The sequence below is a fragment of the Microbispora sp. H10836 genome (genome assembly GCF_012999525.1).
Classification (GTDB): domain Bacteria; phylum Actinomycetota; class Actinomycetes; order Streptosporangiales; family Streptosporangiaceae; genus Microbispora.
Map to the genome: position 1 here is coordinate 1 of NZ_JABBWU010000036.1, position 47,945 is coordinate 47,945.

A 47,945-nucleotide genomic window follows, 5' to 3' on the forward strand; every position below is an offset into this window, starting at 1 on the left:
CATCCAAGACGGCCTGTCGAAGAAAGAGATCATCCGCTGCCTCAAACGCTACATCGCCCGCGAGATCTACCAGGTGATCATCAAAAACGATCATGAACGTTTCGCTTGACATCTATAGGAGCATCCCGCGCATGACGAGCGGGTGGCGTGAAAGATTCACCGCCGTCCCGACCGACAGTCTTTCGCATGCTTTTCGAAGCGCCTGTTCACCAGGGGTTTCCCATCGTGCTGTCAGAACGGCGAACACCCTCGTGCCGTTGACGCGTCATTGCGTGCCGGTTTGACTCCCGACAGCGACAGAAGCGATGTCCGCGTACATCGGCACCTTGATTGTTAGCGCTAACGCGAATACTCGGGAGACTCGGGAGAAGCCCGTGCGTATTGAGAGCTCTTTTCGCCGGCGGTTGACGCTGTCGGCCGCCGCCGTGCTGCTGACGGCCGGCGCCGGAGTGGCCGCGACGCACGCCGCGTCGGCCGCCGCGGCCGGGTGCCAGGTCGGCTACACGGTCACCAGCCAGTGGCAAGGCGGCTTCGGCGCGAGCGTCAGCGTCCGCAACCTCGGTGACCCGATCAACGGCTGGAAGCTGACCTGGTCGTTCCCGGCCGGGCAGACCATCACCCAGCTGTGGAACGGCACCCACACCCAGTCCGGCTCCCAGGTCACGGTGACCAACGTCTCCTACAACGGCGGCATCCCCACCGGAGGCAGCACGGAATTCGGGTTCAACGGCAGCTGGAACGGCTCCAACCCGGTCCCGTCCGGGTTCGCCCTGAACGGCGTGACCTGCACCGGCGGCGTCACCTCTCCCAGCCCCAGTCCCACGCCGAGCCCCAGTGCCAGTCCCAGTGCCAGTCCCAGCGCGTCCCCCAGTGCCAGTCCCAGCGCCTCCCCCAGTGCCAGTCCCAGCGCCTCGCCGAGTGCCAGTCCCACCCCGCCGAGCAGGCCTGCCATCGAGAACAACTTCCCGGTCACCAGGGAGGGGGCGTACGGCACCAACCGCTACACCGTGTTCCGGCCGTCGAACCCCGCGGCCGTGGGGCGTCCCATGCCCGTGCTGGTCTTCGGCAACGGGGCCTGCGCACACACCAACGGGAGCGAGGTCGTCCAGGCGCTGACGTTCGTCGCCGCCCGCGGGTTCGTCGTGGTCGACACCGCGTCGGTCGACGGCTCGCCGAACGGCGTGCAGAGCGGGTCCCCGATCCCGTCGCTGCTGACCGACGGGATCAGCTGGGCCGAGCGGGAGAACGCCCGCGCCGGCTCGCCGCTCTACCAGCGCATCGACCTGTCCAGGGTCGCCACGGCCGGGCACTCCTGCGGCGGGCTGGAGGCGCTGATCGCCGGCCAGGACCGGCGGGTCAAGAGCGTCGTCTCGCTGGACAGCGGGCTGTTCGCCGACGGTTCGTTCGGATACTCACGCGCGGAACTGTCCAAGCTGCACACCCCGGTGATGTTCCTGGACGGCGGGCCCTCCGACATCGCCTACGACAACACCCGGGCCAACTACGATCTCACCCAGGTGCCGGCGGTGCTGGCCGAGCATCCGCAGGCCGGTCACGTCGGGTTCATCACCGGCAGCCAGATGACCGACGGCATGACCGCGGTGGTCCAGTTCCTGGACATGACCCTCAACGGCAACGCCACGGCACGCGCGTACATCCTCGGCCCCTCGGGTCTGGCGGCCAGAGCCCCCTGGACGGTCCGGAGCAAGAACTTCTGACCCGGACACCGGTGCCGTGCGAATGAGCGCGTCAGGGACGAGCGTGCCGGCCCGCGCCGACGAGTTCGGGCCCCGCCGGCCCGGCCGGCTCGCCGTCCTCCTCATGGCCCTCGATGGACAGGTTCGGCAGGATCCGGTCGAGCCACCGCGGGATCCACCAGTTGAGCCTGCCGAGCAGCACCATCGTGGCGGGCACGAGGAAGCCCCGGATCAGGGTCGCGTCGACGGTGATGGCCACGGCCAGCCCGACGCCGAACACCTTGACCAACGGGTCGGGGTAGGCGATGAAGGCGGTGAACACCGCCACCATGATCAGCGCGGCCGAGGTGATGACGCGGCCGGTCGACCCCAGTCCCTCGGCCACCGCGCTCCGGTTGTCCCCGCTGCGGGCGTAGGCCTGCCGTACGGAGGTGAGCAGGAAGACCTCGTAGTCCATCGACAGGCCGAACAGCACGGCGAACAGGATGAGCGGCACGTACGTGTCGATGGGCACCGAGAAGAACAGCGTGGCGAGGTAGGACCCGTCGGCCGAGGGCGGGGGGTCCATGCCGACCAGGCGGCTGCCCAGGCCGTGGGAGAACACCACGGCGAGGGCGCCGAAGGCTGCGCCGAGCGAGACGAGGTTCATCACCGCCGCCTTGACCGCGACCAGGGGCGCGCGGAAGGCCAGCAGCAGGAGCAGGGCGCTGAGCAGCACGACGATGCCGACGACCAGCGGCGTCCTGCCCATGATGCGGTCGCCCGCGTCCGCCAGCCCGGCCACCTCGCCGCCGACGTGGACGTGCGCCCCGGGCACCTCGATGGCCCGCACCCGCTTAACCACGTCGAGGGCCCGCGGGTCGCTCGGCGCGTAGTCGGGCACGGCCTGGATGAGCACCGAGCGGCCGTCCTCGTTGACCTTCGGCGGGGCGACGAACGCGACGCCCTCGGTGTGCTCGACCCGCTGCCGCAGCACCTGCACGACCGGGTCGGGCGGCGTCGAGTCGGCGATCTTCTGGTCCAGTTCGGCCACGACGACGAGCCCGCCGTTGGCCCCCGGGCCGAAGCCCGCCTCGATCAGCTCGTACGCCCGGCGGGCGGAGGTGCCCTTGTCGCCGTACCCGTTGTCGAGCGGACCGAGCTTGATCGTGGCGGCCGGGGCGGCCAGCGCCGCCAGCACGACCACGGTGACGGCGAGCACCCTCCAGGGACGGCGCGCCACCCAGGCGCCCAGCTTGGCCCAGCCCGTGGCCGGGCCGTCGCGGCGGGCGGTGCGCCCGGAGAACGGCAACCGCAGCGCGTTGATCCGGTGCCCCAGGATGCCGAGCAGCGCCGGCACCAGCGTGATCGAGGTGAGCACGGCGCACACGACCGAGACGCCGGTGATCCAGCCGAGCGTGCGCAGCAGCGGGAAGCCGGTGAGCATCAGCGCGCTCAGCGCGATCACGACCGTGCCGCCGGCGAACAGCACGGCCCCGCCCGAGGAGGCCGCGGTGCGCCGCACCGCCTCCCGCACCGGCACGCCGGCGGCCAGCAGCGACCGGTGCCGCGACAGCAGGAACAACGCGTAGTCGATGCCGACGCCGAGGCCGATCATCGTGGCCAGGATCGACGCCGTCGAGGGCACGTCCACGACGTGCCCGAGCAGCGCGATCACGCCGAGCCCCACGCCGATGCTGATCAGCGCGGTGAAGATCGGCACGAGCGCGGCGACCAGCGTCCCGAAGGCGAACAGCAGCACCAGCAGCGCGACGACCACGCCCGCGACCTCGCTGGCGCCGGTCTTGATCTGCTTGTCGGCGGGAGTGGAGCTGTCGGACGGGACGACCTCGATGCCCGCCCGCGCAGCCGGCGCGGCGGCGGCGACGAGCTGCTCGGAGGTCTGCGCGATCTTGGTGGTGTCCTGCCCCTTCAGCCGTACGGTGATCATGCCGATCCGCAGGTTGGACGACATGCCGCCGATCCGGTACGGCGTCTCCACCTGGGTGACGTGCGGCGCGCGCCGCAGGGCGTCCATCGACTCCTCGACGGCCTGTTTGCGGGACTTGTCGATCAGTGTGCCGTTCGCCGTGTAGAGAACGAGCTGCACCGTCCCGCCCGGGTCGAATCCCGGGCCGAAGCCCTCGTGCATGAGTTCGTGCGCCCGCTGCGCGTCCGTGCCGGGGATCGCGACGTCGTTGTTCACCGGCCGGCCCCACACCAGCGTGCCCGCCGTGAGCAGTCCCGCCGCCAGCACCCACAGCGTCAGCACGATCCAGCCGTGGCGCGCGCACCATCCGCCGAGCCGCCCCAGAAGCCCGCTCATCGTCGTCCGTCCCGGGTAGCATGTCCTGACGGCCGTCCTGTACGGCCGTACAAAACGAGGGTAAACGGAACTTGTCGGCGGGCGAGGGGCACGCCGGAAAATGAGACGATGACCACACTCGACCAGGGGAACGCGACCCGGTCCCGGATCCTGGCCGCGGCCCGCGACCTGTTCGCCGAACGCGGGTACGCCGCCGTGTCGCTCGCCGACATCGCGGCGGCGGTCGGTCTGACCAAGACGGCGGTCGCCTACCACTTCCACCCCAAGGACAGGCTGGCGGCCGAGATCATCGCCCCGGCGGCCGACGACCTGCTCACGCTGCTCGGCGCCCGGTTCCCCGGGCACCGGGAGTTCCTGCGGGCGTTCACCGCGTTCGCCGTACGGCACCGCGCGGTGGTCCGGCTGCTCACCGAGGACATCGGCGCCGCCGACAGCGCCCCTCCCGGATCGCCCGGCGAGGCGATCCGGGAGTTCGGCCGGGAGCTGTTCGCCCGCCTGGCCGGGCCGGACCCCTCCCCGAGCACGCGCGTACGCGCCTGGGCCGCCCTCGGTGCGGTGCAGTCCGGGGTGGTGAAAACGATGGACGTGCCCGCGGAGGTGGTCGAGGAGAGACTGACCGCCGCCGCCGTCGCCGTGTTCGAATCTTGATATATCGATCCCCTTGCGATCACTTGCGGAGCGCGTCACATTCCGTGTGAACGTTCAACCTTTCCGCCGCGTCCTAGGAGACACCAGCGGGACGGATGCGAAGGGAGTGACGGCCAGCCTTGGACGTATCGGCCGCCGGCGAGGGCCGCGCGGGCACGCTCGGTCAGGTGGTGTCGGCCCTGTCGAAGACGCCGCGGACCGTCCTCGTCCTCGGCGAGCCCGGCATCGGGAAGACGCACCTGCTGAACGAGGTCGCGGCGCGGCTCAAGGGCTACCACGTGCTGCGCGGCCAGGCCCGCGAACTGGACGGCGGGCGCGCCTACGCTCCCCTCGTCGATGCGCTCGGCGCGCTGCGCGGTGAGGCGGCCGACGTACTGTCCGACCTGCTCGACGCGATCGACCAGGCCGCGTTCGGGCACCCTGCGGCGGCGCCCGGCGCGATGGCCGCCCGCCTGCTGGAGTCGCTGCCCGGCCCGACCCTCCTCGCCATCGACGATCTGCACCTGGCCGACGCCGACACCCTGAGCGTGCTGCGGGCCCTGCCGCGCCGCCACGACGCCGTCGCCATCCTCGGCACCGCCCGCCACCCTCCCCCGCTCGACGTGGACCTGTCCGTCCGGCTCCAGCCGCTGACCATGGCCGAGATCGCGGACCTGGTCGGCACGCTGCTCGGCCGTACGCCGAGCGACACCGTCCTGCGGCGGATCCACGTCGCGAGCCGGGGCAACCCGTGGTTCGTGCAGGAGGCCGTGCTGGCCCTGGTGCAGGGCGGTGCCGTGCGCTCTGCGGATCCGGGGGCGCGGCGTGGCGCGATCCTGAGCCGCCTGTTCCAGCGCGACCGGGGCGGACGCGACCTCGCCCGCGTGCTGGCCACGTTGTCGCGGACGAGGGAGAGCGCCGATCTCACGGCCCTCGCCGAACTCGCCGGGCTCGACCCGCCCCGGGCGGAACGCGCCTTCGATGCGCTGGTCAGGGATGGCGTGGTGACCGAGAACGGCGACGGCTACGCGCTGGCGCACCCGCTCGTGGCCGAGGCGCTCTACGACGACCTCGGCGCCTCCGGCCGGCGCGAGGTGCACCGCCGCATCGCCGCCATGCTCGAACGGGAGGGGCTGACCGGGACCAGACGGGTCCTGGAGTGGGCCACCCACATGGCCGAGGCGGGGCCGGCCGCCGAGGCCCTGCCCGCGGTGCTGCGCGCGGCCGAACTGACCCGCTGGACCGCGCCGCTGTCGGCCGCGCACTGGTACGGCAAGGCCGCCGAGCTGTCCCCGGAGCCCGGCGAGCTGCTGGCCAGGCAGGCTCTCGCGTACTGGAAGGGGTCGCGGCCCGCACTGGCGCTGAACTCCGCGCAGCGTGGGCTCGCCGTGCTGCCCGCCGGGCGGCGGCGCACCCGCGCCGCGTACACCGCGGTCGGCGCGGCCCACGTGATGGGCTGGTACGAGGTGGCCCTCGACGTGGCCCGCCGCCAGATCCCGAAGGCCGACGACGCCTCGGCGCTGCTCGCGCAGCAGGCGCTGATCAGCGCGGAGATGGGCCGTCCCAGCCGGGAGTCCGCCCGGCGGGCCTGGGAGGGCCTGGCCGACTGCCCGCCGCAGGACCGCGCGATCACGGTCGGCTACCTGGCCCTTCACGCGCTCGTCCAGGGCGACTGGACCGAGACGCGGCGGGCGGTCGACGACCTGCTCACCTTCGCCGCCGCGCTGCCCCCGGGCGCCCGGCTCGCATCGCTGGAGTCGGCGGCGCACGTGCTGGCGATCGCCGGGCAGCGCTCGCGCGCCGTCGAGGTGCTCGACCAGGCCGAGCAGATCCACCGCGGCCTCGGCTGGCACGACATCGCCGGGCAGCACGTACGGACCATGGCCGTGATCCGGCGGATGAGCGGCGAATGGGCGCGGGCGCTGGAGGAGATCGCGGTCGCGGCCCGGGCGCTGGCCGAGGCGGGCCTGCTGGAGAACCTGGCCCTCCTGCGCAACATGGAACTGGACATCCTGCTCGACCAGGGCAGGCTGGACGAGGCCGCCCGGGTCCTCGCCGAGCCGCCGCCCGGCTCGGCCCTGCAGCAGGGCATGCGATGCGTGTTCCGCGCGCGCCTGGCGGCCGGCCGCGGCGACATCGCCGCCGCGCGGCGCGAACTCGACGACGCCCTCGCGTACGAGGTGCCCGAGGTGGTGCACCGGGCGCTGGCGATCAAGGTGCTGGTGACGGCAGGGGCGGGCGACGACGCGGGCTGCCGGGCGGCGGCCTCCCGGCTGGAGGAGCGGTCGGCGAACGGCACCCCTCGGGCCCGGCTCGCGGCCGACCTGGCGGTGGGCTGGGCGTTCCGCGACCGCGTGCGGGCGGGCGCGGCGCTGGAGCAGGCCCGCGCGGACGGCCTGCCGTTCGAGGAGGCCCGGGCCCGGCTGGTCCTCGGCGCGCTCGGCGACACCGCGCAGCTCCCCCGCGCACACGCGATCTTCACCCGGCTCGGCGCCGCGCCCTGGGCGGCCCTGTCGGAGCGCCGCCTGCGTGCGGCCGGGCTGGTCCCCGAGCCGGCGGGCCGCCTCACCCCCGGGGAGCGCCGTGTCATCGAACTGGTCGCCGACGGGCTGAGTAACCCCCAGATCGCCGAGGAGCTGCACTACAGCCGCAAGACCGTCGAGGTCTATCTCACCCGCGTCTACGCGAAGACCGGCCTGCGGTCGCGCGTCGAGCTCGCCCTGGCCGTCGAACGCGGCGAGCTGTGACAAGTCCGCCTGTCCACGAGAGGCGGCGGGGCGTCAGGCGGCGGGGAAGTCGGTGGCCGGGGCGGTGAGAGCGGCGGCGTCGACGTTCGCCCGCAGGGCCTCGACCTTGGCCACGGCGTAGGAGTGGGCGTCCGACCCGAGCAACTGCCGCAGCGGGCCTTCCCCGGTCAGGACCCGGCCGATGATCGCGCGGGCGCCCCTGACCGGGTCGCCGAGCTGGCTGCCCTGAAGCTTGAGGTGGTCGAGGGTCATCTCGCGGATGGCCGGGTAGTGCGCGGTCGTCTCGGCGGGCAGGGCGAGGGCGTCCGCGGTGAGGAACTCGGTGCGGAAGTAGCCGGGCTCGACGATGGTGACCGTGACGCCGAAGTCCGCCACCTCGGCGGCGAGCGCCTCGCTCAACCCCTCCAGCGCGAACTTACCGGCGCAGTAGAGGGCCCAGCCCGGGACGGCGGTCAGGCCGAGGATCGAGGACACGTTGACGATGTGGCCGCCGCGTTGCTCGCGGAGGATCGGCAGAGCGGCGCGCAGCACGTTCCACACGCCCACGACCTGGACGTCGAGCATGTCGCGGACCTCGCGGTCGCCGGTCTCCTCCACCGCGGCCAGGAAACCGTAGCCCGCGTTGTTGACGACGACGTCCAGGCCGCCGAAGCGTTCGGTGGTCTCCCGGACCGCACCCTTGACCGCCGCCTCGTCACGCAGATCGACGGTGAGCGGGAGAAGGCGCGCCGTCTCGACCCCGTCACCGAGTGCGGCGAGCAGCCGCTCCGGCGACCGCGTCGTCGCGGCGACCTGGTCGCCGCGCTCCAGGATCTGCCTGACCAGTTCGAGGCCGAGGCCGCGGGAGGTGCCGGTCACGAACCAGGTGGCCGGACGATCTGCTGGGAAGCTCATGGTGATCCTCTCGAATGTCGCGAGTGGCGCCGGCCGGGGAGCCCCGGGACCGGCACGGCTCCAGCTTCATCCACCGCGACCCGCTGCGGACGTCCATATCGCGCCCTGCGCGAGCGCGCACCGGGGAACCTAGGACGCACAGGACCAGTCAGGAACGCACGCCAGGCGAGAGACTGGATTCGTGGCCGGAACCAACCGTGAACTCGCCGACTTCCTGAGACGCGCCCGCAGCCAGGTCGACCCGTCACGGGCCGGCCTGCCCTCCGACGGCCGCGTGCGACGGGTCCCGGGCCTGCGCCGCGAGGAGGTCGCCTTCTTGGCCGGAGTCTCGACCGACTACTACGCACGCCTCGAACAGGGCCGGCGCATCACCCCCTCGCCGACCGTGGTCGAGGCCGTCGGCCGTGCCCTCGGGCTCGACGACGCCGGGCGTGCGCATCTGCGCGACCTCATCGGGATAACCGCGGCCCCCGTCCTGCGCCGGACTCGCGGCGTCCAGCGCGTGCGCCCCGGGCTCTACCAGCTCCTCGACGCCCTCGACGGCGAGCCCGCCCTCGTCCTCGGCCGCCGCACCGACGTACTCGCCGCCAACACGATGGCGAAAGCACTGTTCACGGACTTCGACCGGCTACCGCCCCGCCGGCGCAACTACGCGCGGTGGATGTTCCTCGACGACGAGGCCCGATCGCTGTTCGTGGACTGGGACGTCCAGGCACGCGCCGCGGTCGAGAGCCTGCGGCTCGACGCGGGCCGCGACCCGGACGACCAGGCCACCGTCGCACTCATCGCCGACCTGCGCGAGCACAGCCGTGAGTTCGCCCACTGGTGGGAGCAGCACCGCGTCCACCAGCGCACCCACGGCTCCAAGCGCCTGCGGCACCCTCTCGTCGGTGAGCTGACCGTCGAGTACGAGACCCTCTCCCTGCCCGGCGACCCGGATACGACGCTCTTCGTCTACACCGCCGAAGCCGGCTCGTCCTCCAAACGCGCCCTGGACCTTCTCGCGAGCTGGACCGCCGAGTCCCTCACGGGCCGGCGCGGACACTAGGGATCTCCCTACTGGGCACCGTCCGCCCGGAGGATCAGGCTCTTGACCATGGAATCACCGATCCTCTCGTACGCCGACGAGGTCTGGCGTGGTTCGGTGCGCCCGGAGGACGTGCCCTATTCAGAGCTCCGCCGAGACGGGGTGCAGGAGATCGCCTACGGCGTGGCGATGTGGCCGGCGTGCGGCAACGTGTACGTGGTCCGAGGCGAGGAAGGGCTCGGCCTCTTCGACACCGGCGACGCCCACGAGGCCTCCCAGTCGTACCGCGCGATCAGGAAGTGGTCGGTCGAGCCGCTCAAATACGCCATCTTCTCGCGCAGCCGCGCCGAGAGGCTGACCGGCATGGAGGAGTTCGACGCCGAACCGGGCACCCGCCCGCTGGTCGTGGCGCAGGAGGGACTGGCCCGCAGGCTCACCCGGCAGGCCAGGACGGCCGGCTACAACGCGGTCGTCGACCTGCGCGAGCGGGGCTTCCCCCGGCTGGTCTGGCCGCCGCCGCAGCGGCTGCCCGACCTGACCTACCGCGACCGGCTGTCGCTTTCGCTGGGAGACGTCACCTTCGAGCTCATGCACGCCCGCGGTGACAGCGAGGACGCCACCTGGGCGTTCCTGCCCGAGCGTGGCGTGCTGCTGACCGGCGACCTGTTCGCCTGGACGGTTCCCGGAGCGGGCGACCCGCAGCGGGTGCAGCGTTATCCGGACGACTGGGCGGTGGCGCTGCGGACCATGGCGGCGCTCGACGCCGACCTGCTGCTCCCCGGGCGTGGGCTGCCCGTCCGCGGGTCGGCCCGGGTGCGCCGGGCGCTCGCCGACACCGCCGACTATCTCGACAGCCTGGTGGAGCAGACGCTCGACCTGATGAACGCGGGGGCCCGCCTGGACGAGATCCTGCACTCGGTCAAGCCGCCCGCCGCGCTCGCCGGACGGCCCTACCTGCGAGAACGTCACGACGAGCCCGAGTTCATCGTGCGCAACATCTGGCGGCTGCACGGCGGCTGGCATGACGGCAACCCCGCCAACCTCAAGCCGGCCCCGGACGCCGTGTTCGCCCGCGCGGTCGCCGAGCTGTCCGCGGGAGCGGCGTCGGTCGCGGGCCGGGCCGTCGCCGCGGCCGCCGACGGCGACCTGCGCCTGGCCTGCCAGCTCGCCGAGCTCGCCGCGCAGGCCGAGCCGGAGGACCGGAAGGTGCACGAGATCAGGGCCCTCGTCTACGCGATGCGGGTCCAGCAGGAGCCCGGCGCGATCGCCCGGGGCGTGTACGCGTGGGCCGCGGCCGAATCACGCAGCAAGACCACCGGCATGGACCTGCTCGACGTCTACCACGACGTCGCCGAGGGCCGCATGTGGTGGATGCCGAGCAAGGCCAACTGAGGAGCTTGTCCGTCACGACGGCCGGCGGGCGCGGGGAGGGGAGCGACCGCCGGCCCTGACGGTAACCTTCCTCTCGTGCTCGAACAGATCACGGCGACGCGGTACGTCGCGCCCCTGCGCGAGGGCGGGTCTCTGCCCGGTGTCGTCGAAGCCGACGACCTCGGCACGTACGTCGTGAAGTTCCGCGGCGCAGGGCAGGGCAGGCGGGTGCTCGTCGCCGAGATCGTCTGCGCCGAGATCGCCAGGCGGCTCGGCTTCGCCACACCGGAGCTCAAGGTCATCGACCTCGACCCGCAGCTCGGCCTCCGCGAGCCCGACGAGGAGATCCAGGACCTGCTCACGGCGAGCGCCGGGCACAACCTCGCGATCGACTTCCTGCCCGGAGCGCTCGGCTTCGACCCGCTCGCCTGGGAGCCCGACGCCGAGTTCGCCTCCCGGGTGCTGTGGTTCGACGCGCTCGTCCACAACGTCGACCGGAGCTGGCGCAACCCGAACCTGCTCGTCTGGCACGGCGGGGTGTGGCTGATCGACCACGGCGCGGCTCTGTGGTTCCACCACAACTGGCCGACGGCGGACCCGCGACGCCGGTTCGACGGCCGCGACCACGTGCTCGCGCCGTTCGCGACGAAGCTGGAGCAGGCCGACGCGGACCTGGCCGCGCTCGTCACCCGCCCGCTGCTCGACGAGGTGACCGCGCTCGTGCCGGACGAGTGGCTGGAGGGCGAGCCGGGCTTCGCGGACGCGCGGGCCGTACGGCAGGCCTACACCGAACACCTGCTCGCCCGGGTCGCGGGGCCGCGCGACTGGCTGCCGGACCCCGCTACCAGCACCGCCACCAGCACCGCCACCGCCTCCGCCTCGCAGCTCCGCGGCGAGCGGGGCGCGACGATCGGCGGCTTCTGGCGCGCCACCCGGGAGGGCGGCCGATGAGCGACCTGGACGTCTACGAGTACGCGGTGATCCGCGTGGTGCCCAGCGTGGAGCGGGGCGAGCTGGTCAACGCCGGGGTCATCCTCTACTGCCAGCCGCGCGGCTACCTGTGCGCACGGGTCGAGCTGGACGAGGCCCGGCTGCTGGCGCTGGGCACGCCGGTGGACCTGCCCGGCGTACGACTGGCCCTGGCCGCCTACGAGAGGGCGTGCGGCGAGGACGCGGGGCCCCTGGGCGGGGAGCCGCTGGGCGCCCGGTTCCGCTGGCTCACCGCGCCGCGCAGCACGGTCGTCCAGACCGGGCCGGTGCACGCCGGGCTGACCGGCGACCCCGCGGCCGAGCTGGACCACCTGCTGACCCGGCTGGTCCGTGCGACGCCGGCCGCACCCGGCGGTCACAGCAGCACGGTCAGAACAGCACGGACATGAACGTGTCGACCTCCTGGAAGCCCACCTTGCGGTAGACCGCCCTGGCCGGGAGGTTGAAGTCGTTCACGTAGAGGGTGACGACCGGGGCGAAGTACTTCAGCGCCTGCTCGACCACGGCGGCCATGCCGGCCGCCGCGTGGCCGCGTCCGCGCAGTTCGGGATGGACCCACACGCCCTGGATCTGGCACGCCTGCGGCGTCACCGCGCCGATCTCGGCCTTGAAGACCACCTGGCCGTCGTCGATGCGCGCGTACGACCGCCCGATGCGGATGAGTTCGGCGACCCTGGACCGGTAGAGCGCTCCGCCGTCGCCGTTGTCCGGCGAGACGCCCACCTCTTCGGTGAACATGGCCACGCAGGCGGGCAGCAAGGTGCCGAACTCCTCGGGCCGGACCCTGCGTACGAGCGGGTCCGGTTCGACCGCGGGCGCGGAGCTCGTGGCCATGACCGGCTGGGCCCACCGGATCGCGCGGGCGCCGCCCCAGTGTGGCTCCAGCCGCTCCCAGAACTGCTCCACGGCGCCGGCCGGACCCACGATGGACGAGCAGCGGCGGCCCTGCTTGCGCGCCCTGTCGGCGAAGGCGTGTACCGCCTCGCGGGTGGCGTTCACGGGCACCAGGTTGGCGCCCGCGTAACACAGGGACACGAGCCCGCCGCGCGGGCCGTAGCCCCACATCTGACCGCCGAGCCGTGCAGGGCTGAGGCCGACGGCCCTGACCCGGGCCGCTACGAACACATTGGCGACCGGATCGGTGTCGAGGAGCGCCAGAACCTCGTCACGATCGCTGTCGTCGAGCACGCGCGACGCCGATGTTCGCAGCATCACGGGGCCAGCCTACGCGAACGATTCCCGTTTGGGAGGTATCGGCCCGGCTGCGCTCACCGTCGTACGGCCGAGACGTGGGCGGGCGTCCCCTGCGCGCCCTCCGTGACCTTCATCAGCGTGGCCCGCGGCTCCGGCCCGGCCGGGCAGGTCGCGTCGGCGCCCCGCTTGCCCCTGCGCTGCGGCAGCAGCGTCGCGTCGCGCAGGTAGGCCGCCAGGTGCCGGTCCACGCACGCGTTCCCCGCGAGCGACACGCCGTGGTTGCCGCCGCCCGCGGTCAGCAGGCGCGCGGTCGGGAACAGGCGGCGCATGCGCAGCGCGCCCTCGTACGGCGTGGCGGCGTCCCGCTCGGCCTGGATGAGCAAGATGGGCGGCAGGTGTGGTGTGCCCACCTTGACCGGCGTGCCGCCCTTCTCCGGCCAGAAGGCGCAGGGCGCGTTGTAGACGGCGTTGGGCCAGGCCATGAACGGCGCCTCGGCGTGCGCCCGGCGCGTGTCGGCGCGCCAGCGCTCCCACGACCGGGGCCAGGCGGCGTCCCGGCATTCCACCCCCAGGTAGACCGCGTAGGAGTTCTCCTCCTTCGCGTCGATCTCGGCCTCCAGGTGGAACAGTTTCACCAGGATCGAGGGGTCGCCGTCGCGGACGTAGGCCGAGAAGGCGGCGCCCAGATACGGCCAGAGGCGGTCGCTGTAGGCGCCGTTGGAGAAGACGTCGTCCAGTTCGCTCGGGCCCACGATCCCGCCCGCGGGCCTGTCGCGCAGTCGTGAGCGCATGGAGTACCACGCGAAGGACACCGCCGCCTGCGTCGTGCCCAGCTTGTAGACGTCGCCGTGCTCGGCCACCCAGGCGAGGAAGTCGCGGTGCCGCCGGTCGAAGCTGTGGTCCTGGGCGATGTTGGCCTCGTACCAGACCCCGTCGGGGTCGACCACGCTGTCGAGCACGAGCCGGCGCACCCGCTGCGGGAACAGGGTGGCGTAGACCGCCCCCAGGTAGGTGCCGTACGAGTAGCCGAGGTAGCTGATCTTCTCCTCGCCGAGCGCCGCGCGCACGGCGTCCATGTCCCGCGCGGTGTTCTCCGTGGTCAGGTACGGCAGGAACCAGGACCCGCGGTTGCCGCAGCCCTCGGCGTACTGCTTGGCCCGGCCGATCAGCGCCTGCTCCTCGGCGTCGTTCCTCGGCACGTTGTCCGGCCGGGGCGGCGCGTAGAAGCGGGCCACGTCGACACACGACAGCGCGGGCTTGCTGGGGGCGACGCCGCGCGGCGCGAAGCCGATGACGTCGAACCGTGCGGCGACGTCCTGGGGCAGCCGGGCCGCGACGAACCGGGCCAGGCTGAGCCCCTCGCCGCCCGGCCCGCCGGGGTTCACCAGCAACGCGCCGAGGTGGTTGCCGTCACGCGAGGCCGTGCCCTTGATCCGGTTGAGCGCCAGCGAGATCTGCTGGCCGTACGGCTCGCGGTAGTCGAGCGGGACGCGCAGCTCCGCGCACTCCTGGGCGGGCTCCCGGCGGGCGGACCGGGCCGGGCCGAGGGCGCCGCCGGAGGCCGACGCGGGTTCCGGCGGACACGGCTTCCATTCCAGCGGACGCTGCGGCGGCCCCCAGTGCCCGGCATGGTCGGATCCAGCCGCCGCTTCAGGTCCGACCAGCCCGGCGACCAGCGCCGCCACGCCCACGACCACACCCACGACCCGCTTCACCGGCACGCTCCTCTGCTCCCTTTACGGCAGAGGACAGCTTCGCGGCGTGATCGGCGGGGTACGGGCCGTACTACCCGATCATTGCCATTGTGTAGTCAGAGCATTGCTTGATGTAACACGCCCGAGGTCAGCGGACGACGACCTCCGGGCCGGCGGCCTCGTCCTCGTCGAGGTCCACGTCGACGCCCATCTCCTCGGCGAGGCGCAGGGCCTCCTCGATGAGGGTCTCGACGATCTGCGACTCGGGGACCGTCTTGATGACCTCGCCCTTCACGAAGATCTGGCCCTTGCCGTTGCCGGAGGCGACGCCGAGGTCGGCCTCCCGGGCCTCCCCGGGGCCGTTGACGACACAGCCCATGACGGCCACGCGCAGCGGGACCTTGAGACCGGTCAGCCCGGCCTGCACCTGCTCGGCCAGGGTGTACACATCCACCTGGGCCCGGCCGCAGGAGGGGCAGGAGACGATCTCCAGGCCGCGCTCGCGCAGGCCCAGCGACTCGAGGATCTGATTGCCGACCTTGACCTCCTCGACCGGAGGCGCCGACAGCGACACCCGGATGGTGTCGCCGATGCCCTCGGCCAGCAGCGCGCCGAACGCCACCGCGGACTTGATCGTGCCCTGGAACGCCGGCCCCGCCTCGGTCACGCCGAGGTGCAGGGGGTAGTCGCAGCGCTGGGCGAGCAGCCGGTAGGCCTGGATCATGACGACCGGGTCGTTGTGCTTGACCGAGATCTTGATGTCGCGGAAGCCGTGCTCCTCGAACAGGGAGCACTCCCACAGCGCCGACTCCACCAGCGCCTCGGGGGTGGCCTTGCCGTACTTCTGCAGCAGGCGCGGGTCGAGGGAGCCTGCGTTGACGCCGATCCTGATCGGCACGCCGGCGTCGGAGGCGGCGCGGGCGATCTCGCCGACCTTGTCGTCGAACTTCTTGATGTTCCCCGGGTTCACCCGGACCGCGGCGCATCCGGCGTCGATCGCCGCGAACACGTATTTGGGCTGGAAATGGATGTCGGCGATGACGGGGATCTTGGATTTCCTCGCGATGGCCGGCAGCGCGTCGGCGTCGTCCTGCGACGGGACCGCGACACGGACGATCTGGCAGCCCGACGCGGTGAGCTCCGCGATCTGCTGGAGGGTGGCGTTGACGTCGGCGGTCAGCGTGGTGGTCATGGACTGCACCGAGACCGGCGCGTCCCCGCCGACGGGGACCGAACCGACCATGATCTGACGCGACACCCGCCGCTTGGCGATCGGCTGGGTCCGTACGGCGGGAATCCCGAGATCAACAGACATTTCTGCACCTTGTTGTGATAGGCGACGCCCGGTGGGGGGCCCTCCCAGTCTAAGGAGTGCCGTGAGGCCGGACGGCCCGAAACCTTTCACGAGGAATGAAGGTTTCATGACCCGTCACGGAAGAAACCGGCTCGACCTGCGCCTATCGGCACCGTGCTCGCGGGCGGGGTGGGCAGACGGCTGGGGCCGACCTACAGTCCGAACAGCGTGAGCGCTCTCGCACCATCTGGCCGGTTTGTGTCAAAGGCTGTCCCCCGGGCCGACGAGCTCGCGCCGTCGGCGGTGCCGTGCTGCACCACGAGTGCGGCAGCCATGACCACGCGAAAGGGTAGCCCGTGGGTAGACCACGTAGAAGAGTAACGAAGACGACGATCGGGCTGATCGTCGCCGCACTGTCCGCCCTCGTGTCCGCCGTCGTGCTCGCCTCCCCGGCGTCCGCGCACGGCGCCCCGATGGTGCCCGGCAGCCGCACCTACCTGTGCTGGAAGGACGGCACTACTTCGAGCGGTGCCATCCAGCCGAAGAACCCCGCCTGCGCGGCCGCGGTCGCCAAGGGCGGGACCAACGCGCTGTACAACTGGTTCGCCGTGCTCCGCTCGGACGGCGCGGGCCGGATGTCCGGCTTCATCCCGGACGGGCAGCTGTGCAGCGGCGGCGCGATCGTCTACGACTTCAGCGGTTTCGACCTCGCCCGCAACGACTGGCCGGTCACCCACCTGACGTCCGGGGCGAGCATCCAGTTCAAGTACAACATGTGGGCCGCGCACCCCGGCACGTTCCGGTCGTACGTCACCAAGGACTCCTGGAGCCCGACCCGCCCGCTGGCCTGGAGCGACCTGGAGTCGACGCCGTTCGACAGCGTCACCAACCCGCCGAGCCTCGGCTCGGTGGGCACCGAGGACGGCCACTACTACTGGAACGCCCGCCTGCCTTCCGGTAAGAGCGGCCGCCACATCATCTACACCGTGTGGCAGCGCTCGGACAGCAACGAGACGTTCTACAGCTGCTCCGACGTCGTCTTCGACGGCGGCAACGGCGAGGTGACCGGCGTCGGCATCCCGAACACCAGCCCGAGCCCCACCCCGCCCGTCTCCCCGTCCCCCGGCACCTCGCCCAACACCTCGCCGAGCCCGAGGGTCAGCCCCTCGGCCAGCCCGACCTCCGGCGGCCCCGGCGGCTGCTCGGCCACCTACAAGGTCACCAACTCCTGGGGCGGCGGCTTCCAGGGTGAGGTGACGGTGAAGGCCGGGTCCTCGTCCATCGGCGGCTGGACGGTGAGCTGGTCCCAGCCGAGCGGCGGCACCATCACACAGGTCTGGAACGGCACGCTCAGCCAGTCCGGCAGCAACGTCAGTGTGAAGAACGTGAACTACAACGGCAGCCTGGGCGCCGGCGCCTCCACCACGTTCGGCTTCCTGGCCAACGGTTCGAGCAGCGGCACCCCGTCGCTGTCCTGCTCGGCGGCCTGACCCGCCCACCCGTGGCGCGGCCCGCCTGACCCGGGTCGCGCCAGGGGTGACCTAGCGCGTCAGCTCGGCCGCCCGCACCCTCGCCCAGGCGTCCGCCGCGAGGACCTCCTCGACGGACGCCGCCGGCCCGGGGGTGTGGGCGGCCACCACGCGTTCCACCGTGTCCACGATGCCGAGGAACGGCAGGGCGCCCTTCAGGAACGCCTCCACGCACACCTCGTTCGCCGCGTTGTAGACCGCCGGCGCCGTGCCGCCCAGGGCGCCCACGTGACGGGCCAGCGCGACCGACGGGAACGCCTCGTCGTCGAGCGGTTCGAAGGTCCAGGTGTGGGCGGTGGTCCAGTCGACCGGCCGGGCCGCGCCGGGTACCCGCTCGGGATAGGCCAGCGCGAGCGAGATCGGCAGCCGCATGTCGGGCGGGCTCGCCTGCGCGACCGTCGAGCCGTCGGCGAACTCCACCATCGAGTGGATGATCGACTGCGGGTGGACCACCACCTCGATCCGGTCGAAGCCGATGTCGAACAGCAGATGGGCCTCGATCACCTCCAGGCCCTTGTTGACGAGCGTCGCCGAGTTCACCGTGATGACCGGGCCCATGCTCCAGGTCGGGTGGTTCAGCGCCATCTCCGGCGTGACGTCCGTCAGCTCGGCCCGCTTCCTGCCGCGGAACGGGCCGCCGCTCGCCGTCACCACCAGCCGCCGTACGGCCGCCGGGTCGGCCCCCTCGGGCCCGGCCGCCCACAGGCACTGGGCGAGCGCGGAGTGCTCGGAGTCCACCGGGATCATCCGCCCCGGCCCGGCCAGGCGCTTGACCAGCGGGCCGCCCACGATCAGCGACTCCTTGTTGGCCAGCGCGAGCACCCGGCCCGCCTCCAGCGCCGCCAGCGTGGAGGTCAGCCCCAGGGCCCCGGTGATGCCGTTGAGCACGACTTCGCAGGGCGACGCCGCGACCTCCGCCACCCCCTCCGGGCCCGCCAGCACCCTCGGCCGCGCGCCGGCCGCCGTGAGTGCCTCGCGCAGCGCCGGCACGGCCGCCGGGTCGGCGACCGCCACCGCCTCGGCCCCGAAGTCGGCGGCCTGCCTCGCCAGCAGGTCGACCCGGCCGCCGCCGGCGGCGAGCGCGGTCACGCGGAACCGTCCGGGAGCGTTGGCGACGACGTCGAGAGCCTGGGTGCCGATGGACCCGGTGGACCCCAGCACGACGACGGACCGGGGCTGCGGCAGTGATTCGGAGCTCATCCCCCCATTGTCCCCAAGTCACACCCCGGGCTCGCATCAGCACGGGCCCCCGAAACGTCCTGACGCGACCCCTGGTACGAGACGGCCGATACTCAGGAGAAAACAGCACATATAAGACCGAATTTGCCCATAACCGTATAGATGGATTGTGAGAAATCCGGGTGAAGGCGTCGCTACTTTCCCGCGTCAGGACATCCCGACCCGGAGGTAGGCATGCACCCCACCACACGACGTCTCGCGGTTCTCGCCGTCCCCGCCCTCGCGGCCGCGGGGGCGATGCTCCCCGCCGCACACGGCGCCGCGGCGACCGTGACCCGGGCCGCCGCCGGCCCCCGGCCCGCCGTTCACGAGGCCGCCGACACGACGACGGAGCAGCGTACGGTCAAGAAGTTCTGGACCGCCGCGAGGATGGAGGCCGCCGAGCCGCTGGACGCGCCCGGCACCGGCGACCGGCACTTCGCCGCGGCCGCCTCCGCCGCCGCCGACGGCACCGGGACACGGCCCGTCGTCGTCTCCCCCACCGCGCCCGACTCCTCCACCGCGCCCGGCTCCTCCACCGCGCCCACCTCCTCCACCATGTCCGGCGCCACGACGTCCACGGCCAGGACCATGGCGGCCGACGCCGCCGCGAACGTCTCGTCGCGGACCTCGGGCTCGCCCTGGACGGCGGGCGGGACGGTCGCGAGGACGACGGGCAGGGTGTTCTTCACGGTCACGGCCGGGTCGGACGCCGGGCGGAACGCCTCCTGCTCGGGCACCGCCGTCACCAGCGCCAACAAAAGCGTGGTCATCACCGCGGGCCACTGCGTGAAGCTGAACGGCGCCTTCCACGCCAACTGGGTCTTCGTCCCCGGCTATGACCGGGGCGACCGGCCCAACGGCACCTGGCCGGCGACCACCCTGCTCACCACCTCGCAGTGGAACTCCGGCGAGAACATGAACTACGACCTCGCCGCCGCCGTCGTCGCTCCGCAGGGCGGCAAGAGCCTCACCGACGTCGTCGGCGGCCAGGGCGTCGCGTTCAACCAGCCGCGCGGGCGGCAGACGTACGCGTTCGGCTACCCCGCGGGCGCGCCGTACGACGGGTCGACGCTGGTCTACTGCGGCGGGCGCACGTTCGACGACTACCTCAGCTCCCAGGACCAGGGACTGAGCTGCGGCATGACCGGCGGATCGAGCGGTGGCCCGTGGTTCGTGAGGTTCGACCCGAGCACCGGCGGCGGCCTGCTCAACTCGGTGAACAGCTTCAAGTACAACTTCGCGTCCTACTGGATGTTCGGGCCCTACTTCGGCCCCGAGGCCGAGGCGGTCTACAACGCGGCCCAGAAGACGGCCCTGACCTGATTCACGGAAAGTAGCGACAAGACCACGAACGGTGGTCCACACTCGGGAGCCATGACTCCGAGCCTCCCCTTGCTTGCCGTCACCGCCCTCGTCGCCGGACTCCTGGGAGCCCCCAGCCCGGAGGTCCCGCCCCTCGGAGACGTCGTGGAGCACGTCGCCGGGCACGCGTCCGGGATCTACTGGACGCCGCAGCGGATGGCGCGGGCGGTCCCGGTCGGGCTGCTGGGCGGCACCCCGCCGGTCCTGCCGCCCGTCGTCGGGGCCGCCCTGCCGCCGGCCGCCAGGTCGGCTCTCGCCCCCGGCCACGCGGCCCAGCCGGCCACGAGGACCGGGACGACCCGGACGACCGGGACGACCCAGACGACCCGGACGACCGGGACCAGCAGGACACGGCAGGCGGCGGCGATGCCCCCCGTCACCACCAGCGGCACGCGCTGGGCGGCGGGCGGTTCGGTGACGAGGACCACCGGCAGGGTGTTCCTGACGCTGAACGGGGTGGACTTCTCCTGCTCCGCCAGTGCCGTCCGCAGCGCGAACAGGGATCTGGTCGTCACCGCCGGGCACTGCGTCAAGGACGGCGCCGGGGCCTGGGCGGAGAACTGGACCTTCGTTCCCGGATACGACGAGGGGCGGCAGCCGTACGGCGGCTTCCCCGCGCGGCGCATGTTCGTCGCCGGGCCCTGGTCGCGCTCCGGCAACGACGACTACGACGTGGGCATGGTCGCCGTGGACGACCTGGACGGGCAGCACCTGACCGACGCCGTGGGCGGGCAGCCCATCGGCTTCGACCCGCCGCGGGGCCGCCGGACCTACGGCTTCGGGTTCCCCGCCGATCCTCCGTACGACGGCGAGCGACTGCTGTACTGCGCGGGTGTCCCGCACGGCGACCCGCAGGGGCAGACCCGCGACCAGGGCCTGCGGTGCAACCTCACGGCGGGGGCCAGCGGCGGGCCCTGGCTCAGCGGCTTCGACCCCGCCTCGGGCCGGGGCACGCTGACGTCCGTCAGCAGCTTCAAGTACAGCAACGACCACCGCACGATGTACGGCCCCTACTTCGGCAACGCCGTACGCGACCTGTACCGCACCGCCGAGCGGGCGTGAGGGGTCAGAACGGCGACAGCGGCTCGGCGTTGTCCTCGTCCACGATGTCGGCGGCGGACCGGACGATCAGGGGATCCGGCTCGCCCACCACCGAGCCGTCCTTGTCGTCGTAGTCGTACAGCGACAGGACGTAGCGCATCGCCTCCAGCCTGCCGCGCTTCTTGTCGTTGCTCTTGATGATCGTCCAGGGGGCGTCCTCGGTGTCGGTGTTGAGGAACATGTCCTCCTTGGCCCGGGTGTACTCGTCCCACAGGTCCAGCGAGGCGATGTCCATGGGCGACAGCTTCCACTGCCGCACGGGGTCCACCTGGCGGATGACGAACCGGGTGCGCTGTTCGGCCCGCGACACCGAGAACCACAGTTTGACCAGGCGGATGCCGTCGCGCACGAGCATCCGCTCGAACAGCGGAGCCTGGTACATGAACTCCATGTACTCCTCCGGAGTGCAGAAGCCCATGACCCGCTCGACCCCGGCCCGGTTGTACCAGGACCGGTCGAGCAGCACGATCTCCCCCGCCGCCGGGAGGTGCTCGACGTACCGCTGGAAGTACCACTGGCCGCGCTCACGTTCGCTGGGCTTCTCCAGCGCCACCACCGTGGCGCCGCGGGGGTTGAGGTGCTCCATGAAGCGCTTGATGGTGCCGCCCTTGCCGGCCGCGTCCCGTCCCTCGAACAGGATCACCAGGCGCCCGCCGGTGTCCTTCAGCCAGTACTGCAGCTTCAGCAGCTCGATCTGCAGCAGCCGCTTCTGCCGGTCGTACTCCTGCCGGGCGATGCGGTGGTCGTACGGGTAGTGCTCGCGCCAGGTGTCCACCGGACCGCCGTCGGCGCGTACGAGGACGGGATCGTCGTCATCGTCGTCCAGCACCTTCAACCCCGGCGTACGGCGCAGCAACTCGACGCCGTCCGGGTGCTCCCGCGCACTCTGCGACGCTTCCGGCATTTCCATCAGAGTCTCCCGTGGGGACCGTCGTCTTCCGGCGACGGGGGAATCGGAAGCGGGAGGGCCGCCAGGGCCCGGGCGTGCCCTGGCCTGCGTGGTCTGCTCATCACAGATTTCCTTCCGGGTTTTGTCGGTGCCAGGCGATACCGTGACGTTCTTGTTTCCGAGCGTGGGAGGTGGGCGTGCGCAGGTCGTTCACGTTCCTGCTGCGCCCCACCCGTAAGCAGGCCGCCGCGCTCACTCAGTGCCTGCGCGACCACCGGGAGCTTTACAACGCCGCCTTGGAGCGGTTGGACAAGGCGTTCGCGGCATTCTTCGCCCGTGTGAAGGCGGGGAGCACGCCGGGGTTTCCCCGGTTCAAGGGGCGGGGCTGGTTCGACACCGTGACCTGGCCCAAGGATGGCGACGGCTGCCGGTGGGACTGTCAGCCCGAGCACCCGGCCGCGACCTACGTCCGGTTGCAGGGCATCGGCCACGTGCGGGTGCATCAGCACCGCCCGGTCCACGGCCGGGTGAAGACGATCAGCCAGGCGCTCGCGCTGGTCCGCGACGATGACGTGATCGTGCATGAGGACCTGCGGATCGCGAACATGACCCGCAGCGCGTCCGGCACGATCGAGGCCCCCGGGCGGAACGTCGCGGCCAAGCCGGGGCTGAACCGGAGCATCCTGGACGCGGGTTGGGGGGTGTTCCTGCGTGTGCTCGCGCACAAGGCTGAAAGCGCCGGTCGCGAACTGATCGCAGTCGAGCCCCGCAACACCTCCCGCACCTGCTCGCGTTGCGGGCACTGCGCGAAGGACAACCGCCTCACCCAAGCCCGGTTCCGATGCCAGGCGTGCGGCCACGAGGCGCACGCCGACGTGAACGCGGCCACCAACATTCTCAGGGCAGGGCTTGCCCTTCGCGACGCTGCGGAAGCGGCCTAGCGAGAAGCCGCTCCCTCCAGGGAACGGAGGAGTCACGACCCCCTACTGCACCTGTCGGGCGATCCCAATCCCCGTCGGCCGCACTGTTCGCGGGAAATTCATCCGGTCGGGAACGTCACGGCGACTTCGAGGCCGCCGCCGGGGTTGGGACGTGCCCGTACGGCGGCTCCGTGCGCCGTCGCGATCGACGCGACGATCGACAACCCGAGCCCCGCGCCCTGGCGGCGACTGGTATGCAGTCGCCTGAAGGGCGCGAAGATGTCGCCCAGGCGCTCGGCCGGCACCTCGGGACCGGTGTTGCGGACCGTCAGCACGCCCCCGGCGAGCGTCACCTCGACGGCGCCGCCGGGGTGGTTGTACCGCACGGCGTTGTCGACGAGGTTGGTGACGAGCCGGTTCAGCAGGATCGGGTCGCCGGGGACGACGAACCATTCCATCCGCGCCGTGACGGTCACCGCACCGCGGTCCGCTTCCGCCAGAACCAGCCGTACGACCTCGTCGAGCGCCACCGGGCTCCGCCTCTCCAGCCCGTGCTCGGCCTGGGAGAGGACCAGCAGGGCGTCGATGAGACTTTCGATGCGGTGGTTGTGGAGCAGCAGCGTGTCGCGGATCTCCCCGACGTCCTCGGGCAGGCCGACCTCGATCGCCGTCCGCTGCACGGCGAGCGGGGTCCGCAGCTCGTGGGAGGCGTTCGCGATGAACCGCCGCTGACTCACGACCGAGCGCTCCAGCCGGTCGAGCATGGCGTCGAACGTGTCGGCCAGCTCCTTCAGCTCGTCCCGCGGCCCGGACAGGGCGATCCGCTCGTGCAGGGTGGACAGGGACAGCCGCTGCGCGGTGGAGGTGATCCGGTGGAGGGGCCGCAGGACACGCCCCGAGATCACCCATCCCACGACCACCGACACCACCGTCAGGACGCCGATCGCCAGCACGCTCACGTCCCACTGATAGTGGATCACGTCCCGCACCAGCGCGGACAGCGGCGACGGTGCGTCCGGCGGCCTGTCCATCGGTGCGGCCGGGGCCGGCGGTGCCCCTCCCGGCAACGGCGCGGGAAGCCGCGCGATCCGCGAGGCCAGCGCCTGCCGCAACAACGTGTTGACGATGACCAGCAGCACCACGGAGGTGAGCAGGAAGATCCCCGAGTAGATCAGCGTGAGACGTACCCGGACCGTCGTCACAGCACGTAACCCGCGCCGGGAACGGTCCGGATGCACGGCGGGTCGCCCAGCTTCGCGCGCAGGCGGCTGACCACGACCCGCACCACGGTCGTGAAGGGGTCGGCGTTCTCGTCCCAGGCCTCCTCGAGGAGCCGCTCGGTGCTCACCACCGCGCCCTCCGCCCGCATCAGCACCTCAAGGACGGCGAACTCCTTGAGCGACAGATGCAGGTGGCGGCCGTCCCTGGACGCCTGGAGCCGGTGCGTGTCGAGCACGATCCCGTGCCGGGCCAGCACCGGGGGCACCTGTTCCCGGCTGCGCCGGCCCAGCGCCCGGACCCGGGCGACGAGTTCGGTGAAGTCGAAGGGCTTGGGCAGGTAGTCGTCGGCTCCCATGCCGAGCCCGGCGACGCGCTCCGGCACCGACGCGGCCGCCGTCATCATGAGGATCCGCGTACGGCTGCCGCGCGCCACCAGCTCGCGGCAGACCAGGTCGCCGTGCAGCTCCGGCAGATCGCGGTCGAGCACGAGGACGTCGTAGTCGCTCACCGCCAGCCGCTCGGCCGCGGCGGCCCCGTCGTAGACCACGTCGACCGCCATGGCGTGACGGCGCAGCCCCATCGCCACGAGATCGGCCAGATCGCGTTCGTCTTCGGCCACGAGAACCCGCATACCCGGGTTCCTAACCGACGGGGGGTAACAGCGGCGTTAACGATGTCGTTCACGGCCGCGCAACCCGCCGGCGGCCACGCTGACGGGCATGATCAGAACTGTCTGCTCCGCCGTCCTGGCGACGGCCTGCGCGCTGACCGCCACCGTTCCCGCTCCCACCGCGGCGACGACCACCACGACACCTGCCGCGACGGCCGCGGCGTCTCCGGACGGCGCGTGCGCCCGGCTGACCGCGCCGCCGCCCGAGTCCGCGCCGCCGACGACGGTGGACACGCTCCGGCAGGCGTACGAGTGCGTGCTGGACAACTACTACAGCGGGCCCGCGCTGGATCCGAAGGTCCTGCTGCGGGACGCTCTCGCCGCGTACACGCAGGAGCTGATGCGACGCGGCGCCGACGCGGCCGGCCTCGGTCTGCCCGCGCTGACGGGGAACCGCGACGCCGACTGGGCCGCGTTCGCCGGTGTGATCGGCGCCGGCCACCCGGACGCGCTGCGCGCCGCGATCACCGGCATGGTCGCCGGGCTGCACGACAACCACGCCCGGGTGATGAGGCCGACTCCCCCGCCCGAGGGCGGGCCGACCGGAACGGGCATCGCGGGGCTGTCGGCCGCGCAGGGGCCACAGCTGGATCCGGCGGCCCGGCCACCCCTGTTCATCACCCGCGTCCTGCCTCGCAGCCCGGCGGACCGCGCCGGCGTCCGGCCCGGCGACATCGTCGTCGAGGTGGACGGCATGCCGGCGTTCTTCGGGGACAAGGTGAACCAGAGCCTCGTCGAGGCGTTCACCTCCGACACCGTGCGGCTCACGCTGAAGCGGCCCACGACGGGACGTGTCAGAACCGTGAAGCTCACGGCGGGGCCCGTCGGGGAGCAGGAGCGGTCGGTGACGTCGAAGACGCTGCCCGGCGGCGTCACCTACGTCAAGGTGCCCGGGTTCTTCGAGGGCGCGGCCGACCAGGTGATCGCCAAGCTGAAGGGCGCCACGAAGGCCGCGGTCATCGACCTGCGCGGCAACGGCGGCGGGTCGCCGCGTGAGGTGACCCGGCTGCTCGGCGCGTTCGCGCACGGCAAGGTCACCAGCTACTTCTGTCCCCTCAAGGGCGAGTGCGCGCCGAACCGCACCGACGACACCGTGCCCCTGCTCGGGCTGCGCCTGGTCGTGCTCACCGACCGCGCGTGCGCCTCGGCCTGCGAGGACTTCAGCGCGGCCGTGAAGGACAACGGCCTGGGCACCCTCGTCGGGACCCGCACCGCGGGCGCGATCTCCGGCCCGAGCGAGCCGTACCTCCTCGACGACGGGAGCGTGCTGCTCCTGCCCAAGGTCCGGCACCTCGGTCCCGCCCGGGAGACCATCGACACCATCGGCGTCCCCGTCGACCACTACGCCCCCATGACGGCGCTCGACCTGGCCAAGGGCAGCGACCCCGGCCTCGCCAAGGCGCTCGGTCTCCTCTGACCGTGGACAGGACCCGTGGCCGTCTGTCACCATCGAAGACATGATCGTTGGAAAGGACGACGCCACCCGCATCCGGTGAGCGTTCTCGCGCAGCGGGAAGCTGCCGCACTCCGCGAAAAATGGCTGGGCCGCATCCTGTCGACGCGGCCCGCCGACCGTCCGGCCGCAGAGGCCGCCATCACCGGGCTGTACGGGCTGATCGGGCTCGCTCCGCCCCGGTTCCACTGGGTCCCGTCACCACTCACGGCCCTGACGACCCTCCCGCCCGGTCTGCGTCCACGTTCCGTCGAGGACGCGAGCCGGGTATCCGACTGGCCTCTCACCCGCCGGTTCCAGGCCGTGGTGACGGGGCTCTGCCTGGACCTCGATCCGCGGGTCCGCCGCGCGCATCGAGGCCTGGACGACTGGATCCGCCGCGACGTCCACGTCTCGCTCGAGCGCTCGATGGACGGCGCGTTCGTCAGGCCGGTTCTGGCCGCGCACGCACCACACCTCCCCAGGCCGGCCTGGTACCGCACCCAGAGCGCCTTCTGGGTCGCCCACTACGACGCCCTGCGGCGGGCGGGGGCGGTCTTCACGGCCGAGCAGGCGCGACAACTCGACCTGTGGGCCACCGCGGCCGCCTCCTGCGGCCCGTGGTGGCCCCGCCAGGACGTCTGCGTCGTGTCCGAACGGCCCACCGTCCTCCGTACGGAGGTGTGGGGCGACGACGGTGAGGTGCGGCCGCACTGCCCGGACGGCCCGGCCGTGCGGTACGCCGACGGCTGGGAGGTGCACGCCTGGCACGGCACACTCGTGCCCCCGTGGGTGATCACCGATCCATCCGTCGAACGCATCGAGCGGGAGGAGAACGTCGAGGTCAGGCGGTGCGCGATCGAGCGCATCGGCTGGGACGCCTACATCGAGCGGGCCGGGCTGCGCCCGGTCGCCTCCGCGCCCGACCCCGGCAACCCCGGCCACTTCCTGCGGCTCTACGACCTGCGCCGGGAGACCAGGGTGCTCCTCGCGGTGAACGGCTCCGTCGAACGCGACGGGACCCGCCGGCGGTACGGGCTGACCGTGCCGGGCTACTTCCGTGACCCGATCGCCGCCGCCGGCTGGACCTACGGGCTGTCCGCCGAGCAGTACTCCCTACTCGTCCGCCGAACCTGAGGTGACTCCCATGACTGTGACTCTGGCATCCCTGTCCCACCGGACCGGACTCGCCGTGCTCGACCATCTCGAACGGTCGGCGCGCATCCCCGTCGTCGACGGGCTTCACGCCCAGGGCGACCTCATCGTCGTCCCGCTCCCGCTCATCGCGTCCTCCGTGCGGGCCCGGCCGCGGGCCCGGTGGACGGACGTGCCGCCCGAGGGGATCGAGCTGCTGCGCGGCGCCGCCGGCGGCAACCCGCACACGCTCGTCGCCGACGCGGGCACCTGCCGCTGGACGGCGGACGTCGCCGACGCCGAGGGCCTGGCGCTCGGCGTCTTCGAGGCCTCGGCCGTCGTCTACCTGCTGCATCCCGAGCACGGCGGGACGGGCTGCGCCCCCGGCGCCTACGCCGTACGGCGGCAGCGCGAGCAGTGGTCCCGCGGATCGGCCCTCGGGGCACGGCTCGTGGCGGACTGACGCCCTGAAGAAGAAGCCAGGCTCGGGGACGTGGTCCCCGAGCCCGGCCTCCGCTTAGTCCGCGGCGTCTCAAAGCGCTCAGAGCGTGAGGCCCGTGAGCACCATGACCTTCTCGTAGGTGAAGTCCTCCATCGCCGAGCGCAGCCCCTCGCGGCCCACGCCCGACTCCTTGACCCCGCCGTACGGCATCTGGTCGGCCCGGTAGGACGGCACGTCGCCGATGATGACGCCGCCGACCTCGAGCTCCCGGTTGGCCCGGAAGGCGACGTCCAGGCTGCGGGTGAAGACCCCGGCCTGCAGGCCGTACCGGGAGTCGTTGACCGCGGCGAACGCCTCGTCGACCGAGGCGACCCGCTGCACGATCACGACGGGCCCGAAGACCTCCTCGCAGGCCACCTTGGCGTCGGCGGGCACGTCGGCCAGCACGGTGGGGGCGACGGTCGCGCCGTCCCTGGTGCCGCCCGCCAGCAGGCGCGCACCGGCGGCGACGGCCTCGTTGACCCAGCTCTCGACGCGGATCGCGGCGTCCTCGCTGACGAGGGGGCCGACCTGCGTCTTGTCGTCCGCGGGGTCGCCGGTCACGAGCGAGCCGACGGCGGCGACGAGCTTGTCGGTGAACGCGCCGGCGACCGTGTCCTCCACGAGCACCCGCTGCACCGCGATGCAGCTCTGGCCCGCCTGGTAGTTGGAGAAGAGCGCCACGCGGCTCGCCGCCCAGTCGAGGTCGGCGTCGGCCAGCACGACCGCGGCGGCGTTGCCGCCGAGTTCGAGCGTGACGTGCTTGCGCGGCACACTGTCGAGGATCGAGTAGCCGACCGGGCCGGAGCCGGTGAAGGAGATGACCGGCAGCCGCGGGTCCTCCACCAGCGCGGCCGCCCGGTCGTTCGGCACGGGCAGCACCGAGAACATGCCCTCGGGCAGATCGGTCTCGGCCAGGATCTCGCCGAGCACGAGCGCCGAAAGCGGAGTCGCGGGCGCGGGCTTGACCACGATCGGCGCGCCGACGGCGATGGCGGGGGCGACCTTGTGCGCCACCAGGTTGAGCGGAAAGTTGAACGGCGTGATCGCCAGCACCGGGCCGTGCGGCACTCGGGAGACGTAGGCGAGCCGTCCCTGCGCCGCGGGCTCGGTGTCGAGCCGCTGCACCTCGCCGCTGAACCGGCGGGCCTCCTCGGCGCCGAAGCGGAACGTCGAGATCGCGCGGCCCACCTCGCCCCGCGCCCAGAAGATCGGCTTGCCGTTCTCGGCGCTGATGAGCTGGGCGATCTCCTCGGCGCGCTCGGTCAGCCGCCGGGCCACGTGGGCCAGCGCCTCGGCGCGTACGTGGATGGGCAGCGCGGCGGCCTGCTTGCGCACGGCGTCGGCGGCGGCCACCGCCTGCTCGACCTGCTCGGGGGTCGGCACCGAGTGGACGCCGACGACCCTGCCGTCGTGGGGGTTGGTCACGGCCTGCTCGGCGTTTCCGGTGACGGGGCGACCGGCGAGCCAGAAGGGGCGGGGATCGGAAGTGCGGCCTACGTCCATGTCTTCACGCTATGCCACCTGGCGGGAGGCGGTCCCTACGCCGGACGGGCCAATCGCCGCCCTCCATCGCGCCATCGTGGACAACTTCTCAGATGTCACAGATGCGCGGCAATTTCATGATGTTTTCTGTTTCACTGCGGTTTGAAGGCGGAGCGGCATGGTTAAGTCATCATCCGGGTCTGTCGCGGGACCCCCAATATGAGAAGGGCTCGTCGCTGATGGGTACGCCGGCGCCGCTCGGTCTTCAGGGTGCCTACGCACGTGGCCATCGCAGCAACTACGACGAGTTGCGCACCCGTCTCCTCGACGTCGCCAACGGGCTGCTCGCCAAAGCCGGGCCGGAAAGCCTGACCGTACGCAGGATCGCCGCCGAGGCCGGCTGCTCGACCCAGGTCATCTACACGATGTTCGGCAGCAAGGAGGGACTGGCCGAGGCGCTCTACCTGGAGGGCTTCGAGCGGTTCCGCCGCCGGCTGGAGGCAGTGCCGAAGCGCGACGACCCGCTGGAGCACCTGAGCCTGCTCGGCCCCGCGTACCGGGAGGCGGCGCTGGCCGAGCCCGGTTACTACAGCCTGATGTTCGAGCGGGCCATCCCCGGCTTCGTGCCGAGCGAGCGCGCCCGCACGCTCGCGAGGGCCGCGCTCAACATCGTGGACCGGGTGATCGCCGACTGCATCTCCGCCGGGCACCTGGTGCCCACGCAGCCCCGGAAGATCGCCGATGCGCTGTGGGCCGCGGCTCAGGGTGCGCTCGGCCTGGAACGTGCCGGACATCTGCCTGACGGCAAGACGTACGAGATCGTCACGAACGCCACCATCCGCTCTTTCCTCGCCCGCCCCTCGGCCTGAGCCCGGTCTGAGCCCGGTCTGAGCCCGGTCTGAGCTACAGGCACAGCGCGATCCACAGCTCGGCCCGGACGGCGGGATCGTCCAGATCACGGCCGAGCAGCTCGCTCACCCGCTTCATGCGGTACCGGAGGGTGTGCCGATGCACACCCAGGCGTTGGGCCGCCGCGTCCCAGTGGCCGTTGCTGGCCAGGTAGGCGCGCAGCGATTCGACCAGATCGGCGCGCGAGCCGTACTCGCGGAGCGGCGCGAGGATCGCCGCGGCGAACGACGCGGCGGCGGCCGGGTCGATCAGCGACAGCAGCCCGCGCCCGGCCAGTTCGCTGAAGCGCGCCACCGGCGAGGCCGAGACGAGCGCCCGTCTCGCCTGGTCGAGAGCACGGTCCAGAGCACGGTCCAAAACACGGTGCAGGGCGCGGTCCGGGGCATGGTCGGGAGCGCGGTCCGGGGCACGGTCAGCGGCGCGGTCTGCGGCGCGGTCGTCCCAGGCCTCCGCGCGCATCTCCGCAAGGCTCTCCAACCGGCTTTCCGGCCGGCTCTCCACCCGGTTGTCCACCCGCGCGGAGGCTGCGATCTCCACGCCGGGCGCGCTGACGCCCACCCGGCCGTGCCGCGCGGCCAGCGCGACGACCTCGTCGGCGCAGGAATCCGGGGCCAGCACGACGAGCAGCCCCTCCCAGTGGGCGGTGAAGCACGGGGGAACCGCCCGCGACGTCGTCCCGGCGGCCGGCGCGCCCTTCGCCTCATGGGCGCCCGCCGCGGCTGTCCGGCGCCCGCCGGTGGAGTGCGGTGCCGCGCCGGTCAGGGCCTCGGTCAGCGCCTCGGGGTCGGGGGTGTCGCAGGCGAGGACCGTGACCGGCTCCCGGGGCAGCCGCATGCCCAGGGCCGACAGGGTCTCCGCGGCGGCCCGCGCCTCACCGGCCAGCAGCAGCCGGAGCACCGCCGAGCGCACGTGCGCCGCCGCCGACCGCTGCTCCCTGCCCTGTTCCAGCGCGAGCGTCAGCAGGGACCCGGCCGCGTTGACGACCGTGTGCGCGATGGGCGCGAACGGCCGCGGCGAGCCCACCGCGAAGAAGCCCCTGCGGCCCAGTGGCTGGACGACGACATGCTCGTCCGGGGTGGCCAGCGCGAGGCTCGACAGCGACGGCGCGTTCCGCAGCCGGGCGATCTCGGGCTCGAGCGACCGGGCCGTCTCCCCCGCCCAGTCCGCCGCCGCGCCGCGCGTGCCGGCCGGACCGGCGCGGCGGCCGGTCGCGTCGGCGGCGTGCCGTACGGCGCCCGAGGGGTCCAGCAGCAGCGCCCAGCCGCCGATCTCCCGCGCCAGCCGGTCCACCACGGCCACCGGCCCCTCGCGCTGCAGCGCGGCGCGGGTGAGCCTGCCCTGAGCCGCGAAGGCGCGGCTGATCTCCTCGTACTGCTCTCCGGCGAGCAGGTCGCTGACGGCCTTGCCGATCGCGATGAAGGGGGTGTCCCTCGGCACCTCGACCAGCGGCAGCCCGGCGGCCTCGGCCGCCTCCGCGAACCCGGGCGGCACGGCCTCGTGGCTCAGCCCCACCCCGAACCCCAGCCCGGTGACGCCCCGGGCCACGAGCCGGGAGACGTACGGCACGGCGTCGCCGGCGGACAGGCGCATGCCGGTCGTGAGCACCAGTTCGCCGCCCTCGAGGAACGGCGTCGGATCCTCCAGCTCGCTCACCGCGACCCAGCGGACCTGCCGGTCGAGGCCGTTGCGCCCCGCGAGTACCGCGAGGTGGAGCGGTACGATCGCGGTGATCCGGCGCAGCGTGGGTGCCACTGCTCTTCCCCCCGAACAGCCGGCTTGTCCTTACCGGCCAAAAGTACGCCTATATTCTGACATAGCGGCATATCGGCAGGTGGCAGCGGCGGTCGTACGGTCTCAGGTATGAGCACTGCCACCACGCACGGCGGCCCGCAGCTCCCCCAGGAGCGCCGCCTCGTCACCGAGATCCCCGGCCCGCGGTCCCGCGAGCTGTTCGCGCGCAAGCAGTCCGCCGTGCCTCCGGGCATCGGCACCACGCTGCCCGTCTTCGTGACCCACGCGGGCGGCGGTGTGATCGTCGACGCGGACGGCAACTCGCTGATCGACTTCGGCTCCGGCATCGCCGTGACCAACGTCGGCAACGCCGCCCCCCGGGTCGTCGAGCGTGTGCAGAAGCAGGTCGCCGACTTCACCCACACCTGTTTCATGGTCGCCCCGTACGAGTCGTACGTCGCGGTCTGCGAGAAGCTCAACGAGCTCACGCCCGGCGACCACGAGAAGCGGACGTTCCTCGTCAACAGCGGTGCGGAGGCCGTCGAGAACGCGGTCAAGGTCGCCCGGCACGCCACCGGGCGGCAGGCGGTCGTCGTCTTCGACCACGGCTACCACGGCCGCACGCTGCTGACGATGACGCTGACGGCCAAGAGCATGCCGTACAAGCACGGTTTCGGGCCGTTCGCGCCCGAGGTGTACCGGGTGCCGCTCGCCTACCCGTTCCGCTGGCCGACCGGCCCGGACAACTGCGCCGAGGAGGCCGCGGCGCAGGCGATCGACATGATCAACAAGCAGATCGGCGCGGAGAACGTCGCGGCGGTGGTCATCGAGCCGATCGCGGGCGAGGGCGGCTTCATCGAGCCGGCCCGCGGCTTCCTGCCGAAGATCGTGGAGTTCTGCCGCGCCAACGGCATCGTGTTCATCGCCGACGAGGTGCAGACGGGCTTCGCCCGCACCGGCCACATGTTCGCCTGCGAGGACGAGGGCATCGTCCCGGACATCATCACCACCGCCAAGGGCATCGCCGGCGGCCTTCCGCTGGCGGCGGTGACCGGCAGGGCCGACCTGCTCGACCACGTCCACAGCGGCGGCCTCGGCGGCACGTACGGCGGCAACCCGCTCGCCTGCGAGGCGGCCCTGGGTGTGCTGGAGACCATCGAGCAGGACAAGCTCGTCGAGCGGGCCCGGCACATCGGCGAGGTCATGCTGCCCCGCCTGCGCGCCATCCAGGAGCGCAACCCGATCATCGGGGACGTGCGCGGACGCGGCGCGATGATCGCCGTGGAGCTCGTGGTGCCCGGCACCAAGGAGCCCTACCCGGCCGCCGAGATCGCGCGCAGGTGCCACGAGCAGGGCCTGCTCGCGCTCACCGCCGGGACGTACGGCAACGTGCTGCGCTTCCTGCCGCCGCTCGTCATCCCGGACCACCTGCTCGAGGAGGGCCTCGCCATTCTGGAGAAGGCACTCAACGTGGAGTAGACCGTTTAAACAACATCAAAAGGGGCACCCGGTCTGTTCCGAGGTGTCCCTTTTGTTGTTGTACGGCTTGCGTTATGCCTCGATTTAACCATCGCTTGGCCCGACTCGCGCCGATCACGAAGGGTAACCGCGTTATAACGGTTCCGATAGGCGATCGAGGGGGGACTTTGATGGGCTGGAACCCGAACGGCGCCGAGCGGCTCATGCTGACGTTCGACCCTGCCGGCCTCACCACCACGCAGCGCGACGGCGACGCCTGCGTGGTCTGCCACAAGAAGTGGCCCCGCCCCCGGGTCAAGGTCGGGATGCTGCCCGACAACGCCCCCGTCCACGCCTGCGACGACTGCGCCGAGGCCCTGCTGCCCGCCCCCGAGGGCAAGGTGCCGCTGCCCCGCCGCTCCCGGGCGGCCATGTCCTGACCCAGGGCTGCCCCTGTTCCCGAGACCTCCCACCTTCGAGATCACCGCACCCTGCGGGCGGACGGATTACGCGGCGCGCCGCCGCCGGCTCCGGCCGCGCGCACCGGGCCGCGCTCGCCTGTCTCCCCCCGCCCTTGACGGAGCCCGATCTCAGGTCGCCAGATCCTCCAGGTGGGCGGCCAGCACCGCGCTGACGCGCTCGGGCGGCATCGACTCCGGCCTGGCCAGGACGTGCACGGTCAGGCCGTCGATGAGGGCACGCAGCCGCACCGCCTCGAACTCGGCGTCCCGATGCCCGGCGAGCTCCCCCTCCGCGGCGAGCGCGCGGACGGCCGAGGTCGTCGCCTCCACCAGACCGTCGTCCGCGTGGCGCAACCAGTCGGCGGCGACCGGGTCGCCCTGGGCCCGCGCGGTCAGCTGCAGCCAGACCTCGGCCTCCGCGCGCCGTTCCGGGTCCATCGGCAGCAGTTCCTCGAGCAGGCGGCGTACGGCGACGCGGACGGGTCCGTCGAAGACGGTGCTCGCGATGCGCGCGCGGACCCGCGCGATGACGTGCTCCATCGCGAAGGCGAGCAGCTCCGCCTGGGTCGAGAAGTAGTGCCGCAGCGCGCTCGGGGACCAGCCGGCCTCCGCGGCGATGCTGCGGACGGTGGCGGCGCCGACGCCGTCCCTGCGCACGACCCGCCACAGCGCCTCGGCGATCTCCTCACGCCGCACCCGGCGATCCACGATCTTCGGCACAGCTCCTCCAGCCACGCGACCCGCCATTTTTTATAGCACAATGTGTGAGAAACCTTCGTAGCACACGGTGCGAAAAAAGGAGCCGGCATGCTGTTCGGACTGATCGTCGCCTGCGAGGTGGCGTTCTGGGTACTCCTGGTCGCGGGCCTCGCCGTCCGATACCTCCTGCGCCGGCAGCGGCTCGGCGGCCTGCTGCTGCTCGCCGTTCCCGTCGTCGACCTGGTCCTCCTCGTGGCGAGCGTCGTCGACCTCCGCGACGGCGGCCGGGCGGAGCTCACGCACGGGCTGGCCGCGGCCTACCTGGGGTTCAGCGTCGCCTTCGGGCACGACATGGTGCGGTGGGCCGACGCCAGGTTCGCCCACCGCTTCGCCGGAGGGCCGCCGCCCGACCGGCGCAAGCGTTACGGCAGGGAGCGGGCCCGGTACGAATGGCGCGCCTGGGGCAAGGGCGCGATCGGCTGGGCCGTCGCCTGCGGGCTGCTGCTGGCCGGCGTCGCGCTCGTCGGCGACCTCGACCGCTCGGCCGCGCTGCTGGAGTGGGCCGGCCGCCTGACGTTCGTCATGGTGGTCTGGCTGGTGTTCTGGCCGGTCGCCTACACCCTCTTCCCCAAGCGCGCGCCCCGGGACGCCGGGACGCACGAATCCCTCAGCGGCGGGGCCGGGCGCTGACCTGCGTCAACGTGCACCGGTCCGGCCGGGCGCCGCCCGTCAGGACACGACGCGCGACCAGCGCTCCACCCACTTGTCGTACGCCTCGGGCCGCACCGCGAAGTAGACGCCCCGGAACGCGCGGGCGGTGCCGACGCGGTAGTCCAGGCAGATCCGGCGGGCCGCGCCGGTGCACGCCCCCGGGTTGGCCGGGGCGAGGCCCGTCCAGGCGGACACCTTGCGCTGCACGTCCGCCGACATGGTGAAGTCCAGCCACTTGTACGCGCACGACGGATGCGGGGCCCGGGCCGACATCATCCACGCGTCGGCCCAGCCGGTCACCGGCCGGTCCGTCAGGGCCCTGACCGGCTTGTGCCCCCGCCTGAGCACGTCCAGGTGGTACGGCGTGGCCTGCGCGAGCCGTGCGGACCCGGTCGCGAAGGCCTGGACGACCTCGACGGGATCACGCCAGAAGACGCGGCGGCCGGCCGCGCCGGAAGAGACCAGCTCGGCGGCGGCGTCGAGTTGGGCGTCGGTGAGGTCGAACGGGTCCTTGATGTCCGCGCCGACGTCCCCGCCTCCGGCCTTGAGCACCAGCGCGGCGTCGGCGAGCGACAGCGGGCGGTCCCGCAGCAGCACCGGGCCCTTGTCCGCGAAGAGCGACTCCGGGCCGTCGGGACTGACCTTGCCGGTGTCGTAGAGGACCTCGTTGGTCGCCCAGACGTACGGCACGCCGTACACCCGCTCGTCCCGGGTGACCGACGGCAGCGTCCGCAGCCGCTTGGGGATCTTGTCGTAGCCCTGCAGCAGAGCGGTGTTGAGCGGGGCGGCCCTGCCCTCGTTCATCAGCCGGCCGCCCACCTCGGGCGTCGCCGAGATCACGTCGAACGACGACGGCGGGAAGTCGCCCGGTTTCTCCTCCTGGCGGGGGTCGTAGTAGCGCAGGCTGACCTTGCAGCCCGTCTCCTTCTCGAACGTGCCGACCCACTTGACCTTGGGATCGACGCCGCCCCACTCGGCGTACCCGTCGATCGCGACCACGCTGAGCGTCCCCTCGCCCGGCCCGAGGGACGCGGCGGGGGTGGGCGTGGGGCCGGCGGAGGACGGACCGGCGCTGCGGGACGCGGTCGCCGCGACCGCCGAGGTGCCCGGCGTCGCCACCTCCGTCTCGGGCACGGGCCCGCCGCCGCAGGCGGCCGCGAGCAGGCCCGCGGCCGCGACCGTCCCGGCCAGATGTGTACGGCGCACGCACGACCCCCGTGAGAGAAGACGGACGCCCCGAGCCTACTAAGCCCTGCCGGTCCGGGGCGCCGCCCGCCGCGTCAGGCGTTGGTGGGGAAGCCCAGGTTCACGCCGCCATGGGAGGGATCGAGCCACCGCGAGGTGACGACCTTGCCCCTGGTGTAGAAGTGGACCCCCTCGGTGCCGTGCACGTGCGTGTCGCCGAACAGCGAGGCCTTCCAGCCGCCGAAGCTGTAGAAGGCCATCGGCACCGGGATCGGCACGTTGACGCCGATCATGCCGACCTCGACCTCGTTCTGGAAGCGCCGGGCCGCGCCGCCGTCGTTGGTGAAGATCGCCGTGCCGTTGCCGTACTCACCGGTGTTGATCAGCTCCAGGCCCTCCTCGTACGAGCGGACGCGCACGATCGACAGCACCGGGCCGAAGATCTCCTCACGGTGGACGCGGGAGTTCGGCGGCACGTGGTCGAGGACGGTGGGACCGAGCCAGAAGCCGTCTTCCCGTCCGCCGCGCACCGGCGTCTCCCGGCCGTCGACCACGAGCTTGGCCCCCTCCTCGACGCCGAGGTCGAGGTAGGACGCCACCTTGTCGCGGTGGGCGGCGGTGACGAGCGGGCCCATCTGCGACTCGGGGTCGTTCCCCGGGCCGATCTCGAGGTCGCGCACCCGCGACACGATCTTCTCGACCAGCTCGTCGCCGATCGGGTCGACCGCCAGCACCACGGAGATCGCCATGCACCGCTCCCCCGCCGAGCCGAAGCCCGCCGAGACGGCCGAGTCGGCGACCAGGTCGAGGTCGGCGTCGGGCAGCACGAGCATGTGGTTCTTGGCCCCGCCGAGCGCCTGCACCCGCTTGCCGTGGGCCGTGCCGGTCTCGTACACGTACCGCGCGATCGGCGTGGAGCCGACGAACGACACGGCCCGTACGGCCGGGTGCTCCAGCAGCCGGTCCACCGCCACCTTGTCACCCTGGACGACGTTGAACACGCCGTCCGGCAGGCCCGCCCGCCGCCACAGCTCCGCGAGCAGCAGGGACGCGGAGGGGTCGCGCTCGGAGGGCTTGAGCACGAAGGTGTTCCCGCAGGCGATGGCCACGGGGAACATCCACATCGGGACCATCGCCGGGAAGTTGAACGGCGTGATGCCCGCCACCACGCCGAGCGGCTGGCGGATCGAGTAGGAGTCGACCCGGGTCGAGACGTTCTCCGAGTAGCCGCCCTTGAGCAGGTGGGGGATGCCGCAGGCGAACTCCACGACCTCCAGTCCGCGGGCCACCTCGCCGAGCGCGTCGGAGTGCACCTTGCCGTGCTCGGCGGTGATCAGCGCGGCCAGGTCGTCGCGGTGCGCGTCGAGCAGCTCGCGGAACCGGAACAGGATCTGGGTGCGCTTGATGAGTGAGGCGTCGCGCCAGGCGGGGAAGGCCCGCGCGGCCGCCTCGACCGCCGCGTCGACCTCCTCGGCCGAGGCGAGCGCCACCTGCCCGCTCACCTCGCCGGTGGCGGGGTCGAACACCTCCGCCGTAGGGCCGGCGCCCTCGACGACCTCGCCGCCGATCCAGTGGTTAACGCGCTTCATCGTTGACGGCCTCCAGAGCGGTGACGAGGATGCCCAGGCCCTCGCGGGCCTCGTCCTCGGTGAGGGTGAGCGGCGGCGCCATCCGCAGCGTGTTGCCGTACAACCCGCCCTTGCCGACGAGCAGGCCGAGCTTCCTGGTCTCCTCCAGGAAGCGGGCGGCGAGCGCCGGGGCGGGCGCCTTGGTGGCGGGGTCGACCAGTTCGACGGCGAACATCAGCCCCTTGCCGCGTACGTCGCCGACGACGGGCAGCCGGCCGGCCGCCTCGCGCAGCCCGCCGATGATGATCTCGCCGGTCCTCGCGGCGTTGGCCTGCAGGTCGTGGTCGAGCACGTAGTCGAGGGTGGCGTTGGCCGCCGCCATCGAGATCGGGTTGCCGCCGAACGTGGCCACACCGGCGGCGTGCGGGCCGTCCATGAGGTCGCCGCGCGCCACGACGCCGCCGACCGCGAAGCCGTTGCCGAGCCCCTTGGCGAAGGTCATCATGTCCGGCGTCACGCCGTGGTTCTGGATCCCGAAGAACGCCGAGCCCGTACGGCCCCAGCCGGTCTGCACCTCGTCGGAGATGAGCAGGATGCCCTCCTCGTCGAGGACCTCCTTGTACGCCGCGAACAGCCCGTCGGGGGCCATCGTGAAGCCGCCCACGCCCTGGATCGGCTCGGCGATGAGGGCGGCGACGTCCTTGGTGACGGCGGTGGCGAGCACGTGACGCAGGTCGTCCACGCAGGCGGCGATGTAGTCGGCGTCCGACATGCCGCGGAACTGCGCCAGGTGCTTGTCGGCGCCGTGCAGGAAGTGCACGTTGAGCGGCGACAGCGAGTTGTTCTTCCACGACCGGTTGGAGGTCACGCTGACCGCGCCGAAGGATCGGCCGTGGTAGCTCTGCCGCATGGCGAGCACCTGGTCGGACCCGCGGGCGTAGGTGGCCAGCAGCAGGGCCGTCTCGTTGGCCTCGGTGCCGGAGTTGGTGAAGAAGACCTTCGCGTCCGGGATGCCGGACAGCCGGGCGATCTTCTCGGCCAGCTCGACCTGGCCGCGGATGAGATACAACGTCGAGGTGTGGACGACGCCGGTGGCGAGCTGGCGCTCGACGGCCTCCCGCACCTCGGGCACGTCGTACCCGATCATGTTGGTCAGGATCCCGGCGAAGAAGTCGAGATAGCTCTTACCGTTCGCGTCGACGACGCGATTCCCCTTGCCGCCGACGATCTCGATGGGCTCGTTGTAGTACAGGGCCATCCAGTTCGGCATGACCGCGCGATGGCGTGCGAGAAGGTCCGACATGCTCTGAAGTATCCCGGCTGACGGGTGACCGGCTCACCCGTCAGCCTGTCTGGGATCTTGCGAAGTTCGCTTACACAGTGGTGGGTGCCGCGGTCTCCGTCGCGGGAGCCGCGCCGGCGGCCTTCCGGCGCAGGACCAGCAGCGCGACCAGGGCCGCCGCGAGCGAGCAGCCCGCGCCCAGCCACGAGCCGACGGACATCGCCGACACGAACGCCTCGCGTCCGGCGGCGGCCACGGCGGCGTCGCCGAGGTTCACCGCGACGCCGATCGACTCGCGCGCCGCCGGCGGCGCCGACTCCGGCATGGCCGCGGTGTACGCGCCGGCGAGCACGCTGCCGAGGACGGCCACGCTGAGCGCCATGCCGACCTGCTGCACCGTGTCGTTGAGCGCGGAGCCGACCCCGGCGCGCTCGGGCGGCACCGCCCCCATCAGCGTGGCGTACGACGCGGGACCGGCCAGGCCGCCGCCCACTCCCATGACCATCAGGCCGGCGATCAGCGTGCCGTATCCGCCGGTGAGCGTGGACAGCAGCACGAACCCGGCGGCCATGACGACCAGGCCGGTGACGATCAGCGTCCGGTTGCTCACCTTCTTGCCGAGCGCCGCGCCGAGGCCGTTGAACACCATCGCGGCCACCACGTACGGCAGCAGGGCGAAACCGGCCTTCACCGGGTCGTAGCCGAGGACGAACTGCAGATACTGCGTGATGGCCAGCATCAGCGCGCCCGCGCCGAACGACAGCAGCACGATGGAAAAACACGCGCCGCTGAACGAGCGGTCGCGGAACAGGCCGAGCGGCAGCATGGGGTGGGCGTTGCGGCGCTCCCACAGCACGAACGCCAGCAGCGCGGCCGCCGAGACCGCCACGGTCAGGGGGTTGAAGTGCCCGCCGGGCGCCGAGATGACGGCCCAGACCAGCCCGCCCATCCCGGCCGTGGACAGGATCACGCCGAGCGGGTCGGCCCGCCGCGCCTCGCCGTACGTCTCGGGCATGAGCGCGAAGGCCGCGAAGATCGCCAGCACCGCGATCGGCACGTTGATCAGGAAGACCGACCCCCAGTAGTAGTGCCGGAGCAGGAACCCGCCGATCGTCGGACCGGCGATGACACCGACCATGGCGACCGAACTCCAGGCGGCGATGGCCTTGCGCCGCTCGCTCTCGTCGAACACGGTGATCAGGATCGACAGCGTCGACGGCATCACGCAGGAGCCGCCGACGCCCATCAGCGCGCGGGCGGCGATGAGCTGCCAGGGTTCGGTGGCGAGCGTGGCCGCCAGGGAGGCCCCGCCGAAGAACGCCAGGCCGATCACGAGCATCCGCCGCCTGCCGTACCGGTCGGACAGGCTGCCCGCGGTGAGCAGCAGGCCCGCGAACACCAGCACGTACGCGTCGATGATCCACTGCACGTCGGACGGCGTGGCGCCGAGGTCGCGCATGAGCGACGGGATCGCCAGGTTGAGGACGGTGTTGTCCACGACCAGGGTCAGCAGGCTCAGGCAGAGGACGCCGAGGATCCACCAGCGTCGGGGATGAGACATGAGAGTCACCTCGAACAGTGTGCGAGTACTGTCGGACACTGTACGACTGAGTCGAACACTGTGCGAGCGAATATTGTGAGGCCGTGTCAGCGAAGCCGTTCTCCTCGGTCTGGACCCGCGAGCGCAAGGGAGCGCGTGAGCAGGGCCTCAGCCGTGACCAGATCGTCCGGGCGGCCGTGGAGCTGCTCGACGCCGAGGGCCTCGACGCCCTCAGCATGCGCAAGCTCGGCGCCCGGCTCGGGGCGGGTGCGACCAGCCTCTACTGGCACGTGGCGAACAAGGACGAGCTGATCGAGCTCGTGATGGACGAGGTCTACGCGACCGTCGTGCTGCCCGAGGGCGCCGACTGGCGGGAGACGGCACGGGTGTTCGCCTACAGCATGCGCCAGGCGGTCCTCGGGCATCCCTGGAGCGCGGGCCTCATCGGCGTGGTCCCCGCGCTCGGGCCGAACGCGCTCACCGCGTCCGACCGGCTGATGGGGGCGTTCGCCCGCGCCGGTTTCGAGGGGATCGACGTGGATTACGCCATGACGGCCGTGGTGTCGTACACGCTGGGCGGCACGATTCCCGAGGTCGCCTTCCTCAGTGCGGTGGAGGCCACGGGCCAGAGCCTCGCGGAGATGCAGGCCGCCGTGGACCCGATCGTGATGAAGGTGGCGGCCGACCGGCCCAACCTGCTGGAGCGCTACCGGTCCTACGCGAGCGAGAACTTCGACCCCCTCGTGGCCCGGCGGCTCGCCTTCGAATTCGGGCTGACGGCTCTTCTGGAGGGCCTCGGCACGCGCCTGCGCTGAGATCAGGCCCTCAATGTGTCAGCTACTGGGGGGTCATCCTTACATAATGATCAGGTAGCCTCTGAGCATGCTCCCCACGGTCGCCGACGTGCTCGCGCTGGACACCGTCCGGCGCGGCAGCCCCCGGGTGGTGGCGGGCGGCGACCGGCTCGACACCAGGGTCCGGTGGGTCCACGTGGGCGAGGTGCACGACATCGCCCACCTTTTACGCGGCGGCGAGCTGGTCCTCACGACGGGTGTGGCGCTGCCGAGCGAACCCGACAAGCTGGCCGACTACATCTGCGAGCTGGCCGCGGTCGGCGCCTCGGGCCTGATCGTGGAGCTCGGCCGCAGGTTCGTCCGCGAGCTGCCGAGGCCAGTGGTGAAGGCGGCGGAGGAGCATGGGCTGCCCCTGATCACGCTGGCCCGCGAGACGCCCTTCGTGCAGATCACCGAGTCGGTCCACGCGCGGATCATCGACATCCAGCTCCAGGAGCTGCGGGCCTCCGAGCAACTGCACGAGGTGTTCACCGAGCTGTCGGTCGAGGGCGCGTCCCCGGCGGAGGTGCTCAACCAGGTCACCCGGTTCTCCGGCCGCCCGGCGCTGCTGGAGAACCTCGCCCACCAGGTCCTGGCGTGCGACGCCGCCGGAGGCGACACCGGAACCGTGCTGGCCAACTGGGAGACCAGGTCGCGCGCGGTGATGCCGGCCGAGCGGACCGCCTACGACGCCGCCTCCGGGTGGCTGGTGACCATGGTCGGCGCCCGTGGCCAGGACTGGGGACGGCTCATCCTGCTGTGCGACGGCCCGCCCAGCCCCCGTGACATCGTGCTGGCCGAACGCGCGGCGACCACGCTCGCGCTCAGCCGCCTGCTGGAGCGGCACCAGGAGTCCCTGGAGCGGCAGGCGCACGGGACCATACTGAACGGCATCCTCACCCACGCGTACGCCGACCCCGACGAGGCCGCCGCCCGCGCCCGCGCCGTCGGCGTCCCGCTCACCGGCCGCAGGCTCGTGAGCGCCGTCATCCGGCTGACCGCGCCCGCCGGCACCGCGCTGGGCGAGCAGGCCAGGCTGGGCGAGCTCGCTGAGGCCTGCGCCGCCGCCTGCCGCGAGGCCAAACTGCCCGCACTGATCGGGGCGCTGGACCAGAGCCGCGTCGGAGTGCTGCTGCCGCTGCCGCCCCGCATGGCCGCGGAGACGGCGCTCGACGCGCTGGCCGAGCGCCTGCGGGCGAACTTCGCCACGCCGTTCGTGCTCGCGGCCGGCTCGGTCGTCGAGTCCATCAAGGACGTACGGCGGAGCTTCCTGGAGGCCGAGCAGGTGGCGGAGGTGGCCGTGCGCCAGCCCGACGGCCGGCCGTTCTACCGGCTCCCCGACCTGCGGCTGCGCGGCCTGCTGCACCTGCTGCGCGACGACGCCCGGCTGCAGACCTTCGCCGAGCGCGAGCTGGGGTCCCTGCTGGCCTACGACGCCCAGCGGCACGGCGACCTGACCAGGATCCTGCGCATCTATCTCGACGCGGGACGCAACAAGGCGGTGGCCGCACAGAAGGCCCATCTGTCCCGCCCCGCCTTCTACGACCGCCTGCGGCGGCTCGAACGCGTCCTCGACACCGACCTCGACGACGTCGAGTCGTGCCTGTCGCTGCACGTCGCGCTGCTGGCTCTGGAGACCTTCCGCCGCGAGACCACCTGAACGAGCTCTCCGCATAGCCGAGTCGATGGCCGGGGCAGACGATTTGACCCGTTAAGGCGCTCGCTGGGCGGCTCCTCGCGGACTTGCCGACACCCAGAAGGTAGGTATGTCGTCCCGGGTGTAAGGTCTACCGCACCCGACTACTCTTCGTATGCTCGCACTCACGGGCTGAATCGTGCTTACCTCGAAACGTGCCCACGATGAGCGAACCCAAAATCAGCCCGACGGTCGTGGTCCGGGCCCTGTCCGCGCGTTTCCCCAAATGGACCATCTGGTGGGGCGAGGCCACCACGCACTACTGGGGCATGTCCCGGCGGCGCGATGGGCTGCTCGTTCACATCGAGGCCCGGTCCGCGCAGGAGTTCGTGCAGCGAGCGCGGGAAATCGACGCCAACACCCCTTGATGCACTTATATGCATGAATGTCCGATTCGACATATGAGAGCTGCCGAAGTCGTCTGGGAAATTCATGCGCTTTAGCGGGTTTCCGTCGTCTTCGTACGCAATCGTCGCCACGATAGTCCCGCAAGGATCACCGAGCGGGAGCAATCGCATGAAACGCCGCCTAATCGTCGGGGCCGCCGCGCTGGCCCTGACGACGACCATCTCTTCGGCACCGGCCACCGCCGAGCCCGTCGCCGGACTGCCGACGACGACCTTTCCCCTCGGTGAGCCCGGGATCCCGAAGTCGGCGGCCAAGAGCCTGGCCCCCGGCGTCAGCTACTTCACCCTCAGGCACGGCAATCCGCAGGAGGGATACACGGTCAGCGTCGTCCTCGCGGGCAAGGACTTCATGTCCGAAGCCAAGGCACAGGCCCAGGCGACGGCCGTGCAGGCGGCGGGCCTCGAGCCCCTCATCGTCAAGTTCACCAGGCCCGCCGTCGCCGACCACCCCGCCGGCGACTACTTCATGGTGCGGGTGGGCAACTGGCCGCTCGACCAGAAGGCCGCGGCGGCCGAGGTCGTCAAGCAACTCAAGGACGCCGGGGTGAGCGCGAAGGTCGACTTCCAGGGCGACGACGGCTTCGTCACCACCGGCCCCTGGGATATGCGGGTCATCGTGGTCGACCCGCGGAAGTTCCGCGGCTCCTTCGAGGCGTCGCTGGGCACGAGCGTCGCCAAGCGTGAGAAGGTCTCGGCCATGGCCTCCGCCGCCGGGGCGCTCGCCGCCGTGAACGGCGGTTTCTTCGACATCCACACGCTGCCCGCCTTCCGCGGCGACCCGACGGGCATCTCCGTCGTCCGCGGCAAGCTGCTCAGCGAGGCCGTCGCCGGCCGCGTGGGCCTGGTCCTGCGGGGCCGTACTGCGCGCGTCACCGAGCTGTCGTCCACGGTGGTCGCCCATGCGGCCGACGGGACCACGGCCGAGGTGACCGGCATCAACCGGGTGCCGAAGCCGGACGAACTGGTCATGTACACCGAGGAACTCGGGCGGGACACCCCGCAGGACGACGGGATCGAGGTGGTCCTCGACGCGTCCGGCAGGGTGACCGCCGTCCGCGCGTCCGGCGGTCCCGTGGCACCGGGGACCCGCGTGCTGCACGCCGTCGGAGCCGCCGCCGACTGGCTGTCGCAGCGCGCGGGCGAGGGCACGACCATCACGGTCACGACCCGGGTCACCGACCTGCGGACGAACAAGGCCATCCCGCTGACCCCGGAGACCAACATCATCGGCGGCGCGATCGGCCTGCTCCGGAACGGCAGGACCTCGATCACCGCGTCGCGGGACGGCATGGCCAACACCAACATGATCCTGCGGCGCCATCCGCGCACGCTCGCCGGCGTCACCCGCGACGGCAAGCTCGTCATCGCGGTCGTCGACGGCCGCCGGCCGGGCAGCACGATCGGCGCGTCGTTCTTCGAGGCGGCCGCGCTCATGCGCTGGCTCGGCGCGCGCGACGCGGTCAACCTGGACGGCGGCGGGTCGAGCACCATGGTCCTCGGCAAGAAGGTGGTCAACCATCCGTCCGACGGCGCCGAGCGGGGAGTCGGCGACGCCCTGTTGATCGTCGGCGCGCGCTGAGCCCGATCAGGCGGGGGAGGCGCCGAACCGGGCACGTGCCGGACCGGGGTACGCGCGAACCCGCTCAGGCGGGGGGCGCCGCGAGGAGCCGGGCGATCGTGTCGTCGTCGCAGGTGTCCCAGAACGTCCCGACCGTGTCTTCGAGGTGGTCGAACGAGGCCGCCTCGAAGAGGACCTCCTGATACTTCGTGATGTCGTAGTGGGTGGTCCCCATCGCGGCGAGGTCGAGCGGGCGGATGTCCATTCCGCGGAACTCCTCGATCTCGCCGTACGAGCTGAGGATCCCCGCGCCGTACGCCCTGAGTTCGCCGTCCTCCCGCATGACGCCGAACTCCAGGGTGAACCAGAACACCTTGGACACGAACTCCAGCGCCTCGTCGGTCTCCACCCGGCGGGCCGCCCGGCCGGCGGCCCGGTACAGCGCGGCGAACCGGGGTGACGCCAGCGTGTTGGCGTGCCCGATCACCTCGTGGATGACATCCGGCTCAGGAGTGTAGAACGGCACGGAATGGTGCCGGATGTACTGGGTGGAGTGGAACAGGCCGTCGGCCAGGACGCCGTAGAACTCGCGGAGCGGGACCAGCCCGGCGGCGGGCAGGTAGCGGAAACCGGTCAGCGGCTCCAGAAGGTCGCCGACCTCCTGGAGCTGCGGGATGCGGTCCTCCGGCAGGCCGAGCCGCGCCGTCGCCTCGAGGAACTCGCGCACCGCGTACTTCTGATGCTTGATCGCCAGTTCCTTGGTGACGAGCGCCCACACATGGTGCTCCTCGTCGGTGTACTCGGCCGTAGGGATGGGGTCACCCGGCTTGTGCACGAGCGCCAGCGCCGCGATCGCGTTGCGGCGCTGACGGTAGACGGCGTCCGCGAAACCGGGGTGGCTCGTGGCCAGCTCGACGACGACGGATCCGTCATCCTTCGTCGCCACCGGGGCGAAATACTGCGCTTCTTCGAACATACTCCGATATGACAGCAAGTAACCGCTTAGCTGGCAAGAGTGATCAGCTGAGGTGTGCGAAACGCTCAAATCGGCGTTTTTTCGGGCCAGCGCACTGGTCGATTCGCTCAGTCCGGGCGTACCCTCGGCGCATGCTCGACGCGCTCGACAGCCGCCTGCTGACCACCATGCGGGCCAACCCCCGGATCGGGCTCACCGAACTGGCCCGCCTGCTCGGCGTGGCCCGCGGCACCGTGCAGTCGCGGCTGGACAAGCTCACCGCCCGCGGCGTCATCAGCGACTTCGGCCCGACGATCACGACAGAGCAGATCGGCTACCCCATCCTCGCCTTCGCCTCCCTGCAGATCGCTCAGGGCAAACTGACCGAGGCCGTGCGGTGGCTGGACGGCGTCCCGGAGATCCTCGAGGTCTACGGCACCAGCGGCCAGGCCGACCTGCTGTGCCGCGTGGTCGCCCGCAGCACCCCGCATCTTCAGGAAATCATCGCCCGGATCCTCGCCTCCCCCGCCATCCAGCGCACCGACACGACGATCGCCCTGTCGACCCAGATCCCCTTCCGCATCGAACCCCTGCTGGAGGCCGCGGTCGCACCGCCTGAAACGCGGTCACCGGCCTGAAACGCGGTCATCCGCATTGCGGGCCGCGGGCGCCGACGTTTGGGCCGCGTTCGTCGGCTCGGACGAACGCGGCTCAGACGAACCGCGGCTCAGACGGATCTCGCGAGGCGGAAGCCGAGGTCGTCGATGCGGAACGTCGGGTGGCTCTTGCGGCGGCAGGACGCCCGGCATCCCCGGGGCAGATCATGCGCTCCTCCGCCCCGGAACACGCGGTAGGGACCGTAGACACTTGCGTCGTAGACGTCCCAGCACCATTCCCACACGTTGCCGATCATGTCGTACAGGCCCCACGCGTTCGGCTTCCTGGTCCCGACCTCGTGCACCCGTCCGCCGGAGTTCTCCCTGTGCCAGGCGATCTCGTCGAGGTCCCCGTACCGCACCCCGGTCGTCCCGGCCCGGCACGCGTATTCCCACTCCGCCTCGGACGGCAGGCGGTATCCGTCCGCGTCCCAGTCGCAGACCACGTCCTGCGCGTTGGGGTCGTCCCCGATCGCATAGCAAGGAGCCAGCCCCACCGCCTCTGAGAGGCGATTGCAGAACCGGACGGCGTCGATCCAGGACACATCGGTCATCGGCGTCAGTGATCCAGCCGAGCTCACCACGGCCTCATCGGTGACGGATCCATACAGCTCCCGGGTCACCGGAAAGGGCGCCAACAGGAAATCCCCGACCGCGCCCACCCAGCTCGTCCGCGTCCCCTCATCCCGAAGGAGAATCCTCCCTGCGGGAACTCGGATCATTCGCTCCGTGGTCACCTCAGCCGGCGACGATTCACGGCTCACCGTAGGGTCCTGCCCTTCGCCGTCGATTCCGTAGACGCGAGCCGAGGATGGGACGTGCCACCGCGGCAGCACGGCAACAAAAAAGGGGCCACCCCGTGCGGGGTGGCCCCTTTTCAAAGTTTGTCCGGCGGTGTCCTACTCTCCCACACCGTCCCCGGTGCAGTACCATCGGCGCTGGCAGGCTTAACTTCCGGGTTCGGAAAGTAACCGGGTGTTTCCCTGCCGCTATAACCGCCGTAACCCCATG

The 47,945-nt window shown here is 71.8% G+C and carries 41 protein-coding genes and 1 rRNA gene; 23 read left to right on the forward strand and 19 right to left on the reverse strand.

Going from position 1 to position 47,945, the window contains the following annotated elements:
- Positions 1-374: 374 nt before the first annotated feature.
- Positions 375-1,718 (forward strand): cellulose binding domain-containing protein, encoded by a 1,344-nt coding sequence (locus tag HHX30_RS41080; protein ID WP_311923028.1) that lies wholly within the window; start codon positions 375-377, stop codon positions 1,716-1,718.
- Positions 1,719-1,749: 31 nt separating this feature from the next.
- On the opposite strand, the gene HHX30_RS38625 is transcribed toward HHX30_RS41080, so the two are convergent.
- Positions 1,750-4,002 (reverse strand): MMPL family transporter, encoded by a 2,253-nt coding sequence (locus HHX30_RS38625; protein ID WP_169988906.1) that lies wholly within the window; start codon positions 4,000-4,002, stop codon positions 1,750-1,752.
- 108 nt (positions 4,003-4,110) lie between these two features.
- On the opposite strand from HHX30_RS38625, the gene HHX30_RS38630 reads away from it, so the two are divergent.
- Positions 4,111-4,650, forward strand: coding sequence for a TetR/AcrR family transcriptional regulator (locus HHX30_RS38630; protein ID WP_169988907.1), 540 nt, complete (start codon positions 4,111-4,113; stop codon positions 4,648-4,650).
- Positions 4,651-4,769: 119 nt separating this feature from the next.
- Entirely contained in the window at positions 4,770-7,376 is a 2,607-nt protein-coding gene (locus tag HHX30_RS38635; protein ID WP_169988908.1) for an AAA family ATPase, read from the forward strand.
- A 33-nt stretch (positions 7,377-7,409) separates the two neighbouring features.
- Here the strand turns inward: HHX30_RS38635 and HHX30_RS38640 are convergent, their stop codons facing one another.
- On the reverse strand, positions 7,410-8,270 hold the full coding sequence (locus tag HHX30_RS38640; RefSeq protein ID WP_169988909.1) for an SDR family NAD(P)-dependent oxidoreductase: 861 nt from the start codon (positions 8,268-8,270) through the stop codon (positions 7,410-7,412).
- Between the two features lie 181 nt (positions 8,271-8,451).
- Between HHX30_RS38640 and HHX30_RS38645 the strand changes: the two genes are divergently transcribed.
- The 4 genes from HHX30_RS38645 to HHX30_RS38660 all read left to right on the forward strand — a co-directional run bounded on the left by HHX30_RS38645 (position 8,452) and on the right by HHX30_RS38660 (position 12,047).
- A complete protein-coding gene (locus HHX30_RS38645; protein WP_169988910.1) occupies positions 8,452-9,318 on the forward strand; it encodes a helix-turn-helix domain-containing protein in 867 nt (288 codons plus the stop codon).
- Between the two features lie 48 nt (positions 9,319-9,366).
- Positions 9,367-10,689: an alkyl sulfatase dimerization domain-containing protein gene (locus tag HHX30_RS38650; RefSeq protein ID WP_169988911.1), complete on the forward strand. Its 1,323-nt coding sequence runs from the start codon at positions 9,367-9,369 to the stop codon at positions 10,687-10,689.
- A 75-nt stretch (positions 10,690-10,764) separates the two neighbouring features.
- On the forward strand, positions 10,765-11,619 hold the full coding sequence (locus tag HHX30_RS38655; protein ID WP_311923029.1) for a HipA family kinase: 855 nt from the start codon (positions 10,765-10,767) through the stop codon (positions 11,617-11,619).
- Positions 11,616-12,047 carry a DUF3037 domain-containing protein gene (locus HHX30_RS38660; protein WP_169988912.1) on the forward strand — a complete coding sequence of 144 codons (432 nt, stop codon included), beginning with the start codon at positions 11,616-11,618 and terminating at the stop codon, positions 12,045-12,047. The genes HHX30_RS38655 and HHX30_RS38660 overlap by 4 nt, the downstream gene beginning before the upstream one ends.
- On the opposite strand, the gene HHX30_RS38665 is transcribed toward HHX30_RS38660, so the two are convergent.
- The 3 genes from HHX30_RS38665 to ispG form a co-directional block, all read right to left on the reverse strand.
- Entirely contained in the window at positions 12,028-12,870 is an 843-nt protein-coding gene (locus HHX30_RS38665) for a GNAT family N-acetyltransferase (RefSeq protein WP_169988941.1), read from the reverse strand. The two genes, HHX30_RS38660 and HHX30_RS38665, sit on opposite strands and share 20 nt — an antisense overlap.
- 56 nt (positions 12,871-12,926) lie before the next feature.
- Positions 12,927-14,567 (reverse strand): alpha/beta hydrolase, encoded by a 1,641-nt coding sequence (locus tag HHX30_RS38670; protein ID WP_169988913.1) that lies wholly within the window; start codon positions 14,565-14,567, stop codon positions 12,927-12,929.
- Between the two features lie 127 nt (positions 14,568-14,694).
- Positions 14,695-15,861 carry a flavodoxin-dependent (E)-4-hydroxy-3-methylbut-2-enyl-diphosphate synthase gene (gene ispG / locus HHX30_RS38675; protein ID WP_169988914.1) on the reverse strand — a complete coding sequence of 389 codons (1,167 nt, stop codon included), beginning with the start codon at positions 15,859-15,861 and terminating at the stop codon, positions 14,695-14,697.
- 335 nt (positions 15,862-16,196) lie between these two features.
- Between ispG and HHX30_RS38680 the strand changes: the two genes are divergently transcribed.
- The gene (locus HHX30_RS38680) at positions 16,197-17,330 is read left to right on the forward strand and encodes a lytic polysaccharide monooxygenase (RefSeq protein WP_311923030.1); all 1,134 of its coding nucleotides are present in this window, start codon (positions 16,197-16,199) and stop codon (positions 17,328-17,330) included.
- Positions 17,331-17,381: 51 nt separating this feature from the next.
- Here the strand turns inward: HHX30_RS38680 and dxr are convergent, their stop codons facing one another.
- Positions 17,382-18,569 carry a 1-deoxy-D-xylulose-5-phosphate reductoisomerase gene (gene dxr, locus HHX30_RS38685; RefSeq protein ID WP_169988915.1) on the reverse strand — a complete coding sequence of 396 codons (1,188 nt, stop codon included), beginning with the start codon at positions 18,567-18,569 and terminating at the stop codon, positions 17,382-17,384.
- A 213-nt stretch (positions 18,570-18,782) separates the two neighbouring features.
- On the opposite strand from dxr, the gene HHX30_RS38690 reads away from it, so the two are divergent.
- Together HHX30_RS38690 and HHX30_RS38695 are read left to right on the forward strand one after the other, a co-directional pair.
- Positions 18,783-19,913, forward strand: coding sequence for a serine protease (locus HHX30_RS38690; RefSeq protein WP_169988916.1), 1,131 nt, complete (start codon positions 18,783-18,785; stop codon positions 19,911-19,913).
- A 51-nt stretch (positions 19,914-19,964) separates the two neighbouring features.
- Positions 19,965-21,014, forward strand: coding sequence for a serine protease (locus HHX30_RS38695; RefSeq protein ID WP_169988917.1), 1,050 nt, complete (start codon positions 19,965-19,967; stop codon positions 21,012-21,014).
- Between the two features lie 4 nt (positions 21,015-21,018).
- Here the strand turns inward: HHX30_RS38695 and ppk2 are convergent, their stop codons facing one another.
- A complete protein-coding gene (gene ppk2, locus HHX30_RS38700) occupies positions 21,019-21,963 on the reverse strand; it encodes a polyphosphate kinase 2 (RefSeq protein ID WP_169988918.1) in 945 nt (314 codons plus the stop codon).
- 176 nt (positions 21,964-22,139) lie between these two features.
- On the opposite strand from ppk2, the gene HHX30_RS38705 reads away from it, so the two are divergent.
- Positions 22,140-22,883, forward strand: coding sequence for a transposase (locus tag HHX30_RS38705; RefSeq protein WP_311923031.1), 744 nt, complete (start codon positions 22,140-22,142; stop codon positions 22,881-22,883).
- A 98-nt stretch (positions 22,884-22,981) separates the two neighbouring features.
- On the opposite strand, the gene HHX30_RS38710 is transcribed toward HHX30_RS38705, so the two are convergent.
- Both HHX30_RS38710 and HHX30_RS38715 read right to left on the reverse strand, forming a co-directional pair.
- Positions 22,982-24,064, reverse strand: coding sequence for an ATP-binding protein (locus tag HHX30_RS38710; RefSeq protein ID WP_169988920.1), 1,083 nt, complete (start codon positions 24,062-24,064; stop codon positions 22,982-22,984).
- Positions 24,061-24,714: a response regulator transcription factor gene (locus HHX30_RS38715; protein WP_169988921.1), complete on the reverse strand. Its 654-nt coding sequence runs from the start codon at positions 24,712-24,714 to the stop codon at positions 24,061-24,063. Before HHX30_RS38715 ends, HHX30_RS38710 begins: the two co-directional genes overlap by 4 nt.
- Before the next feature lie 88 nt (positions 24,715-24,802).
- Here HHX30_RS38715 and HHX30_RS38720 point away from each other — a divergent pair, with 88 nt between their 5' ends.
- The 3 genes from HHX30_RS38720 to HHX30_RS38730 all read left to right on the forward strand — a co-directional run bounded on the left by HHX30_RS38720 (position 24,803) and on the right by HHX30_RS38730 (position 27,782).
- Positions 24,803-26,170 carry a S41 family peptidase gene (locus tag HHX30_RS38720; RefSeq protein WP_169988922.1) on the forward strand — a complete coding sequence of 456 codons (1,368 nt, stop codon included), beginning with the start codon at positions 24,803-24,805 and terminating at the stop codon, positions 26,168-26,170.
- A 75-nt stretch (positions 26,171-26,245) separates the two neighbouring features.
- On the forward strand, positions 26,246-27,322 hold the full coding sequence (locus HHX30_RS38725) for a DUF6745 domain-containing protein (protein WP_169988923.1): 1,077 nt from the start codon (positions 26,246-26,248) through the stop codon (positions 27,320-27,322).
- Positions 27,323-27,332: 10 nt separating this feature from the next.
- Positions 27,333-27,782, forward strand: a complete 450-nt coding sequence (locus HHX30_RS38730) for a hypothetical protein (RefSeq protein WP_169988924.1) — start codon at positions 27,333-27,335, stop codon at positions 27,780-27,782.
- A 78-nt stretch (positions 27,783-27,860) separates the two neighbouring features.
- On the opposite strand, the gene HHX30_RS38735 is transcribed toward HHX30_RS38730, so the two are convergent.
- The gene (locus tag HHX30_RS38735) at positions 27,861-29,306 is read right to left on the reverse strand and encodes an aldehyde dehydrogenase family protein (RefSeq protein ID WP_169988925.1); all 1,446 of its coding nucleotides are present in this window, start codon (positions 29,304-29,306) and stop codon (positions 27,861-27,863) included.
- Positions 29,307-29,524: 218 nt separating this feature from the next.
- Here HHX30_RS38735 and HHX30_RS38740 point away from each other — a divergent pair, with 218 nt between their 5' ends.
- Positions 29,525-30,154: a TetR/AcrR family transcriptional regulator gene (locus tag HHX30_RS38740; RefSeq protein WP_169988926.1), complete on the forward strand. Its 630-nt coding sequence runs from the start codon at positions 29,525-29,527 to the stop codon at positions 30,152-30,154.
- Positions 30,155-30,188: 34 nt separating this feature from the next.
- Here the strand turns inward: HHX30_RS38740 and HHX30_RS38750 are convergent, their stop codons facing one another.
- Positions 30,189-31,946: a PucR family transcriptional regulator gene (locus tag HHX30_RS38750; protein WP_311923032.1), complete on the reverse strand. Its 1,758-nt coding sequence runs from the start codon at positions 31,944-31,946 to the stop codon at positions 30,189-30,191.
- 108 nt (positions 31,947-32,054) lie between these two features.
- On the opposite strand from HHX30_RS38750, the gene gabT reads away from it, so the two are divergent.
- Both gabT and HHX30_RS38760 read left to right on the forward strand, forming a co-directional pair.
- Positions 32,055-33,404 (forward strand): 4-aminobutyrate--2-oxoglutarate transaminase, encoded by a 1,350-nt coding sequence (gabT, locus tag HHX30_RS38755; protein ID WP_169988927.1) that lies wholly within the window; start codon positions 32,055-32,057, stop codon positions 33,402-33,404.
- Positions 33,405-33,574: 170 nt separating this feature from the next.
- Positions 33,575-33,823, forward strand: coding sequence for a hypothetical protein (locus tag HHX30_RS38760; RefSeq protein WP_139576006.1), 249 nt, complete (start codon positions 33,575-33,577; stop codon positions 33,821-33,823).
- Positions 33,824-33,973: 150 nt separating this feature from the next.
- Here HHX30_RS38760 and HHX30_RS38765 read toward each other — a convergent pair whose 3' ends face one another.
- Positions 33,974-34,564 (reverse strand): TetR/AcrR family transcriptional regulator, encoded by a 591-nt coding sequence (locus HHX30_RS38765; protein ID WP_169988928.1) that lies wholly within the window; start codon positions 34,562-34,564, stop codon positions 33,974-33,976.
- 87 nt (positions 34,565-34,651) lie between these two features.
- Between HHX30_RS38765 and HHX30_RS38770 the strand changes: the two genes are divergently transcribed.
- Entirely contained in the window at positions 34,652-35,233 is a 582-nt protein-coding gene (locus HHX30_RS38770) for a hypothetical protein (RefSeq protein ID WP_169988929.1), read from the forward strand.
- 39 nt (positions 35,234-35,272) lie between these two features.
- Here the strand turns inward: HHX30_RS38770 and HHX30_RS38775 are convergent, their stop codons facing one another.
- The 4 genes from HHX30_RS38775 to HHX30_RS38790 form a co-directional block, all read right to left on the reverse strand.
- Positions 35,273-36,460 (reverse strand): extracellular solute-binding protein, encoded by a 1,188-nt coding sequence (locus HHX30_RS38775; RefSeq protein ID WP_169988930.1) that lies wholly within the window; start codon positions 36,458-36,460, stop codon positions 35,273-35,275.
- Between the two features lie 74 nt (positions 36,461-36,534).
- Positions 36,535-38,028, reverse strand: coding sequence for a CoA-acylating methylmalonate-semialdehyde dehydrogenase (locus HHX30_RS38780; protein WP_169988931.1), 1,494 nt, complete (start codon positions 38,026-38,028; stop codon positions 36,535-36,537).
- A complete protein-coding gene (locus HHX30_RS38785) occupies positions 38,015-39,310 on the reverse strand; it encodes an aspartate aminotransferase family protein (protein WP_169988932.1) in 1,296 nt (431 codons plus the stop codon). The genes HHX30_RS38780 and HHX30_RS38785 overlap by 14 nt, the downstream gene beginning before the upstream one ends.
- A gap of 70 nt (positions 39,311-39,380) precedes the next feature.
- Positions 39,381-40,850 carry an MFS transporter gene (locus HHX30_RS38790; RefSeq protein WP_169988933.1) on the reverse strand — a complete coding sequence of 490 codons (1,470 nt, stop codon included), beginning with the start codon at positions 40,848-40,850 and terminating at the stop codon, positions 39,381-39,383.
- An 83-nt stretch (positions 40,851-40,933) separates the two neighbouring features.
- Here HHX30_RS38790 and HHX30_RS38795 point away from each other — a divergent pair, with 83 nt between their 5' ends.
- The 4 genes from HHX30_RS38795 to HHX30_RS38810 all read left to right on the forward strand — a co-directional run bounded on the left by HHX30_RS38795 (position 40,934) and on the right by HHX30_RS38810 (position 45,344).
- Positions 40,934-41,644: a TetR/AcrR family transcriptional regulator C-terminal domain-containing protein gene (locus HHX30_RS38795; RefSeq protein WP_169988934.1), complete on the forward strand. Its 711-nt coding sequence runs from the start codon at positions 40,934-40,936 to the stop codon at positions 41,642-41,644.
- A 67-nt stretch (positions 41,645-41,711) separates the two neighbouring features.
- Positions 41,712-43,322 (forward strand): PucR family transcriptional regulator ligand-binding domain-containing protein, encoded by a 1,611-nt coding sequence (locus HHX30_RS38800; protein ID WP_169988935.1) that lies wholly within the window; start codon positions 41,712-41,714, stop codon positions 43,320-43,322.
- Positions 43,323-43,522: 200 nt separating this feature from the next.
- Positions 43,523-43,726 carry a hypothetical protein gene (locus HHX30_RS38805; protein WP_169988936.1) on the forward strand — a complete coding sequence of 68 codons (204 nt, stop codon included), beginning with the start codon at positions 43,523-43,525 and terminating at the stop codon, positions 43,724-43,726.
- A gap of 148 nt (positions 43,727-43,874) precedes the next feature.
- The gene (locus tag HHX30_RS38810; protein WP_169988937.1) at positions 43,875-45,344 is read left to right on the forward strand and encodes a phosphodiester glycosidase family protein; all 1,470 of its coding nucleotides are present in this window, start codon (positions 43,875-43,877) and stop codon (positions 45,342-45,344) included.
- Between the two features lie 64 nt (positions 45,345-45,408).
- On the opposite strand, the gene HHX30_RS38815 is transcribed toward HHX30_RS38810, so the two are convergent.
- The gene (locus HHX30_RS38815) at positions 45,409-46,299 is read right to left on the reverse strand and encodes a phenylalanine 4-monooxygenase (protein WP_169988938.1); all 891 of its coding nucleotides are present in this window, start codon (positions 46,297-46,299) and stop codon (positions 45,409-45,411) included.
- Positions 46,300-46,430: 131 nt separating this feature from the next.
- On the opposite strand from HHX30_RS38815, the gene HHX30_RS38820 reads away from it, so the two are divergent.
- A complete protein-coding gene (locus tag HHX30_RS38820) occupies positions 46,431-46,916 on the forward strand; it encodes an Lrp/AsnC family transcriptional regulator (protein WP_169988939.1) in 486 nt (161 codons plus the stop codon).
- 89 nt (positions 46,917-47,005) lie between these two features.
- Here HHX30_RS38820 and HHX30_RS38825 read toward each other — a convergent pair whose 3' ends face one another.
- Complete coding sequence (locus HHX30_RS38825) at positions 47,006-47,656, reverse strand: SUMF1/EgtB/PvdO family nonheme iron enzyme (protein ID WP_169988940.1); 651 nt, start codon at positions 47,654-47,656, stop codon at positions 47,006-47,008.
- Between the two features lie 164 nt (positions 47,657-47,820).
- Positions 47,821-47,937 (reverse strand): 5S ribosomal RNA (rrf, locus tag HHX30_RS38830).
- Between the last annotated feature and the right edge of the window lie 8 nt (positions 47,938-47,945).

What these genes read in the sequence shown, in the direction of transcription:
- HHX30_RS38820 (WP_169988939.1), top strand. Translation starts at nt 46,431, where the DNA reads ATGCTCGACGCGCTCGACAGCCGCCTGCTGACCACCATGCGGGCCAAC.
- HHX30_RS38805 (WP_169988936.1), top strand. Translation starts at nt 43,523, where the DNA reads ATGAGCGAACCCAAAATCAGCCCGACGGTCGTGGTCCGGGCCCTGTCC.
- HHX30_RS38650 (WP_169988911.1), top strand. Translation starts at nt 9,367, where the DNA reads ATGGAATCACCGATCCTCTCGTACGCCGACGAGGTCTGGCGTGGTTCG.
- HHX30_RS38630 (WP_169988907.1), top strand. Translation starts at nt 4,111, where the DNA reads ATGACCACACTCGACCAGGGGAACGCGACCCGGTCCCGGATCCTGGCC.
- HHX30_RS38760 (WP_139576006.1), top strand. Translation starts at nt 33,575, where the DNA reads ATGGGCTGGAACCCGAACGGCGCCGAGCGGCTCATGCTGACGTTCGAC.
- HHX30_RS38695 (WP_169988917.1), top strand. Translation starts at nt 19,965, where the DNA reads ATGACTCCGAGCCTCCCCTTGCTTGCCGTCACCGCCCTCGTCGCCGGA.
- HHX30_RS38715 (WP_169988921.1), bottom strand. Translation starts at nt 24,714, where the DNA reads ATGCGGGTTCTCGTGGCCGAAGACGAACGCGATCTGGCCGATCTCGTG.
- HHX30_RS38815 (WP_169988938.1), bottom strand. Translation starts at nt 46,299, where the DNA reads ATGTTCGAAGAAGCGCAGTATTTCGCCCCGGTGGCGACGAAGGATGAC.
- HHX30_RS38730 (WP_169988924.1), top strand. Translation starts at nt 27,333, where the DNA reads ATGACTGTGACTCTGGCATCCCTGTCCCACCGGACCGGACTCGCCGTG.
- HHX30_RS38720 (WP_169988922.1), top strand. Translation starts at nt 24,803, where the DNA reads ATGATCAGAACTGTCTGCTCCGCCGTCCTGGCGACGGCCTGCGCGCTG.
- HHX30_RS38800 (WP_169988935.1), top strand. Translation starts at nt 41,712, where the DNA reads ATGCTCCCCACGGTCGCCGACGTGCTCGCGCTGGACACCGTCCGGCGC.
- HHX30_RS38740 (WP_169988926.1), top strand. Translation starts at nt 29,525, where the DNA reads ATGGGTACGCCGGCGCCGCTCGGTCTTCAGGGTGCCTACGCACGTGGC.
- HHX30_RS38625 (WP_169988906.1), bottom strand. Translation starts at nt 4,002, where the DNA reads ATGAGCGGGCTTCTGGGGCGGCTCGGCGGATGGTGCGCGCGCCACGGC.
- ispG (WP_169988914.1), bottom strand. Translation starts at nt 15,861, where the DNA reads ATGTCTGTTGATCTCGGGATTCCCGCCGTACGGACCCAGCCGATCGCC.
- HHX30_RS38735 (WP_169988925.1), bottom strand. Translation starts at nt 29,306, where the DNA reads ATGGACGTAGGCCGCACTTCCGATCCCCGCCCCTTCTGGCTCGCCGGT.
- HHX30_RS38660 (WP_169988912.1), top strand. Translation starts at nt 11,616, where the DNA reads ATGAGCGACCTGGACGTCTACGAGTACGCGGTGATCCGCGTGGTGCCC.
- HHX30_RS38810 (WP_169988937.1), top strand. Translation starts at nt 43,875, where the DNA reads ATGAAACGCCGCCTAATCGTCGGGGCCGCCGCGCTGGCCCTGACGACG.
- HHX30_RS38825 (WP_169988940.1), bottom strand. Translation starts at nt 47,656, where the DNA reads ATGATCCGAGTTCCCGCAGGGAGGATTCTCCTTCGGGATGAGGGGACG.
- HHX30_RS38790 (WP_169988933.1), bottom strand. Translation starts at nt 40,850, where the DNA reads ATGTCTCATCCCCGACGCTGGTGGATCCTCGGCGTCCTCTGCCTGAGC.
- HHX30_RS38640 (WP_169988909.1), bottom strand. Translation starts at nt 8,270, where the DNA reads ATGAGCTTCCCAGCAGATCGTCCGGCCACCTGGTTCGTGACCGGCACC.
- dxr (WP_169988915.1), bottom strand. Translation starts at nt 18,569, where the DNA reads ATGAGCTCCGAATCACTGCCGCAGCCCCGGTCCGTCGTCGTGCTGGGG.
- ppk2 (WP_169988918.1), bottom strand. Translation starts at nt 21,963, where the DNA reads ATGGAAATGCCGGAAGCGTCGCAGAGTGCGCGGGAGCACCCGGACGGC.
- HHX30_RS38770 (WP_169988929.1), top strand. Translation starts at nt 34,652, where the DNA reads ATGCTGTTCGGACTGATCGTCGCCTGCGAGGTGGCGTTCTGGGTACTC.
- HHX30_RS38785 (WP_169988932.1), bottom strand. Translation starts at nt 39,310, where the DNA reads ATGTCGGACCTTCTCGCACGCCATCGCGCGGTCATGCCGAACTGGATG.
- gabT (WP_169988927.1), top strand. Translation starts at nt 32,055, where the DNA reads ATGAGCACTGCCACCACGCACGGCGGCCCGCAGCTCCCCCAGGAGCGC.
- HHX30_RS38665 (WP_169988941.1), bottom strand. Translation starts at nt 12,870, where the DNA reads ATGCTGCGAACATCGGCGTCGCGCGTGCTCGACGACAGCGATCGTGAC.
- HHX30_RS38690 (WP_169988916.1), top strand. Translation starts at nt 18,783, where the DNA reads ATGCACCCCACCACACGACGTCTCGCGGTTCTCGCCGTCCCCGCCCTC.
- HHX30_RS38780 (WP_169988931.1), bottom strand. Translation starts at nt 38,028, where the DNA reads ATGAAGCGCGTTAACCACTGGATCGGCGGCGAGGTCGTCGAGGGCGCC.